Origin of the sequence: Paenibacillus aurantius, assembly GCF_032268605.1 — a bacterium.
GTDB classification, from domain to species: Bacteria; Bacillota; Bacilli; order Paenibacillales; family NBRC-103111; genus Paenibacillus_AO; species Paenibacillus_AO aurantius.
In genome coordinates this window covers 71,326-128,996 of sequence record NZ_CP130318.1, presented here as the reverse complement: position 1 = coordinate 128,996, position 57,671 = coordinate 71,326, and the positions used below count along the sequence as shown (strand labels likewise).

Here is a 57,671-nt window from a genome sequence, read left to right as displayed (position 1 = left end):
TCATCAACGATCAGAAGCAGGTCGTATTTCTGGCACAGGCGCACCACTTCCTGAACGAAAGCCGGGTCGGCCGTAATGACGCCGCCCTCGGCCTGAATCATCTCCAGCATGATGGCGCAGGTTTTGTCGCCGATATACGACTCCAAGCCTTCGATAACGTTATAAGGAGCATACACGAACCCTTGAGGCAGCGGAAGGAAGCCTTCCTTCACCTTATCCTGCCCGGTGGCCGTTAGAGTAGCGAGCGTCCGCCCATGGAACGACTGGTGGAACGTAATGATTTCATGGCGGTCACGGCCGAGCACTTTCTGGTTGTAGCGGCGGGCGATTTTAATGGCGGCCTCGTTGGCCTCCGCGCCCGTGCTGCAGAAGAACGCCCGGTCCAGGCAGCTGTTCGCGGTCAAGAGAGCCGCCAGCTTTTCCTGATTCGGAATATGAAACAGATTGCTCACGTGCCACAGCTGGTCCAGCTGCTCGATGAGCTTCTCCTTGATGGCCTTCGGGGCATGGCCCAGGCTCGTCACCGCCAAGCCGCTCATGAAGTCCAAATATTCCTTGCCGTTGTCATCCCACAGCCGGCTGCCTTCCCCTTTCACGATCGTAATGGGGTACCGGGCATAGGTCGGGAACAAGGCGCTTTGCTGCTCTCCCATGGTTCTTCGCTCCTTTTTGGAATGATTTATGGTGATAGGCAAGGCAATGGCTTGACCTTACCTTACGATCAGCGGATGATACGAGTACCGATCTCCCCGCCCTTGAGGACCTGGCTCAGCACTTCGGGAACAGAGCCGTCCACAATAACGACTTCCTTTACATCCCCCTGGATGCATTGGACCGCCGCCCGGACCTTCGGGATCATGCCTCCGTAAATTTCACCGGAGCCGATCATTTCTTCAATGTCATACACCGTAACACTTGGTAATACTTTTTTGACGCCATCTACTGTTCTCATGATGCCCGGCACGTCCGTAACGACAATCATCCGCTCGACGCCGAGCCGAGAAGCTACCGCTCCCGCCGCCGTATCCGCATTAATGTTGTACCTCTGTCCGCCGTCGGCCCCAAGCCCGATAGGGGCGATGACCGGCATGTAGCCCATGGCCACGATCCCTTGGATCAGCGCCGCATTCACGTCCGTCACGTCGCCGACCAGCCCGACCTCGTGGGCATTCGCCACGGGCCGGGCTTGGATGAGGTGGCCGTCTACGCCGGACAGCCCGATCGCTTTTGCTCCGGAAAGCTGAATTTTGCGCACGATCTCCTTGTTGATCCGGCCCGCCAGCACCATCTCCACCACATCCAGCACGGCTTCGTTCGTTTTGCGAAGACCGCCAACGAATTCCGTCTCGATTCCGAGCTTGTTCAGCGTATCCGAGATCGCCGGCCCGCCCCCGTGCACGATGACCGGGATAAGGCCTTCTTCCTGCAAGCTTCGCATATCCGTATAAAAAGAATCCGGCAGAGCCGCCAGGGTGCTCCCGCCGCATTTGATGACAAAACAATTATCGCTCATGAGTCCGGTCCTTTCTTGTGTAGGCTTACGTCCGGTAGGCCGCGTTGATGCGGACATAATCATAGGTCAGGTCGCAGCCCCAAGCAGTAGCGCGCGCTTCCCCCATGTTCAAGCTGACGTAGATCTGCACGAGGTCGCCGCGCAGGTACTCGAGCGCCGCGTCCTCATCGAACTTCACCGGCCGCGACTGCTCCAGAACGGATATATCGCCGAGCCGGATATCCACGGTGTCCACATTCACGGGCTCGCCCGCCCGGCCGACGGCGGCAATGATCCGTCCCCAATTGGCGTCGGCTCCGAAGCAGGCGGACTTCACCAGGGAGGAGCCGACCACCGTTTTGGCAATGGCCCGGGCAGCCTTATCGGACTGTGCACCGTCCACGTTCACCTCGACCAGCTTCGTCGCTCCTTCGCCGTCACGGGCGATCGCCTTCGCGAGATACTCGCCCACGTGCCGGAAGCCTTCCTCGAACGCCGCCCAGTCCGGGTGGCCCGGGGCCAGGGCTTCCCCGCCCGCTGCGAGCCCGCTTGCCATGGCGACGACCATGTCGTTCGTGCTCGTGTCGCCGTCCACGGTGATCATGTTGAAGGTGGAATCGGTCACGCCGTTCAAAAGCGCCTGCAGATCGCTGCCCGCTACGTTGGCGTCCGTAGTGATGAATCCGAGCATGGTCGCCATGTTCGGATGAATCATCCCGGAGCCTTTGGCCGCACCGGCTATGTAAACGGGCTGCCCGCCTACCTCCACGCTGACGCAGATCATCTTCTGCACGAGGTCGGTCGTCAGGATCGCCTGGCAGAAGTCCTCGCTTCCGTCCACCTTCAGCCGTTCCGGAAGGGCGGCGATGCCGCTTCGCACCTTCTCCATCGGCAGCAGCTCGCCGATGACGCCGGTCGAGGTCACCCCGACCAGGTACTCCTCGATCCCGAGCGCCCGGGCCATCGCCGAACGCATCTCCCGCGCGTCGTCCTCGCCCTGCTGGCCCGTGCACGCGTTGGCGTTGCCGCTGTTCACGAGCATCGCCTGCAGCTTGCCTTCCTGCCCGATGCTCTCCCGCGTCACCTTAAGGGGCGCCGCCTGGAACGCATTCAGCGTATACACGCCAGCCGCCGCGGCCGGCACCTCGCACCAGATGGCGCCGAGGTCGTAGCGCTCTGTTTTCTTAAGGCCGCAGTGAAGGCCTCCTGCCGTGAAGCCTTTTGGCGTCGTGACGCCGCCGGCTTCCACCACTTGAAATCCAGCTCCCATTTTCCTTCCACCTATCCTCGCAAATTAAGGGTAAACCGGGGTGAACGCAAGCCCCGTCGCTTCGTCCCAGCCCATCATCAGGTTCAGGTTCTGAACAGCCTGCCCGGCCGCTCCCTTCACCACATTGTCGATGACCGACACGATCGTCACGCGGCCAGTCCGGTCATCCACGGAGAAGCCGATATCGCAGTAGTTCGAGCCCCAGACTTCCTTTGTGCCTGGAACCTTGCCTTTCGGACGGATCCGCACAAAGGGGCGTCCTTTGTAGAACTCCCGGTAGAGCTCGAGGAAATCCTCATCGGAACGCTTCCCCTTGACCGTGGCATAGATCGTGCTCTGAATGCCGCGGGTCATCGGAACGAGATGCGTTGTGAACGTCGTGATGACTTCCTGCCCGGCTTCCCGGCTCAGCACCTGCTCGATCTCCGGGATATGCTGGTGCTTGTTCACTTTGTACGCCAGGAAATTCTCATTGATTTCCGCAAAATGATTGGTCAAGCTGAGCCCGCGTCCTGCTCCGGATACTCCGGACTTCGCATCAATGATAATGGTCGCCGGGTCAATCCAGCCCGCCTTCACGGCAGGCACGAGCCCGAGCAGGGTAGCCGTCGGGTAACAGCCCGGGTTGGAGATGAAGTCCACTCCCTTTACCTCTTCCCCATAGACCTCCGCCAGTCCATACACCGCCTTGGCTAAATATTCATCGGCGGCCGGCTTGTGTTTATACCATTTCTCATACACTTCCCCGGACTTCAGACGGAAGTCACCCGAAATATCGATGACCTTCAGCCCGGCTTCCAGCAGCTGCGGAGCCAGGTTGGCGGCCACTCCTGCCGGGGTCGCCAGGAAGACGACATCCGCTTTGCTACGGATAAGCGGAACGTCTACCGCGTCCAGCGTGTCGGTCACAATTTCGTTCAAATGCGGAAAACCGTTCGCAATCGGCACCCCCGGCGTCGAAGACGAGATAACCGAGGTAATGTCCACATGGGGATGCTGCAGCAAAAGCCGGATCAGCTCGACCCCGCCGTAACCGGTGGAGCCGACGATAGCCGCGCGAATGGGTTGAGTCATGGATGAGTCCTCCTTCTAAGACAGAAACCAACGTCCCTTAAAAATGATATGTATTATTATACGGTCCATAGTATAAAAATTCAATTTATATTTTGGGCCTACCTTTTCTACTTCGCCATTTGTGCCGAAATTCCCCCTTCGACCGATAAAAAAAGAAGGCGGTTTTCCGTAAGCGGGTAGAAGCGAACGCAGAGGAATCGGTTAGGCCCGTCATGGAGGAAGGGACCTTCCCCCGCCCAGCGTTAGGCCTGCCGCTTTTTTCCTCGCGGCGCACAAAAAAAGGCATTCCCCTGGAACGGGAAATGCCCCCGGCGTCCTCCTGCCCGGCTCCCCTGCTGCCGCCCAGACGCTGGTACCTGCCCGGCGAAAGCCGGGAAGGATTGCGGATCATCGGCTCGAGCCGTTCCCTCACGCGTGCTTCGGCGATTCGCCATTCCTGGCGGATCCGCGCGAACTCGGGACTCGTCTGGTCCGCCGCCCACCTGAGGTCTCCGCCGCTTTCGTTCGCGGCCTCCGGTCTTCCCACCGGGCTATGCACGCCGCCCCCTCGGCAAGAAAACGGGGGCAAGCGTAAAAGCCTACTTAACTTACTCCGTTTCTCCCGGCTCGCGGTGGATCTGATGGCGCAGGTACGCATCGATCAGGAAATCGATCTCCCCGTCCATCACCGCGCCGACGTTCCCGGTCTCCGTCAGCGTCCGGTGGTCTTTCACCATGCTGTACGGATGGAACACGTACGAGCGGATCTGGCTGCCCCACGCAATGTCGGACTGCTCGCCGCGGATCTCGGCCAGGTGCTTCTCCTGCTCCTCGATCTTCTTCTCGTACAGCTTCGAGCGCAGGTGGGTCATCGCCCGCTCGCGGTTCTTGATCTGCGAGCGCTCGGTCTGGCACGTCACCACAATTCCGGTCGGAAGGTGCGTGATCCGCACGGCCGAGTCCGTCGTGTTGATGTGCTGGCCGCCTGCTCCCGAGGACCGGTAGGTGTCGACCTTGAGGTCCTCCGGCCGGATCTCGATATCCGCGTCTTCCTCGATCTCCGGCACGACGTCGCAGGAGACGAAAGACGTATGGCGGCGGCCCGACGCGTCAAAGGGCGAGATGCGCACCAGCCGGTGCACGCCTTTCTCCGTCTTCAGGTAGCCGTAGGCGTTATGCCCCTTGATGAGAAGCGTCACGCTCTTCACGCCGGCCTCGTCGCCCGGCAGGTAATCGAGCACCTCGACCTTGAAGCCCCGCTTCTCCGCCCAGCGGCGGTACATCCGAAGCAGCATCTCGGCCCAGTCCTGCGACTCCGTGCCGCCCGCACCCGGATGAAGCTCGAGAATCGCGTTCAGCCGGTCGTACGGTTGGCTTAGCAGCAGCGTCAGCTCATACGCCTCGAGCTTCTTGACGAGCTCGGCTGTTCCGTTGACCAACTCCTCGACCAGGCTGTCGTCTTCTTCCTCTTCGGCCAGCTCCAGCATCACTTCGAGGTCCTCGTAGTTCTTCGACAGTTCCTCGTAGTCGGAGACGACGCTCTTGATCGCATTCAGCTCACCGATGATCTTCTGGGCGTAATCGTTATCGTCCCAGAAGTCGGGAACCGACATCTTCTCTTCGTAATCCGCGATTTGTTCCAGCTTGAGGTCTAAGTCAAAGAGACCCCCTAAGTTCATTTAATCGCCCTGCTACTTCTCTTAGGTCCTGCTTAATTTCCGGTTCCATCGTATGCTTCACGCTCCATGAATAGATTGGGTTGAGAATAAAGATAGGAGAAGGGGATGCCGCCGCGTTGTCTCTCGGCCCATCCCCCGTCTCTTGTATTCCGTCGGCCGGCCCGGATGGGTATGGGGTTTACCCCCATAGTTCCTCCCAAGCCTTAGCTCGCTTTCTTACTTGCCGTGGCACTGCTTGAACTTCTTGCCGCTTCCGCATGGGCACAGGTCGTTGCGGCCCACCGTATCCTCACGCTTCACCGGACGCTTCTCCGCCGGCTCGCCGCTTGGATCGACGGCCTGTCCTTCCGCTACCGCTTGGCGCTCCAGGTTCACTTCCACCTGCGCCTTCATGATGTAAGTGGCGACTTCCTCCTGGATGCTGTTGATCATCTCCTGGAACATCTCGAAGCCTTCGAACTGGTATTCCCTCAGCGGATCGGTACCGCCGTAGGCCCGAAGGTGAATCCCCTGGCGGAGCTGATCCATCGCATCGATGTGGTCCATCCACTTGCTGTCCACGGCGCGGAGTACGACCACCTTCTCGAACTCGCGCATGTTCTCCGGTCCGATCTGCTCTTCGCGGGCTTCATACTTCTCGAGAATCTGGGCCTGGATGTACTCTGTGATCTCTTCCTTCTCTTTGCCCCAGAGGGTATCCTTCGTCAGCGCGCCTTCCTCCAGGAACGTATTGTTCGCGTAGGCGGCCAGCTCTTCGAGCTCCCACTCTTCCGGGATTTGGTCGTCCGGGCAGTGGGCTTCCACCGCACGCTCGACCACCGGGTTGATCATGTTGAGGACGATCTCGCGGATGTCTCCCGATTCGAGCACTTCCATCCGCTGCTTGTAGATGATGTTCCGCTGCTGGTTCATGACGTCGTCGTACTGGAGAACGACCTTCCGCACGTCGAAGTTGTTGCCCTCCACCCGCTTCTGGGCGGATTCCACCGCACGGGTAATGAGGCGGCTCTCGATCGGCTGGTCCTCCTCGAAGCCCAGACGATCCATCATGCCCATGATGTTCTCGGCGCCGAAGCGCTTCATGAGATCATCCTCGAGCGAGAGGTAGAACTGGGAAGACCCCGGGTCCCCCTGACGTCCGGCGCGGCCGCGCAGCTGGTTATCGATCCGGCGGCTTTCATGCCGCTCCGTACCTATAATATGCAGGCCTCCGAGCTCCGGAACCCCTTCGCCCAGCAAAATATCCGTTCCGCGTCCCGCCATGTTGGTGGCGATGGTAACGGCTCCCGGCTGTCCGGCGCGGGAGACGATCTCCGCTTCCTCGGCGTGATACTTCGCGTTCAGCACCTGGTGCTTGATGCCTTTCTTCTTCAGCATATCCGACAGCTTCTCCGAGTTCTCGATCGACACCGTACCGACCAGCACCGGCTGATTCACCTGGTGCCGCTTCACGATCTCTTCGACGGTGGCGCGGAACTTGCTGCCCTCGGATTTATAGACGACATCCGGCATGTCCTTGCGGATGTTCGGCCGGTTCGTCGGCACCACGACGACGTCGAGCCCGTAAATCTTCTTGAACTCCTCTTCCTCGGTCTTCGCCGTACCGGTCATCCCGGCCAGCTTGCGGTACATCCGGAAGTAGTTCTGGAAGGTGATCGTCGCAAGCGTCATGCTCTCGTTTTGCACCGTGAGGCCTTCCTTCGCCTCGATCGCCTGATGCAGCCCGTCGCTGTACCGGCGTCCCGTCATCAGACGCCCGGTGAACTCGTCCACGATCACCACTTCGTCCTCCTGGACGACGTAATCGATGTCCCGCCGCATGATCGCATGAGCTTTCAGCGCTTGGGTAATATGGTGGTTCAGGAGCACATTGGCGTGATCAAACAGGTTCTCGATCCCGAAAGCCTTCTCCGCCTTGGCTACCCCGGCTTCCGTCAGGTTAACCGAACGGAGCTTGATGTCAATCGTGTAGTCCTCTTCGTCCTTCAGCTTGTTCACAAAACGATCCGCCGTCGTGTAAAGCTCCGTCGACTTGGCGGCTTGTCCCGAAATGATGAGCGGAGTCCGCGCCTCGTCCACCAGAATGGAGTCCACTTCATCGACAATGGCATAGTGAAGCGGACGCTGCACCATTTGTTCCTTGTACAGCACCATGTTGTCGCGCAGGTAATCGAACCCGAACTCGTTGTTCGTTCCGTACGTGATATCGCAGGCATAAGCCTGCTGCTTCTGGGCATGGTCCATGCTGTTCAAGTTCAGCCCGACCGTAAGCCCGAGGAAGTTGTAAACCTTCCCCATCATCTCCCAGCCGACGGTGGCCAAGTAGTCGTTGACGGTAACCAGGTGGACGCCCTTGCCCGAGAGGGCATTCAGGTACACGGGAAGCGTTCCGACGAGCGTTTTTCCTTCCCCGGTTTTCATCTCCGCGATTTTTCCTTCGTGAAGCACCATACCCCCGATCAGCTGCACATCGAAGTGGCGCATCCCGAGCGTCCGCTTGGCCGCTTCCCTTACCGTGGCAAAAGCCTCCGGCAGCAGGTCCTCCAGCGTTTCGCCCTTCTCCAGGCGTTCTTTGTATTCATCGGTTTTGGCTCTCAACTGCTCGTCCGTCAAAGGCTCGAAATCAGCCTCCATCGCGTTGATCCGCTCTACCGTTTTCATCATTCGTTTGATATCGCGCTCGTTCGAGTCACCGAATATCTTTTTGACGATTCCCAGCATGGGTTAGACCCCTTTCCAAATCCTTCAAGGATAAACGAACCTTAGGCTCACGCCCGGGTCCGCGCCCTGCCTGTCCAGCAGGCTAAGGATCTATCCAGAAAGGTATGCTTTCTTATTTTACATAGACTTATGCAGTATAGAGAAATTGTAGCAGTTTCAAGAGGAGGTAGCAACTTAATCTGCGTAAAACGCCGTCTTTTCGGCACTAAAAAACCCGATCCGTTTCGGACCGGGCGTCTGTATAATGGATGGAGTAGAGCAGGATTGCTTACCGGGCCGGCTCGATCAAGCCGTATGTCCCGTCATTGCGCTTGTAAACCACATTCACCTGCTCGGAATCGCCCGAGTTGGCAAAGACGAAAAAGTTGTGGCCCACCATGTTCATCTGGAGGATGGCCTCTTCCACATCCATCGGCTTCAAATTAAACCGCTTGGTGCGGACGAGCTCGAAGTCATCTTCCTCCTCGTGCATCAGGGCGGCGGCTACCTCATCTTCTTCCTTGAAGCTTCTCATGCCGCTTTCCTGCCGGATCCGGCGGTTGGCCTTCGTCTTCAGCTTACGGATCTGCCGCTCCAGCTTCTCCGTGACCAGGTCGATCGACGCGTACATGTCGCCGTCCTTCACCTCGGCCCTCAACATAACGCCCGGAAGGGGGATCGTCACCTCTACACTGTGTCCGGCTTTCGTTACGCTTAACGTTACATTCACATCAGCAATCGGGGGAGCTTCAAAATACCTTTCCAGCCTGCCAATTCTCTTCTGCACATACTCTCGCAACGCTTCGGTTACTTCGATGTTTGCACCTCGAATGGTATAGTTCATGGTATAACTCCTCCTTTCCCTTTCATTATAGTATATATACCCACAACTTCAAAATATATTTACAAGAAAATTCGCACAATTCTGAAACATACGTGACAGCCTGATGTCAAGCTGGCCGGCGGCCTTTTTAGCCTGTGGATATCTGCTTGCTAGTTAGAGAAGTAAGCGATTTCAAAGGACCGCGGCTTATCCCCGTTTTGCTCCTTCAGCGCGTTTTTCGCTCCCTCTTCCCCACAGAAAAAACACCCCGGAATCGAGTTCCGGGGTGTTCCTGCTTAGGAGCCGTTTGCTTATTTATAAGATCGGCTCTCCAGCCGATAATTACAGTTTTACAACGTTTGCAGCTTGAGGACCGCGTGCGCCTTCTACGATGTCAAACTCCACTTCTTGACCTTCGTCAAGGGATTTGAAGCCTTCTGCTTGGATAGCCGAGAAGTGTACGAATACATCTCCGCCTTCTTCCGTCTCGATGAAACCGTAGCCTTTTTCTGCGTTGAACCATTTAACTTTACCTTGCATCTGGAACATTCCCTTCATCTTCAAATAAATGTACATCCTATGTACATGGCATTACCCCTAGACTATAACACTGCAAGTAAGCGTATGTCAATTCTCCCCAAGTCCGCCTGTTGATAAACTGCGGTAATTTTCCGAAAATTCATCCACTAACAACTTTTAAACAGGATTTATTCCCTGTGAAAGCTTATTTTCATTGGATATCCACAAAGTTATACACATTATCCACAGGTTGGCTGCTGGAGTTGCTAACAGACTAACAGGGTCTTAAGTCACGGTCCCTCCCCTTCTTCTTACATAAAAACAAGCCAATGCCGAAGGTTCGACATTGACTTATAGGAGAAGGGTCCTTTATTTTCTCTGATTGAAAAAAACGCTATCGCTCGCATAAGCCGATTCATAGGCATTCTTCTGCATACGGGCGGAGGTAAGCTTGGCCATGCCCTGCTCGGCCTCCTGCTTCAGTCGGCTCATCCGCTCCCGGATGGCCGTATCCTTCTCCAGAATCCCCGCGATGATCGGATGATAGAGGGTTAGCTGGTCGGCCGAATAGTTCTTCTGGAGCAGGAGGGAAATCAGCTCTCCCCGCCTGTGGACAAACGCTTCCAGCTCCTCGTACTCACAGGAAGCGAGATTCGCCATGATGGCATCCGTCAGCCGGTCGAGCTCCAAAATATGCTTATCCATGCTGCAGTCCCGCCTGAACGAGGCCGCCTTTCGCCGCCTGCATCCACGTGTCCTTCAGATCGATCAGATAGCCCAGCACTTCCTCAGCTGGCGCGGTGTCTTTCTTTACGTTGGCTTCTCTAAGAAGGAAGAGGAAATACTCATACAGGCTGGTAAGCTGAGGAGCAAGGCTGGACTTCGTGTCCAACGTGGCGATAAGCTCGCTGATGATGGACTGCACCTTCACCAGGTTCGTGCTGGCATCCGCGTAGTTCTTCTGCTTGATGGCTTCAATGCCCAGGCGGTTAAACCGGATGGCGCCGTCATAGAGCAGAATCAGGAGCTGCTGGGGGCTGGCGGTTTGGACGGAGTTGTTCAGGTACTGGTTGCGCTGCAATTGATTCATCAGGTGATCCCTCCACTATCTTCGTTCATCGACCATGAGTCCGGCTAGTTCCCAAATTTTCGATACAAAATCCAGCGTCTTCTCCGCCGGCACTTCCCGGATAATATCTCCGGTCTCTTTGTCATGCACCTTCACCATGATTTGGTGGGTTTTCTGGTGGACGGAGAATTCCAGCGTCGTAATCCGGCCTTCTGCGGCCTTCAGGGCTCTCTCAATCGTCTTGATCAGCTGCTCGTCACTGATGTGGACGTTCTCGCCCTTGATCTCGGCTTCCTTGATTTCCTTCGTATTGCGGATGGCGTCTATGTTGGAAATAACGTTCTCTTGGGAGCTGGGTCTTCCGGTAAATTCCTTCTCAAGGGAAACCGGCGTCGCAGCGTCCGTGCGCGGGATGTTTGGATTCATGCGCAAACCTCCACAGGATCAGTGTCATAGGGTAAAGCTCTTGTTTTACCCTTGTGGGGAGAAGTACTGCATTAGCGAGGAGCTTTGGGCGCTCATTTTGTTCATGGCTGTTTCCATTGCCGAGAACTGTCGGTAGTAGCGGTTCTCAATATCAGCCAGACGGCTGGTAAGCTTGGAAATGTCTTTTTTGACACCTTCAATGTCCTTGCTAATGAAACTCTTGTCATAAAGACTTGCTGGCGAGCCCGCCTTCTCTGTAACCCGGCTCATCAGGTTCGTTACTTCGTCGTATAAACGTGTAGCAATCCCGTCAGCACTTGTAGTAGTGGTATTATTATCGTTAGCCGTGAATAGGTTCATGACCTGTTCTGGATTATCCGTGAGCGCCTTCCGTAGCTTGGTCTCATCGATATAGAGTTTACCGTTCTCTTGGTAGCTCCCAGTCGTAATCCCAATCTCTGTAAGAGAGGCAACATCACTGGCAGGAAGTCCAGTCACATTACCCATTAAAGTGAGGCGGAATTTGCTTAGACCTGAAGTTAGGATAGAATCGTTTTTCAGTAAGCCGCTCTTCGCCTTCTCTTCCCACCGCTTGACGTCGTCTTCCTTCATTTCCTTCCTCTGATCATCGGTTAGCGGGGCAAAGTCTCTAAAGCGTTCTTCAGAGGTTTTCTTATTTACCGTTTCGATCAGCTCGTTGTATTTCTCCACAAAGGATTTAATATTGGAAATGACGGCATCAGCATCCTGAGAGATGGTGACCCGGACATCCAGTTCGGTATCCGACTGAACTCGGTTCGCGGTGAAGCTGATTCCATTAATGGAGAAGGTGTTGGACGCGTATTCTCCTTGAACCCCGTTGAACACCACAGTGGCATTTTTACCGGATATGTCTACCGCTGTAGAAGGAAGTTTAAAGACGGTTTGAAGGGTGTCATCGGCCGGGTCCGCCATGTCCAGCTTGATTCTGGCGTTTGTTCCCGTTGTAGTAGACGAGAAGAAAAAGCGGTCCAAATTAGCATCATAGCTCATTTTGACGCCTGTTGCGCTTGATTGAGCATTTACTTTTTTTACTATTGCAGAGATAGTATCATCAGGTAACAGTTCAATTGATACTGAACCTTTTTCTCCGGTTACATTTAAAGTCTTGTTGGCTGAAATTATCTTAGCCTCTGCATCACCGGCTCCTGTTGAAACAACATCTCCAGAGGTTAAAGAAGCGGCTTCCGCCAAGCTTTTTACCCTAATCGTATAGGCACCATCCCCGGAATTGGCCGTCCCTGTAGCTGTTACAACTCCCGTATCGCTGGAGGAGGCTTTTTTCACCATATAACTCGATTGCATCTTCATGTTGAACAGCGAATTTCGAAAATCCAGAAGACTCTTGTTCATGGACCGATAATCATCGCGCTGCCATTCCAACGTCTGTTTCTTCTGGGTAAGTTTATCAAGAGGCAGTCTCTTAACCTTCATCATCTGGCTGACCATGCTGTCTATATCCATGCCGGATGAACCGGTAATTCTCATCCCTACCAATTGTATCCCTCCTCTTTCATTCCGCTCTTTTCTATTAATATCGGTATCATAAGTTATCAAATGAATAGGCATATTACATAAAATATGATAATCCGTTTCATGATTACTCCATTAGAACAAAAAATAGACCCTGGAATAATCCAGGGCCCTAGAGCATTTAGCTTTGTCGATATTAACGGAGAAGCTGTAGAACGCCTTGCGGTTGTTGGTTGGCTTGAGCAAGCATAGCTTGAGCTGCTTGAGCCAGGATGTTGTTCTTCGTTTGCTCCATCATTTCTTTCGCCATGTCGGTATCGCGGATACGGGACTCAGCCGCAGTCAGGTTCTCGGAAGAAGTATTCAGGTTGTTAATTGTGTGTTCCAGACGGTTTTGAACAGCACCAAGTTTGGAGCGTTCAGAAGATACCTTCTCCAATGCATTATTAACAACAGAAATAGTAGAAGCAGCTTGTTCTCGGCTAGATACATCTACACCTTTAACTACAATCTTGTCACCGGCAGCTGGGTTAGCTAACCCAAAAACAGTTGCTAAATCCATAGTTCCTTTTGTTGTGTCTGTAAATGTAATAACAGATGTTGCAAAAGTACCGATTTTTACATTGTCTTTAAAAACGTCTGAACCTACAAAACTATATGAGCCTGGTGCAAGTTTGCTATTTGTTTGGCCAGATTCAAGATTTTTAGTGAGTTTTGCGGCACCCGCAGAGTCAATAACAATCTTATCGCCATCATTTAAAGCTGCAGCTTTTGCAAAAGTGTAAGTTCCACCTCCAGCTGTTGTCGCGACATTAGTAGCCAGGGAAGCCACTTTTTGTCCACTGGCATCAAGAAGGTCTGTACCTTTAACAGTATATGACCCAGCTGTTAAAGTTGCACCTGCTGTACCGCCAACTACACCAGCAGCTACCTCAACTCCAGAAGCTAACCCTAGACTAGCAGCTCCCATTTCATTGATTGCAAGATTCATGGTCTGATTTTCATTCGCACCAATCTGGAAAGTTCCGTTAAACGATCCATCAACCAGTTTTTTGGTGTTAAACTCAGTAGTAGTAGAAATACGGTCAATTTCAGTTACTAACTGATCAATTTCTTTTTGGATTTCTCCACGATCTGTGTTTGTATTAGTATCACTCGCAGATTGAACTGCCAGCTCGCGCATACGCTGAAGAATGGAGTGAGTTTCGTTCAAAGCACCTTCAGCAGTTTGAATCAAAGAGATGCCGTCCTGCGAGTTCTTGGAAGCCATGTCCAAACCACGGATTTGTCCACGCATTTTCTCGGAAATTGCCAGACCAGCGGCGTCGTCACCAGCACGGTTGATACGAAGACCGGAAGACAGTTTTTCAATGTTCTTGCTAGTTGCTGCAGAGTTGTTGCTCAGCTGACGGTACGTGTTCAACGAAGAGATGTTGTGGTTAATTCTCATTTCAATAATTCCTCCCTGAGTAAAGTTCTCCACTTCCATGTGGACCAGGAGCTTCAGTCGATCGGCCGCCCGACTGAATTCCTTATGATAGATATATCGTTAAAACCGGGAGGGCTTGATATGAGAGGAAACAACCTAATTTGGCCAAAATTGACCCATTTTCACATAATTCCTCTTCTATTCTACTTTAATACCCTACTTATCTCCTTATTTCTCCGTTTTACGTATTAACCCACTTAAATCCCGTCCAATCAAGCTGCTCCGGGAAGCTTCCCGGTTGGATTGCTGGATCGCAAGGTACACTTCCTTGCGGTAAACCTCCACCTGCTTCGGCGCATTAATGCCGATTTTGACCGTATCACCTTCGGTGCCGAGGACGATCAGCTCGATTCCTTCGCCGATCATGATCGACTCTCCCTTTTTCCTGGATAGAACTAGCATCGGGTTCAGCCTCCTTGGTTCTCGGGAATGAGCTTATGCTTTGTCTTGTACTCCGACTGGTGAAGGACGAGCTGCTTGCCGGTTCGGGTCTTCGTATGAATGGCCAGGGGGGCGAGCAGATTGGCGGTGGCGTCCTCCAGGGAATCCGGTACCGAAAGCATTACCATAATGACAAGATCCTCGGGTTCGGGCATACCCAGCTCCTCTTTCATCCCCTCGGTCAGCTCCACCTGGTACCCCGGGAAGAAGTAGAACGGGTCGGCGAGAATAAACGCCAGCTCTCCCTCGTCCACCGACTGAAGGTAAGAAACCGGAATCTCTCCCTCGTTGCGAATGATCATAAACCGCTGATGGTCCGGAAACCCCGGAAGCCCCTGCGGAAAAGTAAAGATTTCGTCTTCCTGCACCTCTATGTCACCAAACCAACGGGTGGTTACTAGCACGTCCCTCATCCTCTCTTAAGCGGGTTGTTTCCTCATGGGGTTTTCTACAAGAAAACCAAGGTTTCCTGCCCTTTTGTCGAAAAAAGCCAAAAAAGACGGAGAATCCCCGTCCTGCCCGGCCTCTTCTATGGAAAAAAAACTACCTAACGGTATCAATGATAGGCGGAATATACTCCACCTTGGGGTACTGCTGCATGTAAATGTCCAGCTTCCCTCTCGTGTACTCGATGATCGGCTTATGAGGGATCACGTTGATATCCACGCGGCCTTCCGTCACCTGAATCTCGGGCTTGTGGGCGGTATACCTTATGTCCACGTTATCCATGGAAGCCGGACCATAATAATCGAACTCGGGAAAATGATACGCCTCCTGCTCGGCATTGTCGGCAATGGGATTGCCGGGTTTGGAGATGTCCGCCAGGCGGTTGCCGTACTCCACCCGGTGAGCAATCCCCTGCAGCAGGATCTCGTGGGCCTGGGAATAGATGCGCTGCATCGACTCCAGGATATTGCCCTTGCCAAGAGCGTCCCACGCCCGGCTCTGGTCAATCTCCAGCTCGCCTTGTGGGGAATGGATATCCAGCTTAGCCGGCGTGGTCCGGATCTGCACCTCGGCCTTCGGCTGTTCGATGCTCTGCCGGCCCGGATCCGCGTCAATCCCAATACGGCCGTACTGCTGGCGAATTTGAAGCTGAGGAATGGAAACCACGGCCGTCCCCTCCTATCTCAGGAAGTCCACCAGGCTCGGCTGAATGAGCTTGGAGCCGACGGACAAGGAGGCTTGGTAGACGTTCTCATCCATCTTCATGTTGGTGATAACCTCCGCCATATCGGCGTCCTCGGTCTTGGACTGAAGGCTCTGGAGGTTAATGTTGATGTCCGCCAGCCGCCCCTGAATCAGGTCGATCCGGTTCATCCGTGCCCCTACCTGGGAGCGGGTTTCCAGAAACTTATCGTTGCGGCTGTCAATCTTTCCGATGAGGGAAGAGACCGCCGAATAATCACTGCTGCCCAGGGCCGTATGAAGCTCCTTGAATATTTGAAAAATGCTGTCCGTCTCGGTCGTCCCGCCGAACACTTCATTACCGTTGACGTTGATCGGCATCTTGATCCCCGCTCCGACCTCGTACTTGATCTCGCCGGAATCCGCCGGCTTAAGCGTCGACAGGTCCAGATCCGCAATTCCCGTCTTGGGGTACGGAGCTTGGGTCGTGTTCTGGCCGTTAAAGACCGCCTTCCCATTAAACGTCGAGTTGGCGATATCGATCATCTGGTTGTACAGCTCGCCCACTTCGCTCTGAATGGACTTCATGGCGGTGTCCGGGTTGGTTCCGTTTGAGCCATTTACCGCTAGCTCCCTAAGCCGCTGCAGGACACTCCCTGCCTGATTCATCGTCGTATCCGTGTAATCCAGCCAGGAGACGGCGCTGTCCACGTTGCGCTGGTACTGGTCGTTGGCCGTCAGCTCGCTGCGGTAGCGCATAGAGAAGGTAATGCCGACGGGATCGTCCGAAGGAGCATTGATTTTGCGTCCGGTCGACATCTGGTTCTGCCATTTGTCCATCCGGTGCAGGTTGGCGTTCAGGTTGCGCATGAGCTGGCTGCTCATCATACCTTGCGTTACTCTATAGGGCATTTCTTATCCACCTTTTGTCAGCTTGATAAGGCAGCCGTTATCTGCCTACGACTCCCATGCTGTTGATGACCTTGTCCAGCATTTCGTCGAACGTGGTCATGGCGCGTGCCGCCGCATTGTAAGCATGCTGGAACTTGATCATGTTGGACATTTCCTCGTCCAGAGACACCTGGCTGACGGATTGTCTTCGGGAATCCACCTGGTCGGTGAGGACCTTCTGATTGCCCGCCTGGCGGGTGGCCTCCTGGGTTTGCACGCCCAACTGGCCTACTGTAGAACGGAAAAAGTCGTCCATCGTTGCTTTCGTGTCCGGGGTACCGGCAACGGCGGCCGGAAACGTAAACTTGGTGTTGGTCAAGCCGGAGATGAGCAGCGCCATCGTATTGTTTCCTTTGATCACCGTATCGGATGTACCGGTTCCCGTAGTCCGCAGCGAAGTGGCGATCAGGTTCGGGTTATTGACGATATCCGGATTCACTTGAAAGGTCGTTCCGGTCGTCCCGGTGAAGAAATCTCCCGCCGCCGTCGGCGTATCGCTGAAGATATATCCGAGCTTGTGCAGCCCGTTTAGGCCGTTGACCTTCACCGTCAGGTCTTCCTTGAGCTCACGGTCCGCACCGGTGTAGGTTTTATTGCCGAGAACCGTGTTGTTGGGGAGAACGGAACCCTTCGGGATCGTCACCTCGATCTCTCCGTTGGCAATAGTGTTAACGAGCGTATCGATCTGGTTCTGGTAATCGGCGACGTACTTGTCCCGGGAAAGAATCATTCCATGGATTTCTCCATTGTTCAGAGCACCGGACCCATAGGCGGCACTGACGGAATCTGCCGTTAACGGCGTTGCCTGCGCTCCCTCGACCAGAGCAACCGATCCCATCGTGATCGTATAGCCTTGGGGGGAATCCTGCACCTGAATGTTAACGATCTTCGAAAGCTGATCCGTCAGCAGGTCCCGCTGGTCCCTCAGGTCATTGGCGTTGTCTCCCAAGCCTTCGACCCGCTGGATTTCGGCATTCAGCCGGGAGATCGAATCGATCTGGGTGTTCACCTGGCTGATTGTGACGTTAATGTTCGCCGTAAGATCCCCCTTCAGGTCCTCCAACTGGCGGCTCGTCGTATTGAAGGCATCGGCCATGGCCATGGCGGCTTCCCGGACAATTTTGCGGCCGTCGGTTTTTTCCGGGTCCTTGCTGAGATCGGACCACGCTTTGAAGAAATTGTTGACGACCGTACGAATCCCCGTTTCCGAAGGCTCGGCGATGATCGTCTCCAGCTTCTCGAGCGTATCCTGCCGGACCGACCAGCTGCCCAAGGATTTGTTCTCGTTGCGGAACTGATCGTCCAGAAACTTCTCGCGGATCCGGGTGATCGAATCGAATTCGACCCCCATGCCGAGCTGACCCGGTGCCGTGGAATGGGAAAGCCCTACCGCTTCGATCGGACGCGCCGCCTTCATGTTGACGACCTGACGGGAATAGCCCTCCGTATTGGCGTTGGCAATGTTGTGCCCCGTGGTGGAAAGAGCGGCCTGCTGGGTGAACAACGCCCTCTTGGATATTTCCAGACTGTGAAAAGTTGATCTCATGCGGTACTTCCTTCCTGCGGCCGGACGGCGGCCCTATGCTCTTGTATCAAAATAACCGTTGCGCTTCGCACGGGAGGTCTGCTGCATCGGGTTGCGGTAAACCGCCTCGTCCTCCGGGGGACCGAGCACGACATCCAAGGAGTAATCGATAAAAGCCAGGGACTGCTCGATCAGCTGCTGGTTGACCGCATTCAGCTGGCGGAGCTCGGTAATCCGGCCCAACAGGAGCTGCTGAAGGTTCAGCACGGTCTGCTTCTCCTCCGCGTTAAAAATCAGCTTCGTTAGCTCGCTTACGGTCACGTTCGGGCTCGGCCGGAAGCCTTTGTGAAGCAGGAACTCCATGACCGCCGCCTCCCGCTTGCCGTTCCATTCCGTGATCTGCCGGACCAGCTGGGATTCCTGCTGGACCAGCCGGTTGAGCTGCTCCACCTCGTTATGGACGAGGACGCTTGTTTTCTGCTTGCCGAGCTCGATCAGCATGCCGTGGAGGGCGGTCAGTTTCTCCATCGATTCGATTAATCCTTGAAGCGCCATGCGGGTTCACCTGATTTCTTTATGGTTTGCGTTTACTTGATGTAAGGGAGAAGCTTTTCGGCAATTTTGCCGGCATCCACATGATACGTTCCGGTGCTGACCGCCTGCTTCAGCTCAGCGATCCGTTTGCTGCGCAGCTCGGCGCTCTGCTGGGTCCCGTGAGCTTCCTGGAGCTCCTTGGCCTCCGCGGATATCTGCACCTCGTCCTTCGCTTTCCCCTTCTTTCCGGTCGTCAGGGCCTCTCGGGCCTCCTGCTGCTGTCTCTTATAGGGGTTAACGTTTCCTACTCTTGGAGTTTCGTTAATTTTCATGGTCAGTTCACCTCATTCGGTTATAAATAAAAAACACCGATAATCCTTACTCCTATTATCGGCAGCTGAATCCTTATATGTTAGATGATCTTGCGAAATTGGGTACATGTTCCTTATCCGGCGGCCGTTCCGCCGCTGCCGAAGGGTAGAGACGAGACCACGGTCCCATACGAAGCGTGGCCTTTTTGTCGAAAAAAAGCGTTATCGGTCCCTCAGCCGTTCGCTGATGTTAAAGCCCGTCTGGTTCTGCTGCCGCCGAAGCTCTTCCCGTCTCTTCTCGTCCTCCAGCGTGTTGGAGACTTCCTTCGAAAGGCGCTGCCGGCAGGAATCGCAGATGGCCTGGTCCCGGATCGGGCCTCCGCATACCTCGCAAGGGTAATGGATATTCGGCGTGTTGATAATGGAAATGCGTCCCTCGCGGATAAACTTGATGATCTGCCGGACCGGCACCTCGGTCGCTTCGCTCAGCTCCTGGAGGTCGATTCCCCGGTTGGCCCGCAAGTGGGCGATGCATTTCTCGTATTGGAGGTCCATTTCCTTGATGCAGGACGGACACAGGTCTCTAGGGTTCTTCTGGTACATTTTTCCGCAGCGCGGACAGTTGTCAACATTTAAGCTCATGAAATCAAGCCCCCTGCTTCTATATTCCCTATTCGTCATAATTACGGTTTCGCCCTCAACCGCCGCCTTTTGAAAAAGGACTCCGGCGTAAAGCCGGACAAGGCAGCCTTCCGGCTGCCTATAGTGTACAGCAAACGCGGCGGGTTTGTATATATTTACCTACTATCCGGGTTACCTGGCCCAGGCCAAACCATAGACTTCTGCCGGGAGGGCCGAGCAGATGACAGCCGAGCATTGGTTAAGTGTGCTCCCCGTCGTGTAGATGTCGTCCACCAGGACGATCCGAAGCGGACTGCCATGATGGCCAGCCCTCAGCCTCCGAACCGCTTCTTCTTCCAGGGAAAAAGCCCCCGCGAGATCCGCCAGTCGCTCCGCCCGGGTCTTGAAACTCTGCTTCCCGGTATAGCGGACCCGTCTCAGCAGCGGAACGACCGGCCGCTTAACCTCCCGGCCCAGATGCCGGGCCAGCTGTTCGGCCTGGTTGAAGCCGCGTTCCAAGAGACGCTGCTCGTTAACCGGGGTGAAGGTGATCAGGTCGGGGGCTTCGCCGTTCCACTCCCCGCTCTGAAGCAGCTTGCTGTAGCCGTGATACAGCATCCCTCCGAAAACAGGAAGAAGCTTCTCCTGCCCCCGGTATTTGTAAAGGGCGAGCCACTCCTTCATCAGTTCGTTGTACCGGACCGCACTCCGGCTGCAGCGGAAAAATGCCTCTTCCCGCCGCTTGCAGTCGTGGCACTCCTCATAACGGCCGCACATGGGGCAGCGAATGTCCGTAATCCAGGGAATTTGCCCGAAGCACCCCCGGCACAGGCCAAGCGGGGGCGGCTCTCCCTGGATGGGGGAATGGCAGATGAGGCATTCGCGGCGGGAAGGGGCCAGCATGCGGCTGGTACCTTCGATGAAATGCTTCATTCGCTGCAACCAGAGGCCCGCTCCCGCCTTGCTTTGGTTATGGTTCATGTTCTCTCCTCCTCGGGAAGCAGGTAGCACTCCTGACGGGCGATTCGGTTCATGCGGGTGATCTGACGAATGGCGCCGGCCTGCGATCCCGTTACCTCTGCAGCGGCATAATACACCCGCCCCTTCGGGTCATCCTTGGACCGGCCGGCCCGGCCCGCCATTTGGACCAAGGCGGCTTCATCAAACAGGGGAGAACCCGCGTCGAGGATCACAACGTCGGTCTTCGGCACCGTTACTCCCCGTTCCAGGATGGTGGTGGTGACGAGCATCCGAATGCGGCCCTGGCGGAAATCGACCACCTTCTCCGTTCGCTCCGCATCCTTGGAGGAGGTTCCGCCTACGACATGCTGGGGAAAGCTTCTCTGCAGCAGAGCGACCAAGGGGTCGACCAGCTTGATCTGCGGAACAAAGACGAACAGCTGGGCTCCCCGGTCCAGAGAGGCCTGAATCGTCTGCACCAGCTTGACCGGCAGAGGGCCTCCTCCGGCAAAGCTCCGTAGCGGCTTCAACCGCAGCAGAACCGGAACGGGGAGGGGGTGACGGTGGTAGCGAACCGGTACTTTGGCGTGGGGAAGCTTCCCCTTCCGAATCTCCCTCTGCAAAGCTGCCGGCGGTGTCGCCGATAGAAAAATGTATCGTCCCGCCGGCTTGGCCGCCTGAAGAGCCGCATACTGCAGCTGATCGTTGTTGTGGTAAGGAAAGGCATCGAGCTCATCGATGACGACCAGATCGAAGCTCTCCCGGAACCGCATCAGCTGATGCGTAGTGGCGAGCGTAATCTCGCCCCTTTCCCATTTGTTCGGGCTTCCGCCGTACAAAGCCACGACCGTGTTGTCCGGAAACGCCCGGCGGATACGGGGCAGCAGCTCCAGCACCACATCGCGCCTCGGCGTGGCCACGCAGACGGTGCGGCCGCGGTTCACCTCGTACTCAATCAGCGGGAAGATCATCTCCGTCTTGCCGGCTCCCGTCACAGCCCAGATGAGGAAACGGGGCTTGGCCGCTCCCCCAGCGGCTTGGCGGGCGGCGCTCTCCCGCAGGAAAGCCAGGCCCGCCTGCGCCGCCCCCGTCTGGGCCGGGCTTAAGCCCCACAGCCGCCCGGTGATAGCCGTTTCGTCATCCGGCAAGAGACCGGCGCGGGCGTAGGCAATGCCTTGCGGCGCTCGCGCCGGAGCAGCGGTAGCCGGCATGGCAGTGCTGCGCGGATGGCCCGCCCAGGGCCCCTTCGGCCCCGCAGCCGAAGCAGCACCTGCGCCAGCCTCCCGGACCTGTGCCGCCTCCGTTCCCGCCGCCCTCCCGCGCTCCGCCGCCGCTCCTTCCACGAGCAGGGCACAGAACCGTGCCCTGCCCATGGTCAGGCAGCGCTCGCAGTACGGGCACGGCCCGCCGCAGTAGGGACATTCACTGACGTTCATGCCCTCCTCTCCGCTTCCGCATCGGCGGCAGCGGAACTGAACCGTCGACCGCCACAGGAAACGGCGGTCGATCCGGTCCACCCCGGCGGCGAGCCGCACCCTCCCTTCGAGCGCGGCAAGCTGCAGGGCCGACACCAGGCCGTCGGCCCCTTTCCCTTCGTCCGCAAGCAGACGAACAAGCTCCTCCAGGAGCAGGGAGCGCCCGCGCATCGGCTCCGCCAGCCGGGCGGCCAGCGCCTGCTCGGCCCTCGCTTCCTCTTCGCTGAACGCAGCGAAGCCTGTTTTCTCCATCCGGTCGCCGGATAAGAAAACAGGCTTCAGTGCTTCTGACGCCTTTTCGGTTAGGCCAAGCTGAATCAAACGTGCCGCGAATTCCCTCCTCACTTCGTTGAGGTCCTTTGGCTGAAACCTTGCCTCTTCCAAGGCTTTTTGGAGCCAAAGGGCTTGTCCCCAGGACAGATTTGGTTCGAGCCCGATCATGCCGGTGCCGGCACCTTGGCGGAACCAAAACCTTTGATCGACCCGAATGTCCAAGGATGCGTTCCAGGACCACCGGCCGCTTCTTCTTACGGCATAGACAGTTGCCTTCAAGGAGCCTCTCCCTTTTCCCATTTATTGTAAGCGTTTACCACAAATGCAGGGCCTGCTCGGGATTGAGGTTCACCTGGTCCAGGTGAAGCAGAAGCATAGGCTGTTGGTCATGTTCCTCAAGAAAGCGATCCAGTTCCCGAGTGGACTCGTATAACCGGATATAAGGCCTTCCCCTTGCGACCTTCCGGACTATGGCGCACGTATCGTCGGTGGAGCCGTTATCGAACACGGTCACATCGGCGAGCCGTCCCCTCAGCCAGGAGAAGAACAAGAAGGAATACAAATACCATTCCATATGGCTGGCATTGTTTTTGGCGATTAGAACGAGATGTATGGCACGCGGCCGGCCGGCTTTGTGCCGGATGTAATGAACCGTATGGATGATTGCAGCGCACAGTCCGTAGATCCCGACGATCAGCAAGATTCCCATCATCATCGCGGCTACCTCCTTTGAGATAGTATATGCCGCAAGGATGCCCAGAGTTCCAAGGAATGTGTCCACTTGGGACAAGGAGAAAGCGGAAATTTGCAAATGCGGGAACGGAGGCTCCGTATGAGAAAGTCTTCTTTTCGGCCCGGCTTGAATCCTGATCCGCAGGACAAGCCCCTAAAGGTGGACACTATTGGGCCAACCCCGTCTAAGGTTTACGGCCCTTACAGGGTAACCCAGCCGTTCTTGATGGAGATAATAACCGCTTGGGTGCGGTCTTCCACTTCCATCTTCTGCAGAATGCTGCTGACGTGGTTCTTGACCGTTTTCTCGCTGATGAAGAGCACTTCCCCGATCAGCTTGTTGCTTTTGCCCTCTGCCATCAAACGCAGCACTTCGGCTTCCCGTTTGGTCAGCGGAGAGTTCGGCGTATGTATATACTTGACTCCGGCTTCCTTCATGGCCTGTTCGCCGCTCATGACCCCGCGTTCGTCGAGATAGGTCATCCGGCGAAGCTGGTTGATGAGCTTGCCCGTTACCTTGGGGTGAATGTAGGCATACCCGGAAACAACGGAGCGGATGGCATTGATGAGCGACTCGGCTTCCATATCCTTAAGCAGGTAACCGGAAGCGCCTTTGCGAAGCGTCTCGAACACATAGCTCTCATCATCATGAATGGAAAGGATAATGACCTTGATCGCCGGGAAGATCTCTTTCAGCTTCTCGGTTGCCGCGACTCCGTTCTCCACCGGCATGTTGATGTCCATCAGAACGATATCCGGCCGAAGCTGGTTGCAGAGCTCAATGATCTGAATGCCGTCCCCGCACTCCCCTACCACTTCCAGGTCGTTCTCCATGTTGATGATCCGCTTGACGCCCTCTCGAAAAAGCTGATGATCGTCCGCCAGCACCAATCTAACTGTTTTCTTAGCTCCTGCTGTCATTGGCATTCCTTTACTCCTCTCTCGTCTCCGGTTTAATCGGAATTTGCATGGTGATCTTCGTACCGCCCTCCTGACTGGATTCGAATTGCATACGTCCCTCCAGCAGCTCGATCCTTTCCCGCATGCCCATTAACCCGAAGTTGGTTCCTTTGCTGATCTTGGCTTCCACTAACTCGACATCAAAGCCCTTGCCGTTGTCGCGGACGACAATCAGCACGGTTTCTTTCGTAAAGGTGACCTCGAGAGAGATAAAGGATGCTTCCGCATGCTTCATCACATTGGAAAAAGCCTCCTGAATCAAGCGGTATATCGCCACTTCCATTCCGGAGGGTAAGCGGGTTTCTTTGCCATAGAAGTCAAATTGGGTCCGGATACGGGTCTTGTCTTCATAATCCTGAACAAAGCGGCGAAGCGTCGGCACCAGTCCGAGATCATCCAGGGCCATGGGCCTCAGATTGAAGATCATCTTGCGGACTTCCTCCAGCCCGGTTCGCACCTGTCCTTTCAAGTCCACGAGCTCTTCCTTAACGGCATCGTACTGCTGCATCCCGAGCATCCGTTCGGATATTTCGGTCCGCAGGACGACGTTCGCCATCGTTTGAGCCAAGCCGTCATGAATCTCCCGGGCGATTCGCTTCCTTTCTTCTTCCTGGGCCAAAATAATCTTAAGCCCCAGCAGCTGCCGGTTCTTCGCCGATTCCAAAATACGGGTGACCCGCGACAGGTCTCCGGACAGATACTCAAGGATCACGTCCATCTGGGAAACGAGGCTTTCCGCCCGTTCCACCTGCCTGTCCACGTTCTTCACCCGTTTCTGGAGATCGTCCCTTCTGGATTTCAAGTGGGTTTCTTTCTCGCGGTAAATCGTAAGCTGCATCTGAAGCTGGGTTGCGGAGTCGTACGCCACCCGAATGTCTTCTTCCTTGTACTTATGGAAGTCCCGGCTTACTTCCGTAAGCCGGATTCTTGATCTTCTATATTCCAGTTCCAGCCTGTCCACTTGGTCAATGGTAGACGAAGTTTCTTCCATGACCTGCTGGAGTTCTCTGTACAGCGAATCTCGTTCCGCCCGGACACTCTCGCAAATTTCAAACAATTGGTATTTGCTGCTCTCCATCACTTCAATCGCATTTTTGATCACCTTATCGATCGCATCCACCTGCAAGTCATCCGGACTCCTTCGCTAAGCTGTACTTTGTCCTATATTCTATCATATTACGACTCGTTTGAAGTGATATAATAGTACTATTTTACTCCATGGTGACCGTATATGTCGCCTGGTCCCAGGATACTTTCCATCCCAGGTTCTCCGACAGAATACGCAGGGGAACCATGGTGACTTCGTTTTTGAGCACCGGAGGCACTTCCGCCGTTACATATTTGCCGTTCACATTCAAGTTGACCTGGTCGATCCACAGCTCGAGAAGCTTGCCTCCCCGCGTCACGATTACCTTACGGTTGTCGTTGTCCCACTTCACTTCTCCACCAAGCGCTTCCGTTACAAAACGAAGCGGCACCATCGTGTTGCCCGCCGTCAGATAAGGAGCAGGGGATGGCGCAAGGCCCAGCGTTTTGCCGTTCACCGTGACATTCGGGTTGTTGATCTGCAGCTTGATCTGGTTAAGCGGGAGAACAGGAGCAGCTGTTTTGTACTGGAACGAGATATCGTCGAAGCCAACCGTTCCGGTTGCTGCTCTCTCATCCTGGCCTTGGGCCGGATTCGCGACATAGATTCGCTTCACCTTAATCGGGTAAGTAAAATTATAAGCGGTCAGATCGGCGGATACCGGCTTCCAGCCTGTCCAGTCGATGGCCCGGGTTAGATCCACGAGCTTGCTAGTGCCGGCCGCATCCGTAATTTCAGCGCGCAGCCAGTTAAGGCTCTTGTCTCCCAACACATTCAATTTAAGGGATTGCGGATTGCCGCTCACCGGCAGCCCGTTGTCGCCAAACTTCACATAAGCGGCTTTCGTTCCGGTTCCGGCCGTCATGTCATACGTCAGCTGCAGGGCTTTGTTGGTTGCCGGAAGCCCCGACAGGCCCGGAACAATGCTTACCGTCCCTTTCACGTCAGCGGAAGAGCCGAGGTAGGATACCGGTTGGCTGGTCTGATCGAAGTCCGCCCAAACCTGCGTGCTTCCGATCGCCATAGCCAGGTTGGCCGAGAAGCCGTCATATTTGGCAATAAGCTGGCCGGACGTCGTTCCCGTCAGATCGCCGACATGCAGCGTATCCCCTTGCACCTCTCCTTTGAAGCCTTTCACTTCCCATTGGAAAGCATCACCGGAAAGCGTCCGTTCCTGCCCGTTTTTCAATCTGGCCACCAGGGATAGCTTGATGTCCGCCCCTTGGGTCAGAATGGTATTCGAGGCTTGAATCCGCAAGCTTTCGAGATCGGTCCGTCCGAGGACGTTCACATTCAGCGTTTGCTTGGCTTGCCCGGAGACCGCTGTTATCGTGGCCGGTCCTTTTGCAGTCGGGGTGAAGACGTTCCCGTTAAACGTTCCGCTGGTACTGGACCATTGAGCCGCCGCTTGTCCGATTGGAAGCGGGTTGTAGTAGATGTCGTAGCCTTTGATCTGGTAGGGAGCCTTTTCCCCGATCAGAAGGTTTTTCTCTCCTTCAATATTCACGGCGAGGGCCGGGCCCTTCGGAGCTGTCGTCCATACCCCCACCGCATTGACCACGGGACGCTGGTAAGTCGGGGCATTTTCTGTTTCGGTTACTAGTTTAACGCCCGTCTCCCCGAGAGGACGGCTGACCATCTGGGTGGATCCGCCTCCATCCAGTAGAAGCCCTTTCCAGATGCCGACCTTGACCATAGCCTGCTGAAGCTCGGTCATGCTGAGCCCTTTGCTGTCCCCGGAATTTTCCGCCGTGAAGAGGTAGGCATACTTGCCGTCCTGGGAATAGCCGAGAGCCGTCCGTGCCCGGTAGCCTCCCAAGCCGTCCAGCTCCCTCGAGAACGCGGCCGGCTTGCCGCCATCAACCAGAATGGTATGACCGCCGATCATGGTTTTGAAGTCTTTATAGTTGTAGGTTTTGGTAGGATCCTGGGCGATGATGCTGTAATCCGCGTTGATCTTGTCTCCTACCTTGAAATGGCCGGTAATGAATTCGGCTGCCTTGCCGGAAGCACGCAGAATATAGCCGTCGCTCGGAGGGATCATTTGAATGACGCGGTCGGGGGCGATCTCTTTAACGATGCCGTTCTGAACCAGAACCTCCGTCGGGCTCGTCACGCCGTCATTGGAACGGTCGATTTGTCCCCAGGCATCCGTATACATAAAAAGTCCGTCGATCATGCTGTGCTGTCCGCTGGGCTCGAACCAATAGTAGGTTTTGTTTATGCCGCCGAGAGCATAGCTCGCTCCATCCGGGGCTTTAACCGAGCCGGTAAAGGTAAACAAGTCGATGATCGGCTTGTTGTCTTTCGTCACGGCAAAGCTGTACAGGCCCGGAAGAAAAGGCGGCGTCGCCATAAGCTCTCCGTTGCTGATCTGCGGCCCTTCCGGCGTTCCTTCCGCTTGGGTATTGAAGAAGTCTCCGTTCACTCCGGCAACCGCTCCCGTTTCCGTGGCCATTCCGCTGACGGACTGCTTCTTCGTAAACTGGTTGTTCTTGCCGGTCATGACGTCCAGCTTAACGAGCGGGTTGTTGAGCGCTACTTCTATCACTTTGATATCGGTATGAATGGTAGAACCGCTTCGGACGGTGGAAAAATCATATTTTTTAAGAATGGCGCCGGACGTAATGATGTCCTCGCCCTGGTAGACAACGGCGGGTTCGGCTGCCATAACATTAACGGGTACCCAAGCAAAGGTCTGTAGGACCAGCGCCAGAGCGAGGGCGATTTTGATGCGGCGTGGAGTCTTGGGGGCTGTCTTGGTGGCTGCTTGCGGAAACATTTTCTTCAATCTCCTCCAATTTCTGAATCGTTCTCTACAATCTTCGATTCTTTCTATCGTTTTGTGTTCCTTACCTATATATAGACTCTACCTATATGGAAAAAGTTACGTTTCTCTTTACAATAATTTGTTGACCGTAATCGGGCGAACTCCATAAAAACGACAAAAAGCCCATTTCCGTTTGGAAATGGGCTTCGGCGTCCTCGGGGACGTTGAATTAGGCGTTTTGGAAAGCTTGCGCTTTAAGCGTCTCGGCTTTGTCGGTGCGCTCCCAAGGAAGATCCAGATCGTTGCGGCCAAAATGGCCGTAAGCCGCCGTTTGACGATAGATCGGACGGCGCAGATCAAGCTCCTTGATGATACCGGCGGAGCGCAGGTCGAAGTTCTTCTCGATCAGCTCGACCAGCTTCTCTTCGCTTACTTTGCCGGTACCGAACGTATCGACAGCGATCGAGACCGGACGGGCCACCCCGATAGCATAAGCCAGCTGGATTTCGCACTTGTCGGCCAAGCCGGCAGCGACCAGGTTCTTGGCAACATAACGGGCGGCATAAGCAGCGGAACGGTCCACTTTCGTCGGATCCTTACCGGAGAAAGCACCGCCGCCATGACGGGCATATCCCCCGTATGTATCGACGATGATTTTACGTCCGGTCAGGCCGGCATCCCCTTGAGGTCCCCCGATAACGAAGCGGCCGGTCGGGTTAATGAAGTATTTCGTCTGATCATCGAGGAATTCCGCAGGCACCACAGGGGAAATGACATGCTCCTTGATGTCCTTCTGGATCTGCTCGAGCGAAATTTCTTCCGCATGCTGGGTGGAAATGACGATGGTGTCGACACGCACCGGTTTGTCCCCTTCATACTCGATGGTCACTTGCGTTTTGCCGTCCGGACGCAAGTAGTCCAGGGTTCCGTTCTTGCGCACTTCGGACAAGCGGCGGGACAGACGGTGAGCCAGGGCAATCGGCATTGGCATATATTCAGGCGTTTCGTTCACGGCAAACCCAAACATCAAGCCTTGGTCGCCCGCGCCGAGCGCTTCGATTTCTTCGTCCGTCATTTGGCCTTCCCGGGCTTCGAGAGCCTGGTTAACCCCTTGAGCGATGTCAGCCGACTGCTCGTTAAGGGAGGTAAGAACGGCACAAGTCTGGTGGTCAAACCCATACTTCGCCCGGGTGTACCCGATTTCTTTAATAGTGTTTCTCGCGATTGCGGAAATATCCACATAATCGGCACGGGAACTGATTTCTCCAATAACCAGAACCAATCCGGTAGCCACCGATACTTCGCAAGCTACGCGGGCATTGGGATCATTTTCAAGAAATGCGTCCAGGACGGCGTCCGAGATTTGGTCACAAATTTTATCCGGGTGACCTTCCGTAACCGATTCTGACGTGAATAAGCGACGAACGCTTGAAGATGCCATATCCGCTCAACCTCCCATAAAAAATCAACCTTCTCCTCCAGGAAAAGGTTGTGTTCACGACCTTCATTACATCATAGTACTGTAATTGTCCATAGGTGTCAAATCCTGATAACGTTTGTCGGATAAGGAGGAAAGCACCGTTTGGTCGTTTGATTTTGTTGTATGGATGGTAATGCTATTGGAGCTGATCTCCCCACGAAAAGGATACAAGAATTATGGCATTCCGGTTAATAAAATGACGACAAGAACCTTGGCCGTTCTAAGCTTTAATTAAGGGTTAAGTTAAGTCAAACAAAGCGGCTTCGGCGCGTTCGATCAAGCGGCGTGTAATATGCCCGCCTACGGAGCCCGAGTCACGGGAGCTAATGTGGCCCCAATAATCTTCTTTCAAGGATCCGCCCGAAATCGAACCCAACTCCGTGGCAAATTCCGTATCAACCGACAAACCGGACACCTGCTTGCCTACCGGCAGACCAAGTTCAGCGGCGATTTCGTACTTCAGCATGTCCAAGGCTTGCTTCGATTGGGGAACCACTTTGTTCTTGTTGTTGGCCACTTGGAACACCTCCTTGGGATGTATCCCTAGTTTGGCTCCTTGGGCCTAACCTACCCGTATAAGATTATGCCAGGCTGGATAAATTATGGGGTGACGATGGACCCGTCGGCATTCGTGAGCTTAAAGCCACCTCGGACCATGACGAAAATGATGTCCTGCTTAACCCGGGGATCCGGCTTGATTCCCCGGCCTTCTCTCGGGAACATTAACAAATGATTGATCTGTACCGGCGCGTTAGGAGCCACGTCAATTCCGGCCGTCACGTCCGGAATTCCGTTATCGTCGCTGCTTACCGTCAGCGTCTTGCCATTACGGACAATCAGCTCGGACCCCGCATTCAGGGTTAGGGTTTGTCCCGCTTTTAGTTCCACGACGCTGGTCATTAACCCACCGCCCGTTCCTGGGCTGGTTGGGGGAGTGCTGGGAATTTGTTTGGCGACTTCCTTCTGAACCAACTGCTGCAGCTGTTGGTCGACGTAGCTCTTCGTGATCAAAGGATCGTCCACATTCCCCGGCTGGGTTGCCCCATCGGCTTGGCTGTAAGCGGCATACCCGGTCAACAAGATAGCGGCCAGGGCCACCGGCGTCCCGACCTTCTTCCATTTCTTCATTAGTACCCTCCTGGTGTAAGAAAATAGGAAAAGAGGCCGAGATTTCTCCCGACCTCCTTTCTTTGGTGATGATTATTACTTAACGATGACTTTGAAGAGCAAGGATTTTCCGTTATCTGTAATGACGTTAACATTGAAAGAGTCCTTGTCTACTGCATTGATATTGCCAAAGTTTTTGTTAGCTGCGAAAGTAGGCACAATGTTCTTGAATTTCGCTGCCGTAGTCAACTCAACACCATATTGATCAGTGACTTTAACTGCGTCAACTACCAATTCATTAAGGCCGCCTTGAGCTCTATATGCAGCCAATTGAGCAGTCGTTACAGAGATGAGTCCGTCGGCTTCCTTAGTTACTCCAGCAGTAGCATCAGTTGCGTTAGTCCGCGTTCTAAGCTCCAATTTGTCAGCAACTGGAGCAACATTGCTTACTACGAAATCTTTGGTAATGGAAACAGCCCCATCTTTTGTATTACCTGTTACAACTGCTTGGAAAGTCTTTTCTTTATCAGTGCCACCCAGGTTGATATCAGATGTTGCCGAGACTTTACCAGCGTTGTAAGCCAAGTAAGTAGATCCAGTAACCGTTACAGTGTAGTAGGACTGGTTATCTACAGGAAGAGCAACTTTCGTTCCATCTGCCAGCAAGCCATTTACAGTGATCGACTTAGAGTAGTCCCCAGTGACAGCCGGATTAGCTGGAGTTGCTGGCTTTGCATACACTTTTGCAATATCTGCAATTTCATAGTTCGAAATTTCTTTTTGTTCTACCGCACGAACCGTAGTTGTATAATCACTGTTCGCTACGTCTTTCCATTGTCCATCTACATATTGCTGCAGTTTCAAAGTAATTGTAGCCGTTCCTTTATTGTTACCAGCAGACAACGTTACTGTTCTGTTGGCATCGGCTACAAATGCTTCGGTTGTGCTAGTATTTCCTGCTACTACTTGGATAATGCTAGCGTCGGAAGTTTTCACACTTACACGGTAAGGGTTAGTACCACTAAGAGTAGTGTCATTAAGCTTCCATGCACGGTTGTACTGATCCAGAAGAGTTACTTTGTCAAATGGAACGGAAGTAGTTCCACCAATAGCAACTGCTTTCTTAAGATCCGTTACGCCTGTTACTACCGTACCTTTTGCATTTGGTTGCAGGGTAAAGGTCAAGCTAGCCAGTTTACCTGTAGCCGTAACAGCATTGATATACACAGGAGTGGACTGAGTGATAGTAACACCACTGGTGTCAACAATCAGCTTGGAAACACCTTTTACATTGTCATTTGTAAAGTAAATTGCATCAACTGCAGTACCAGTGAAGCCGGAAACATTCAAGGAAAGCAGGCTTTCTTGGCTGCCTCCATCGGTGATATCTTTCGTGATAGCGGCACCGAACTGGTCAACGGCAGTGAAAGGAATTTCAATCTTTTCCCCAGCTGCAGCCACATCCGGAGCAGTCAACGTAAGAGTATCTACTTTTGCTTTGTCAGCAACAACTACATCAAAAGTAGCACGATCACCAGTTGTTCTGGAGATAATGTTAACTTGAGTCGTTCCTGCAAGCAAAGATCCGTTTTGAACATTGCCAGTATAGCCATTTGCCAGAGCAAGTACCGTACGCTTGGATCCATCAATTGTCTCTTCAGTGAATGCTGGAGTGTTTTGTCCTCCTGCTACACTTGCAATTGTCGGATTAGTAACCGTAACGATTACATCTTGAGCAAGCACGCTAGCTGGTACGTTGTTACCATATTGATCCTTTGCATCAATAACCAGTTTGAAGTTGCTAGCTGTGGAATTAACATTCAAGGACTGTTTGTCAGCCTCAACCGTATTAACCAGCTTCTCTACTTTGATCGTTGCTGCTTTAGCAACTGGAGAAACAGTAAGCAGGGAAGATGCAAAAGTGCCGGAAGCCGTGTGAAGCAGCGTAGCATTTACTTTTTCGTCCAGGGAGAAAGTCAATCCTACTGGTGCTGTAATTTCCATAACACCCGCAGTGCTAGTAATGTTGGCAGTACCTTTACCAACAGTTGGGGTCAGGGAACCAGCATACGCGGAGGTTACATCCTCATTGTATTGGTTAAATACTTTGTAGTTAGTACGGATAACAGCAGCGTTCGAACGATCAAAGGAAGCTTTGTCGTTGATAGTAATCTTCGCTACTTTCTCGTCTTCAGCCGAGATCGTTTTGTTAATGTTAGCTGCTGCGATACCAGCTACCGAAACCGTGTAATCACCTTTAGTCAGCTTAGTAGCCAATTCCAGGTTCAACGTCATTTTGTCATCGGAGAACGAAGACTTGGAAACGTTGATTGGCACGGAACCCTTGGCTACCGTAGCCGACACTTTGGTCGTATCAACAGGCTGGTTGAACTTAACGGCAATCTTCTTAGCACCAGTGACTGTTACACTGGATACTTCAGCTTGGTCGAATTTAACCGTAGCTTTGTAGATAAATCCGTTGTGAGGAACAGCGATTACCGTTTCTTGTCCCGTTACAAGCGGAGTGTCAAGAACTACAGTTTCTTTCTTGTCATCGCTGAACAGAACTTCTACCGTTTTGCTGTCGAGGATTGTAGTGGATTTAACCGTTACTTGCTTAACAGCCCAAGCCGCGTAGGTGGAATCAACCAGGTCAGCGCGCTTAGCTGGTACTGTGTAGTCGGATTTGGTGCTTACCAAACCGTATTTAACAGCCGTTGCTACGTATTCTTTAGCCCAGCCAGCCACTTTGCCGGAAACGGCATCCGTGGACAACGGAAGGTCAAAGTTACGTACCAGTACGGTTGCGAGCTGCTCGATCGTAACGTCAGCGGATGGGTAGAACTTGCCTACTTCCACTCCGTCCATCAGCTTGTTCTTCGTTACGGCACCGATGTAGCCTTCAGCCCAACCAGCGCCTACCAGGTCGTTGTAGACCGAGCTAGCTGCTTTGTCTTCGCTGTAGCCGTTAAGCAGGGTAAGGATTTTCGCGTATTGAGCGCGAGTCATGTTCTGGTCAAGACCAGCTGCTCCGCCGTCTACACCTTCAAAGATGCCTTTTGCTTTCAGTGCATCGTATTTTCCTTGGGTGTCCAGTGCTGGGTCAGCAGCGAATGCTACGCCTGCGAATACACTGGCAACCATGGAGCTGGCCAAAGTCAAAGATAAAATTTTCTTCATAACCTTTTTTTCTCCTCCTTGATTGTCTAACGGGTTCTGTTTATTTTTTTGTAGAAAATTGGAGCTCGTTTCCCTCATTTGTCGATTCACCCCCTTCCCAGAGTTGAGCGCGTTGCTATCAGAATGAAGTCTGCAGCTCGTACCGCAGAAACTTGTAAACAAAGATAGAAAAATAGAGTCTCTAAACGCCACCCTAGCCATTATACAATGGCGGATATACAGCGTAAAGAAAATTTTTGAGAAAATCATCCATGGAAGCTAAGGAAGAACTTTCCCGTTTTTCTAATCACAAAGTATTAAACGTCGGTGTTGCGAAAAAGTTGCGGCGTTCGAAAAAAAGTTTCAACTTTTTGTTTCAGCTTCATTTTCAAAGACCATCCAAGGCTTTATCTACATGTTAAGGATCAATTTCCCCTGCAAAACCTAGTATACATGGTGCGTCATCCAAGCCATCCGGTCTATTTTCCAATGAAAAAACCCGCCTCCGGGGAGACGGGTTTGTCGAGTTTCGGTTAGTTCAAGTTTTTCGGGAAGATTTTTGTCGATTTCTGAAGAAGTCGCACGGCGATTTTGCCGGCCTGGTCGCGGGTCAGCTTGGCTTTTGGATTGAAAGCCACGGTGGACTTCTTCTCTCCCGGCTTAGGCGCGACTTCCTCGCCCAGCATGATCCCCGCCTTGAATACCGCATCGATAGCCGGCACGGCGTAGAAATCAATGCTCGCGGCATCGGTAAAGTTCTTCTCCAGCGATTTCTTAAGCTTGTCATCGTTGATGGCCAGCTTCAGCTCAAGGGCACGCGCAATCATAGCCGCTGCCTGCTCCCGGGTCAGAGGAGCTATCGCTCCGAAGATCCCGTTCTCGATCCCCGTTACGATCCCCGCACGGGCCGCTGTCTCGATATGCTCGTAATCCCATGTCTTCAGCTTCATGCCTGGACTGATATCTGTAAAAGACGGCGTCCCCTCATAATTCAGAGGAATGTTCAGGGACTTGACCAGCAAAGTGGCGAATTCCCCGCGCGAAGTCATGTCATACGCTCCGAAGCTGTCGTTATGAATGTTCACCATCAGGCCCTTCGAATACAAGCCGTCGAGCACATTACGGGCCCATCCATGATCGGTAATGTCCTTATAGGAGCTGCGCAGCTTGGTCACCATGTAATACCCGAATTCGTCAAAAGGCACGGTGATCGTGTTGGCCTTGCTGTCTACTTCTCCTCCGATATTCTCCCATTTGCCTCTCTCGGTAAACTTAAAGACGGTCACCAGGCTGCTCGCTTCATCTACCACGCTGGTGTTGAATTTCAGCTTGAGTGTCCCCCGGTTGGTGGGAACCAGCTTGCGCTGCGGCTCAAATTCCGTGAAGGTTCCCTCCACGGCGTAAGGATCCAAGCCGTTGGTGGCCGGTGAATTATAGTTTTCCGCTACGCCCCCGTTGATGTAGTAGATCGGCGAGATGGTGGTAAAGTTGCTGCGGTCAATGGTCGAGGTGAAGAGTCGGACCATTTTCTCAAGGACCGGTATTGTATAATGGCCGCCGTTGCGGGAGTCAGTCCGCGTGTCGGCATTCAGTCCCTTGATCTCGCCGTAATCGTTGACCTTCTCTACGGATCCGTCGGACGGGTTGGCAATCCCGAACAAGAGAATGTTGCTGTCATAGAACTGCTCGATGCCGTTCGTCGGGATGGCTTTCTTCAGAATGGTGCCTTTCGGGAAGCTCAGCTCGATGCCCTTGTTCAAGACGCTATGCTTGCTGTTGATCTTCTCTTCAAAGGCTGTTCCGGTCTCAATACTGCTCGTATAGAACACCTTGACCGTGTCGGTCACCGAATCTTTGCCCCGCTTGATGGTAATCTTAAGCGAATTTTCTTTGTCCGGCTTCAAGCCGACATAGTCGTAAATGAAGCGGTCCTTGTAATCGGGACGCTTGACGGCCGGCTGGCCTTCAATGGTAACCGAGTCCGCTCCTTCGGCATCGATGTCAAAGTGGATGAAGTTTTTGTTAACGACAATCCGGTCTCCCACTGTTGGTTTAGGAGATTTGATGGTATAAGGCGCCGCTTGACGCACCAGCTCCAGAACCCGTGTGACCTTGGCCCCTGAAGTGTTGGTGAGCTCAAGCACATAGGTTTGAGAGCCAGGCACGTCGATCTTGATGTTCTTCAGCCGGATGACGAAGCCGTCCTGCTTGCCGGCCAGATCATAGGCGGTCATGCCCGTTCCTTCGGGTGATGTGTAAGTGTAGGTATCGGAACGGGTTTCCGTCACGGGACTTAACGAATACGAGAAAATAACGGTACCGCCGAGCTTGATTGTGGCTTCCTTCGCCCCGCTCCCTTTAAGAACCAGATCGAACGGGTCCCGCTGGGTCGTGGTGTATTTGTTATTGCTGAACACGAAATCCGGGGACGGATCCTTGAATATATTCTTCTCGTCTGTCAGGTCCAGCGTTCTTCCGAACTTGGGAATGAGAACCGGCTGGAAGCGTTCAATGGTGGCCACGTTCGTGTCGATGATGTAGATTTTGATCTGCTTCTCGATGTCACGGAAGGTTCCGTTGTCGACATAGCGTGCGGTGAACACAATCCGGTTCTCCCCGTAGTACAGCTCGGTTCCGCCCTGGTTCATGATCAGGTTGAAGTCGAAGTTATTGTTGGTGTCGACAGAGAAGGTCTTCTTGACCCCGTTGATAAACAACTCGGCATTCTCCGCCGTTCCGGTAATCAGCTGCCCTTTGAAGCCGACGAATTGCCCTTTGACGTTGATCGTCTGGACACCTTTGCTGGAGTCAAAGGAGAAGCTCTGTCCGTCATACAGATTGTCAACCGAGATGTAGTTGGTCGAAACGTAATTGACATTCGCGGTCAGGGTCGAACTCAAATACCGTCCAGGTGACGGGTTGTAGGCATACAGCTGGAACTTGACCTGCTGGCTGCCGTTCGGCAGTCCGGTCACCTTATAGATCTGCTTGGCGGTTTTGGCCGTTCCAAACGAGTTGTCTGACTGGATGCTAGTCAAGTAGGTTAGGTTAAGCGGCACGGTAGCCAGAGGCTGGAGAGATGCCCTAAGCTCGTCAAACGGTTTGTCCGTTTCGGCAAGAATATAGAAGGTCTCGCTCTTCACTTCCGAATTGTTTAAAGCAACGGCGTTGGCGATGCTTGGAGCGGCTTCGTTGAAGTTAGGGAGCAGGGACACACTTTTGAGTGCCACTTCATTAGGAAGATACTGGAACCCCCTTGCAAGGCTGCCCGTAAAGTTGTCGTAGTTCACCGATACGGTAACGGATTGATTCTGATCATACACCCCTCCTGTGTTTTGGAAGGAGTAGGCGTTCGTCGTAAAATCGATCAGCCGGTAAGACGGATTGCCCGGAATGGTCTGCTGAGACGGGTCTGTCGTAATGGCCGAGCTGGTCGGAGTGAACGGGGTGTCCACCGTATTGATCTTGATCGTCGCTATTCCCGTTCCGAAGAAATCCTTGCCGTTATCCGGAACGAGCAGCTTTCCCCGGATCTGCCCGGTGCTGCTCGGACCCGTAAAACTAGGCGAGTCGTCGAGAATGGATTTGCGCACGCCATCCTGGATTAGCTCCAACTCCACAAACGGATTCTGCGGATCGTAATAATAGACATCGCGGGAAACCTTTAGCTGGTTCGTCTGGTTCTCGATGATGATGTCCAGTCTGTTCTTGCCAGGCTTGATGCGGAAGGTCGGAGAAAAGAACGTTCCATCTTCCAGAATGGAAGCGCCCGACCCGTTAACCCAAACCCGGGATCCGTTCTGGACTTCGCCCTGCAGGTAAATCATGTTGCCCGCCATGACGACGCTTGTCCCCTCGTTCAGGTTCACAGGGTTGTCGTTGCCAGACCCTACCTTAAGGGAACGGAGGTAAGGGATATCTTCATACAGCACATAGAACACGTCGGCCTTCGCGACGCCTCCCTGCATGCCGGTAAAGGTGACCTGGTTGTAGCCCGGGAACAGTTCCACATTGCGCGCCTCGAATTTATTGGAGGACGTGGCCGCAACGGATGCGGTAAAGACATGCTGGTTGTCCGTTACAAATTGGCCGGCCTGGTTCTTGCTCAGCTGCTCGACCTTAACGGACAAGGAATCCGATGCGACGTACTGGAAGGTCCCGGTTACGGGCAGTGTGCTTTTGCTGGCCAGAAAAGCGGTAGAGCGATTGACCGAGGTTAGCGGAATGTTGGCGCTGGCGGCAAGCTTGACATCGTCCGGCGTAAAGAAGTTCGCCGCCGCTTGGGCTTTGCCGGCGAAGGCGGGGAACAGGCTCACCAACAGCACGAAGGCCATCAGCAGACTGGTTCCTCTCTGGACATACGTTTTCAACTTTAGTTCTCCTCCTTGCGATTCTGGGGTTCTGTAGTGGGTATATCGGCTTCCCGGTGTCGAATAGTTATAGGAACACGCAAAAAACCCCGTCTCTACGAGACGGGGAGAAAGATAGATAATAGCTTACTAGATTGGTTAACGGTTTGCGGCAATGGCATCCCGCAGACGGGTAAGGAATTGAAGCACCGGCTTGCGCGTTTTGCTGATGATGCCGATCGCTTCCGCTCCTACTTCGAGAAGGAGCAGCACGATGACCGTGATCACGATGGTCACCCAGCTCTGGTCCTGCGTCATCAGAACGGCACAGGCCCCGAACACGATAGCGATTCCGTAGATGATCAGAACCGTCTTGCGCATCCCGAAGCCCAGGTCCATCAGGCAGTGATGCAGGTGGCCCTTGTCCGCCACGGAGATCGGCTTCTTGTTCAGCTTCCTCCGAACGATCGCGAGCAGGGTATCCGAGATGGGAACCCCGAGCACGAGAATCGGAACGAGGAAGGAAACAATCGTCGCCTGCTTGTAACCCATAATCGATAAAATCGATAGAGCAAACCCAAGGAAAAGCGATCCGGAATCTCCCATGAAGATCTTCGCCGGATGAAAGTTGAAGATCAGGAAGCCAAGCGAGCTGCCGATCAGAATCGCGCAGAGAAGAATGACCATGGCGTTCGGATTGGCCATCATAAGGGCCATGACCAGAATAGTCCCCGCCGCTATGCTTGAGACTCCCGCAGACAAGCCATCCAAGCCGTCGATCAGGTTGATCGCATTGGTGATGGCAATGATCCAGATGATCGTTAGCGGATAGCTGATCCAGTTCTGCTCAATGCTGATGGAATCCCCGAAAGGAATATTCACCACATCAATTTCGAGACCGAAAGAGACGACCACGATAGCCGCGATCAGCTGGCCCAGCAGCTTAAGCTTCGGCGAGAGATTAAGACGGTCATCGAGCGCCCCAACCAGGGCTATGGTAGAGCCGCCCAGAATAAGGCCCAATCCAATATGATCTTTATCGGTAACATCCGCTGCCGGCATGACGACGAAATAGGAGCCTACAAAGGCAAAGAAAATCGCCAAGCCGCCCAGCAAAGGCATCGGTTTCGTATGGACACTGCGGTGATTCGGTACGGATACCGCCCCCACCCAGAAGGCAAGCTTCTTCATGATCGGGGTTAGTATGATGGCCAGCACACAGGCTGCTGCAAAACCTATCACGTAGATCCACCCATTCATTCTTTCACAACCCCTCATATCTATGTGCTACAGCAATCAATTATACAGGCAACCTAGCAATAACTCCACCGGATATTCGGGCGAATTCACCAGTCTACGGCCGTTTTTCGGCAATTTTCTTAGGTTTTCTGCACGTTCTCTTTTTCTCTCATAACTTTCATGGCAAATTTGGGCAAAACGAGCATCCTTTTGTACCGCGCCGGCTCCTGCAGAAGCCGGTAGAACCATTCCAGTCTCAGCTTGATAAAAAGCTTAGGAGCCCGCTTGAGCCGTCCGGCCATGATGTCGAAGCTTCCTCCGACCCCCATGATTACCGGTACCTGAAGCCGGTCCTTGTAACGGTCGATCCACGGCTCCTGGGTGTCCGCTCCCCGGCCCACAAAAAGCAGGTCGGGCTCCGCCGCCGTAATCTCGCGTATGACCTCTTCATCCTGATCGCTTTTGAAATAGCCGTCCCGGACGCCAACGAGGCGGATCCGCGGATATCTATCTTTTAAGCGGGATGCGGCCACTTGAATCACTTCAGGCGAGGTTCCGAGCAGAAAGACCTTCCAATCTTCGTTCTCCCCGATCCGCAGCAGCTCATGAAGCAGATCGATGCCCGCCACCTTCTCCGCCACGGGATTGCCGACATAATTAGCGGCCCAGACGACCCCCGCCCCGTCGGGAACGATGAGCTCGGCACGTTTCATCATGGCCATATAAGCCGGATTCTCCAGCGCCGTCATGACCATGATGGGATTGGCCGTGATCACCTGGGTCGTCCGGCGCTCCCGGATTCTTTCGCACAGAAGCTTTATCGTATCTTGAAAATCCAGCTTGGAGAACGGAACTCCAAAAATGGATACCTTAGGTATATTCATGGACAATCACCTTTCGTTAGTGAGAAATGCGGCGATTTCCCGGGCCGGCCGCTGGGCCTCGCGCTTGAGCCGCTCAATGGCCTCCCGTTTCTCCTCCGCCCACTGGGTCTTGTTCTCCAGGACCCGGACCGCCTCCGCCGCCAAGCCGTCGGAATCGAAACCGGTAACGGACGCGGCCGCCTTCATGCCCAGGCGGTTGAGGAACTGGTCAATCTTCGGGTCATAGGAGATTCCGATAAGCGGCACCGATTGGGAAGCGGCATAGATCAGCGAATGAAGCCGCATGCCGATCAGCAGGCTGCAGGCACTCACTTCCGCGAGCATGTCCTGCGGATGCTCCACCCCTTCGGCTACCTCGAGGATGGCCTTGCCGGCCTTCTTCATGCGCTTGATTACCTCCCGGGACGCCTCCACATCGGACGGCAGGTGGAAAGGCAGGAAGCGGATCTTCACCTGCTTCGCCTCCACCAGCCGGTCGAGACTGCGGGCGAGCCCCTCCAGCTCCGAGCGGTCCTCGTTCCAGAAGCGGACGGAGACCCCAACGGTCGGGAGGTCCGCCTCAGCGGACAGGGGAACCCCGCGGAGCGGAAGGCCCATGACCGGATCGGGCACGACTTCCGCGTCCCGGGCGAGGCCCATCCGCTTAAGCAGCTGGGCCGACTCCACGTCCCGGACGGAGACATAGCGGCTCTTGGCAAAGACCCGCCGGATCCAAGGGAAGTAGGAGGACCGGTTCACCGGCCCGATGCCCTGGGAGTAGACGAAGGTCGGCTTGCCGAGCCATTGGGCGAGATTGAGGATTCCCAGGTAATACGGAATCGTCATCCGTCCGGTGGCATCCTGGAGAAGGCTGCCTCCTCCGCTGACCAAGCCGTCGCTCGACCGGATGGCCGAGAGAACCCGGCCCATTTTCATTCTATGAACGGCCTTGACCTTATAGGTCTCCTCCGTCCAAGCCGGATCGCCGGACAGCACGATCGGCTCGATGCGGATGCCCTGCTTCTCTCCCTCGCTCTCCAGCGCTAGCAGAATGGACTGCAGAACCGCCTCGTCTCCGCTGTTGTGGAAGCCGTAGTAGCCGGAGATTACAATCTTCTTGATGCGGCGGTCCATGCCTTCCAACTCCTTGCCCCGATTTCCCAGACGGCGATCAGTAAGAGACCGATCAACGCGCCGAACAGCATTCCATAGCCGACTCGAATGAGCGAAATGTAGATCGGCGTATGAAGGTGAGTAAACGTCCCCACCATGTCCACTTGGCCGATAACCCCAAGCAGAAAGAGGAAAAAGGCGCTTTTCCATCTATATTTCAGGGCGAGATACCCTCCCAGGAAGAAGAGAGGATGGCCGATGAGAAATTCCTTCGTCCGCGGCCGGACCCCGAGCGTGTTTTCCAGGAAAGAACGGAAAGCCATCTCCAGCGGCGAGACCTGCCCCTCGTTGCCCGTCCGGGACATGTAGTAGTACATGGCGGCCAGCAGGACGCCGGCGGTCACCACCCACAGAACGTTGATGTAGGAAGCAAAAATGTGACGGACCCGACGCCCGATCTCCGCGCGGCTCAGTCCCTCGCTGAAGAACAGCACATACACGCCCATAACCACTACCGGGAACAGACCCAACAGCTTAACTCCCGTGAACTGGTCCAGGAGCAGGTTGTAGGTAATATGGCTTAAGAGGCCAACGACAAAGGCGGCTCCAACCAGCGAGAGAAGCGAGGTGCGGATAAACAGGTTAAAGAGAAACCCGAGCCTCGTTTCGTCCGGGTTGGTCGATTTCTTCCGGATCTTCAGGACGGCCAGCATCATGGCCAGAGAGGCCGAGCTGATCCCGGCGCCCAAGGCGAGCAGCTTGAACAGCATATTCGGCATAAGCACATACAGGCCAGCCGAAGCGATGACCCCAAGAAGAAGCAGAGCCAGGGCCAATCCCGGCACAAAATGCGAAAGCAACAGCACGATGATCGCTACGCTTCCCAGCACGACCAGGAGGCGAAGCGGTGTTTGCCAGGAGGCCTGCTGGTAATCGAAGGAGTGAGCCTGTCCTTCTCCCACCGTAAAGCCGGCTTCCTTGATCCGCGGAATCGCGCCGTCCGGCCCCTGTAGGGTCTGCAGCAGCGGCTCGATCGGATCGAGAATCTGCCCCTTGTCCGGATTGCGCACAGCGTGGGCATTCAGGAACACGAGCCGGATGTTCCGGTCCTTGACGGCAAGCACGAACCGGTCGGAAGTCGTCAGAATGCGGTTCTTGCGCTCGGCGTCGGTCACGTTCGCCGAAAGCTTGTCCGCGTCCGCTTCTGTGAAGGAATGAGCGCGGAAGACGTTGTATTTCAATTCCTTGGCCAGCGTGTTCATACCGGCCGGGGTTTTGATCAGCTCCACAGAGGCGAGCCCCATGCCGTATTTCTGCATGAGCTTGGCGAAGGCCTCGATGTCGGGCTGCTTCACTCCCGTACTGTACCCGGGAACGGAATCGCCCTCCACGATGATAGACTTGGCTCCGGCTGCGCTGTATTGCGCCAGCACGGCGTCCAGGTCTTCCTGGACGAACGGCTGATGCCGGTTCGAGATCCGGGCCACGACCTGCATGCCCTTGCTCTTGATGAGCTCGAGGGCGGCCGGATCCGGCCCGAGCGGCTTCAGAATGGCCTCGTCATAAGGAAGCTTGATGACGAGCCCGTTCCGGCCGCCGGCCTTCCAGGCTTCGGTCTGAACCTGGAAGCGGGCGAAGCCCTTCTCCAGCACCGGCTGCAGCTTCGCTTGCGTCGCGGCATCCGGGAACAGCACATACACGTAGTTCTCGTTCGCCCCAAGCGGCTTTTGGTTCAGCAGGGCCGCTTCCTTGGCGTTGTACACCTCAAGCCGCCGGGCGGTCTGAAGCTCCGACAGGGTGGCTTCGTACACGGCGACGGAACGGACGCCCGCCTTCTTGAGATTGTCCAGCTGGCGGCTCACGAAATCCTGAGGCTGGGTGCGGTAGTCGGCGATTTCCACCAGATCGCGGTAATCGAACACGAATTCGACCCGCTTGGCGGATTTCTCGGTCTGTACGCGCTGAAAGGCCAGCGGCAGCGACGCCAGCAGGCCGATCACAACAAGGGCCCAAAGAACCTTGGGCACCCGGCTGTTCCATTTTCTATATCCTTGCAGCAATGGATTCACTTCCTATTCTAATTAAGCGTCGACCCGGGTCATCACCGTTTCGGCCATAGCCTCCAGCTGGCGGACGGATTCGCTTGCCGTATCCCCGTTGACGGCAAAATACACTTTGATCTTCGGCTCCGTTCCCGAAGGACGCAGGGTAAACCAAGCGCCGTTCTCGAGCACGTACTTAAGCACATTCTCTTTTGGCAGATCGTCAATGCCGTTCGAATAGTCCAGCACCTGCTTGACCTTCACGCCGTTGACCTCAGCCGGGGGATTGGTTCTCCAATCGTCCATAATCTGGCCGATTTTGGCCAAGCCGTCCTTTCCCTTCAGCGTCCGGGACTCCAGCTTTTCCATGAAGTACCCGTGCTTCTCATAGAGCTCCTGGAGGACGTCGTAAAGCGTCTTGCCCTGCTTTTTGTAATACGCGGCCGCTTCACAGATCAGCATGGAGGCAATGACCGCGTCCTTATCGCGGGCATACGTTCCGGCCAGGTAGCCGTAGCTTTCCTCATAACCGAACAGGAATTGGCGTTCCCCGGTACGGGCGAATTCCGTCATCTTCTCCCCGATGTACTTGAAGCCGGTCAGGGTATTGATCACGTGCATGCCGTAGCTGCGGGCAATTTCCGCCCCCATTTCGCTCGTTACGATCGTTTTGATCACGACTCCGTTATCCGGAAGCTGTCCGCGTTCTTTCAGGCTGCTCAAGAGATAGTTTACCATGATCGCGCCCGATTGATTACCGCTCAGGATGACATATTCCCCGGACGCGTCCTTAACGACCGCTCCCATCCGGTCACAGTCAGGGTCGGTGCCGATAATAATATCCGCATCAATCCGGCGGCCCAGGTCCATCGCCAGCTCAAAAGCCGCTTTTTCCTCCGGATTCGGCGACTTGACGGTCGAGAACAGCGCATCCGGCTGTTCCTGCTCCGCCACCACGTGGACCTGCTGGAAACCTAGCTCCTTCAGCACCCGGCGGACACTCAAGTTCCCGGCTCCGTGAAGTGGGGTGTAGACGATCTGGAGGTCGTTCCCCATCTCTTTGACGATTTCCGGATTGGGGCTGACGGCCGTGACGGCCTCCGTATACGCCTTATCAATCTCTTCCCCGAGCCAATGCAGCAGTCCTTTGGCCTCGGCTTCTCCCTGGGAAATTCTCCGTACCGAAGCGAACGACTCCAGCAGGCCGATCTGCTCCATCACCTGCGAGGCCTGATCGGTGACCATCTGGCCCCCGTCCGAACCGTATACTTTGTATCCGTTATATTCCGGCGGATTATGGCTGGCCGTAACGACAATGCCGGCGGAAGCCTTCAGCTGCCGAACGGCAAAGGACAGCTCGGGTGTCGGCCGGAGCGATTCGAACACATGGGCCTCGATTCCGTTGGCGGCGAGCACCAAAGCGGACTCCAGGGCGAATTCCGGGGAGAAGTTGCGGGAATCATAAGCTATCACCACCGCATGCCGGCGCGAAGGATCCTTCAGCAGAAACTGGGCCAGGCCTTGGGTGGCCCTGCCGATGGTGTAAAGGTTCATCCGGTTCGTCCCGGCTCCGACGACCCCGCGCATCCCGCCCGTTCCAAATTCCAGATCCTTATAGAAGCGGTCTTCGATTTCCTGGGCCTGATCCTTAAGAGCCTCCAGCTCCGCCTTGGTCTCGGCATCGATGGTCTCGTCCTCAAGCCAGAGCTTGTAGTGGGTCTGTACGCGTGATTGGGCTGTCATGATTTCTTCCTCCTCGGGTGATCTCTATATAAGGGATATGTATTAAAAACACGGAACCAACGTAAATGTTTATCCTTTCTCGAGGCAGGTGAATCGCTTTTTTCCCGTTTACCAGCGTTTTACTTGCGGTCCGCGAGCGCAAACATCATTTCGGCCTCGGCCACCACACGGTCTCCCACCTTGGCCGTCCCCTTCGCCTTGGCGATGGCTCCCTTCAACCGGGTGATTTCCGTTTCAAGCGTCAGCGTATCTCCCGGCACGACCTGCTCCCGGAAACGGCAGCTGTCGATTCCTGCAAAAAAGCCCAGCTTCCCGCGGTTCGCTTCGAGCTTCAGCATCGCGACCGCTCCTACTTGGGCGAGTGCTTCCACAATCAGCACGCCCGGCATGACCGGGTACCCGGGAAAATGCCCCTCAAAAAAGGGTTCGTTAACCGTTACGTTTTTGATTCCCACCGCTCTAACGCCCTCTTCCACTTCCAGAATCCGGTCTACGAGCAGAAAGGGATACCGGTGGGGGATAATTTCCTGAATTTGATTGACATCCAACATAATTCAATCTCCTTTCATCGGCAGCTTGTATAAAATCTCATGCTTGCACTTATACTACGGACGTCCCTTCGGCGAGCTGCAGCTCCCGAGGGTTCACATAAGGGAGCATCTTTCCGGGAACGGCCTCTAGCCGCGCTTGGAAAATGCTCTTTTTGTTTTCTTGGTGCCGGTTAGCTGGTTAAGATTACGGAACTTGAAGATATACAGCAGGGAGGTTAGGAAGGATAAGGCAATGACCGCCCAGAGGCAGTTCATGGCGTAGGGGACGTTGAAGAAAATGAGCGTAACGGCCACGTAGTACAGCACGGTCGTCAGTTTGCCCATCGTGTCGGCGGGGACCGTTTTCTTGCCGCGGAAATGAAAGAAGGCCGACCCGCTGATCATCGCCGCATCGCGAAACAGCATGGCTCCCGCTGCGAGCCACGGAATCCGCCCGGACAAGAGCAGGGATAAAAAGACCGTCAGCATCATCAGCTTGTCCGCAAGCGGATCGAGCATGCTTCCGAGCTCAGTAACTTGTCCATTCCTTCTCGCCAAGTAGCCGTCCAGGACATCCGTTGCACCTGCGGCTACCATGACGGCATATGCTGTCGCAATCTGCCCGTTGGAGAAGAAATAAATATAAACGGGGATTAAGACAAAGCGCAGCATGGTTAACGCGATCGGCGCATTCAAGTCCGGTTCTCTCCCTTTCCCAAGGTTCTACATTCCCTACATTATAACGTACCCGCCCCCCAAAAGTGAAGGAGTCCTTCCTTCCCGGTCCTGAGCCGTCGGCCCTAGGGAAAAAGAACGTTAGGCGGGGTCCGCTCCACCCCAAACCCCTTTCGACAAAAAAACTCCCTTGCGGGAGTTGGGTTAGGGAGCAAACACAAGATCGAACAGATGCTTCCACGTGCTGAGCTTCCATACATCGGCAAAAGGCTGTCCGCCCAGTGTGACGTATCCGATCGCGAGTCCGGCGAACAGCGCCAAGACACAAATGAGTGGAATCAGCAAAACGCGAATCACCGGCAGCAGCCGGCGTGCCCCTGCCGAACGCTGCACCGGTTTGGATGGTTTATCGGTCATGACCGCATTCCTCATTTCGGTCACCCGCGCAGGTTGTTGGCCATGTTCATCATCATATCCGACGAACTGACCGCCCTCGAGGTCAATTGAAACGCCCTCTGTACCGTCAGGAGCTCCGTCATTTCGTCGCTCAGGCTGACATTGGACTGCTCCAAATAGCCTTGGCGGACGGCTACCTTCTCCTCCAGCGGAGAAGCAGGGTTGACGTCACGGACGATGGACCCGGGGGGATTGTTCAAACCGGCGGGCACGGTGTACAGGTTGTCGCCAACCTCCTGCAAATAGGCGGGGCGGATGACCCGGACCAGCTTCAGCTGACCGACGGGAACCGATCCGCTCGCGGGATCGCTTTCCCGGAAGGCCGTTACCACGCCGCCCTCATCCACCACCATCTTCATTCCCGCGGGAACCTTGATGGGCAGGTTGTCGACACCTTTGATATAGTTTCCGTCCTTCGTAGCCAAATATACATTGGTGGGATCGTTAGGGTTGACGGTGAGCTCGAACGCTCCGTTCCGGGTATAGGCAGTTTCGCCGTCCGGAGTCTGCAGCTCGAACAAAGCTCCCCCTTCAAGGGCCAGATCCGTGTCGAGACCGGTCGGGTTCAGCGTACCTTGGGACAGATCGGTCTGCACCTGGCTGAGCTTGGCCCCCCAGCCTTGGGTATAGCCGAGCGGAGACAGCCGGCCTTCCTTCTGAAAGGATTGGGGCTGCTGCTTCACATTGTTCAATATATCCTCAAAGGTGGCTTCCTTGCGTTTGTACCCGGCCGTGTTCAAGTTCGCCATGTTGTTCGCCAGCACATCAAGCTTCTGCTGAAGCCCGTGCATCGTCACCATCGAATTAATTAAAGAAGGATTCATATCCAACCTCCTGGAACGTAATATAGCCGCATCCGGTTAAGAAGGGCTAGACCCGGCCTACTTCATTGACGGCCTTTTCCAGGCTCTTGTCATAATATTGCACGACCTTCTGGTTTGCTTCATAGGCGCGAAGGGCCGTGTTCATGTCGACCATCGACTGGGCCGCGTCCACATTCGAACGCTCCAGATACCCCTGCCGGACCTCCACCTGATCGTTCGCGGTCACCGGGGTGACCAGCCCTTCGTCTCCTTCATTCACGCGGTAGACTCCATTGCCTTCGCGGATGAGCCGGTTCGGGTTCTCGATCTTCGAGACCATAATCTGAAGAGGAGCCTGCTGGGGGGTGTTCGGATTCTTCACGAGCGGCTGGCCGTTCTGGGAATCAAGAAAACGCCCGTCGGGGGTCAGCTTCGCATCCGCCAGGAAGGTCCCGTTCCCGTCGGCCAGAACAATCGGCTGCCCGTCGGTGCCGAGCACCTTATAGCCTTCCGAGGTCACGAGCTCGCCTTGGTCATTCGCCGTAAATTTGCCGTTCCGGGAATAACGCAGCTGTCCTGCCGCATCCTGTACTGTGAAGAATGCCTGAGGCTGGAACACTCGTTCACCGTTCGCATCGAAGGCCATTCCCCGTCCGTCAAAGGCCAGGTTATTCAGCTGAATATCGGACACGAGAGCAAAATCAAACGTGTTCTTCGTTTCCTGCAGGTCGCCTTGAACGTAAACGGACGGATCCTCCTCGGCCAGCACGCCGGTGTTAAGCCGGCCGATCGCCCGGGAGGTTCTTCCTCCTGTTTCCCCGTTGGTAAGGGAAATAAGCATTTCCGGAAACGACCGGGAAACCGCGTTGTTCTGCTTGTACCCCGGGGTGTTCAGGTTCGCTATGTTATTGGTTACCGTATCGTGTTTTCTTTGTTGAGAGATCATGCCTGCCGCCGCCGTATACAGTCCTCTTAACATGTCATTCCTCCTGATTTCCCCGCCGGTTCCCCTTCTACCTTATCAAAGAAAGGAGATCCGTACAATTCGTTTACTTTATAATAAAGGCATAGAAAGGCTACACCCATTTTTTCTTCGTCGCTTTGTCGAGGTTGTCCAGCATGGCGCCGGTCCCTTTGACCACACAGTTCATCGGGTCATCCGCAATAAGGACCGGCACCATGAGCTGCTCCGCGAGGAGCTGGTCGAATCCCGGAAGGAGTGCCCCGCCCCCGGTCAGAATGATGCCCCGGTCAATAATGTCCGCCGAAAGCTCGGGCGGCGTCTGCTCCAGCACGTTCTTGGCCGCGGCCACGATGGTGGCGGCCGGCTCCCGCAGCGCCTCGCTGATCTCGGCGGAGCGGATCGTAATCCCTTGCGGAAGGCCCGTTACCATGTCCCTTCCGCGGATGTCGATCTCCTCCGAGCGGCTGCCGGGATAAACGGTTGCGGTTTTGAACTTGATGTCCTCGGCGGTCCGTTCCCCGATCAGGAGCTTGTACTTGTCTTTGATATATTTCATGATGGCGCTGTCGAACTTGTCCCCCGCCATCTTAATAGAAGCGGAGGTTACGATGTCGCCCATGGAAAGCACGGCTACATCCGTAGTTCCTCCGCCGATATCCACTACCATATTGCCGCTCGGCTGGTAAATATCCATTCCGGCTCCAACCGCCGCTACTTTGGGTTCTTCCTCCAGAAAAACTTCCTTGCCGCCGCTTCGTTCCGCGGCTTCCCGGATCGCCTTCTGTTCGACCGGGGTAATCCCGCTCGGGGCACAAATGAGAATGCGGGGCCGGCCGTACCACTTTTTGCCCCCGACCTTGGAAATAAAATGACTCAGCATCATCTCGGTGACTTCAAAATCGGCGATGACTCCATCCTTAAGCGGGCGGATCATCACGATATGACCGGGCGTCCGCCCGACCATGCGGCGGGCTTCCTCGCCGACCGCGAGGACCTTCTTCGTTCCGCTGTCGATGGCCACGACGGAAGGCTCATTGAGAACGATTCCTCTTCCCTTCACATAAATCAGCACATTCGCCGTGCCCAAATCAATGCCGATATCCTTCGTAAACATGCAATACCTGATCCTCCCCGGCCAACACTCGTTAACTTATACTATCGGCATTCGAACCTTATAAGATTATAGCTAATTTTCGCCACAAACTTCTAAAATCCTCTTTTTTACGACGATTGATAGGGAGGCTGGGGCAGGGAGGGGCGGAATTTCAGGAAGGGGCGGTTACGAGCTGCTCTTGCGTCCGGTAGCGGGTGGATTTTTTATATTTGACCTTGGTCGCTTCTCCTCCGCGCAAATGCCGGATCGACTTGTGGTACTCCAGAATGGTTTTGACCTGGTTGGCCAGCTCAGGGTTGATATCCGGAAGCCGCTCGGTTAAATCCTTGTGAACGGTGCTTTTGGAAACGCCGAATTCCTTGGCTATGGTGCGAACCGTATTCTTCGTCTCCACGATGCTGCGGCCGATCTTGATCGTCCGTTCCTTGATGTAATCATGCACTCGCCTCGCCTCCCTGCTCGAGATAGTTTGGTACAGTATATGAGGGGCGGGCCTAGATATTCTTTGGCCGGACAACAAAAAAAGCAGAAGGATTGTCCTTCTGCCCTTGATGGGACTTGCTTTTATGGATTGGGAAGCAGCGTTTCCGGGTTGACGACTCCGCCGTCTTCGCCTTGACGTACTTCAAAGTGAAGGTGAATACCCTCGTCCTTCTCCAGCTCGTTACGGCCGGCTTTGGCGATTACATCGCCCCGTTTCACTTCAGCGCCCTTGGTGACCTTCACGTCGGTGAGGCTTTGGTAAACCGAGACCAGCCCGTTCGAGTGGGTAATTTCCACAAGGCTTCCGGCGATGGCATTCTTGTCGACGGCGGTTACTTTTCCGCCTGCTGCGGCCAGAACATCAAACGGCTGGTTGTCTTCGCGGGCCAAATCCAGACCCACGTGCGGGGTGAACGTTCCGTCATACTCGAGCATGGCTTCCTGCTTGGCTTCCGCGGAGGCTTTGCTGTCAAAGTACGGCAGGCTGACTTCGAGCTCGCTGCGGTTCAGAACCGGCCACTGGAACTGCTCCGACTGGGCGGAGGTGGCGACGGAATCCTTGCCCGTTGCGGCAGGCTGTCCGGCTTTTTCTGTGGTCAGGCCGACTTGGTCATCGGATAAAGCGTTCTTACCCGCTCCCTGGTAGACCCACATGAGTGTTAAAATAATTGCAGCCGCTGCCATGTAGATGGCGGGGAAGGCCCATTTTTTGGCCATCAGCCTTCTCCACGTCAGAGAGTTACCGGCCGCTTTCGCTCCCTCTTGAGTTTGAGGGGCTTCTTCTTTCAACTGAATGTTTTTGTTTTCATTCATAGTTTTATCACCTCATCCACCATTGTTGCCAGATAGATTTGTTTTATACACCAGGGGATGAGATTTGGTTGAGAGGTTGCTAGTGCCTGATCCGGTAGCTTTGTTATTTCATGGTAAGATAGGCGGAATCTTTCTCAAGCGATATGCCCGTGTAATAGTATTTGACGATCTCCTCCGCGGTACGGCCCTCCTTCGCCATCGCGTTCGCTCCCCACTGGCTCATGCCTACTCCGTGCCCGTAGCCGAAGGTTGTAAATTCGATGTTCGTCCCCTTCACCTTCCATTGAAACTGAGAGGAACGCAGGCCCAGCTTCTCCCGGATTTCCCGGCCGCTGAACGTCCGTCCCGCCACGGTCGCTTTGCTTACCCTGTGACCTTCCGTGTATCCCTGCACCTTAAAGCCGTTACCCGCCGATGCCGCCGACACCGTACTGGGGAGCCCCAGCCGGCTAGCAAACTCTTTCAGGCTGAACACAGCGGTCGACCGGTATTCCGGGGACGCCTCGTCCCAAGGACTCTTCACGCTTCTAAGGTAGGGAACATAGACTCCCCAGTAATCCTCCGAATTCTCCGTATACCCGTTCCCGGTAGAGAAAAAGGTCGCGTTGATCGGCTTGCCTTCATAGGTCAGCACCATTCCTCTGGTCTCATTGACCGCCCGGTTCAGCTTGTCCATGTTGCGCTCGTAGGCTTCCCCGGTCCAGCGGGTCTTGAGGTAATCGAGCGTCAGGTAAGCTTGATGGCTGACCGTATCCGTCACCCATGCCTCCTTATCGGGCACCCCGCTGAAGTCCTGCTCCGCGAGACGGCGGATCATATAGGTCCGGGCCGCCAGCGCCTGGGCCTTCAACGCTTCCAGTTCAAAATCAATCGGCATCTCCCCGGCTACCACGCCGCGAACGTAATCTTCGAGCGTTACCTTGTCGATCCGCTTCTCCTTCGAGAGATAGACCGGGATGATCATAGAGGGAGCCTCGGTAAGAGAATCGGTGCCTGTCGAAGCCTTCGAAGAAGGCGGCTCGACTTTCTCCGCGGCGGAAGGCGGAGGCCCCGGATGGCGCTTGATCTGCTTGACCACCAGGCCGGAAAGGATAACCGTGAGCATTGCGATTAGGGCGATCCATACGGCCATCGGGGGGACGGCCGGACGGCCCAGCTTCCACTTGATCTTCATAGGACGTCCTTTCGCGTTCGGATTCCCGGCCCTTCCTACTCTCTCGAACGGAGCCATCGGGCATTCTTTCTAGTGGACCGGTACTACTTATCCTATGAAGTTACCATTGGGAACATGCCCCTATCCTCTCAAAAAGAAATCATCCGGCCTACTGCTATACATCCCCCTCAAAAAGCGGACGTGTCCTCCGATGGGGGTCACGCCTCTCCCGCCGCCGGTACTTAAGCGGCAGCAAAAAACCGCCTTGGCTCTTAGGCCAAAGCGGTTCAGGTAAAGTGGAACGGTTATGCCCAAGTAGGCTGAGCGGAGAAAACAGGACGCTGCTCGGAAGGGACTGCTTCCTCGGCCGCCGCCTCCACCCGTTCTACCCGCTCCTCCCGCCGGATGTCCGCCCCCAGCGCATACAGATTGCGCACAATGTTGACGTATCCGCGGTCAATGTGGTGGGTACCGGTGATTTCCGTCTCCCCGTCGGCAACCAGGCCGGCCAGGATAAGGGCCGCTCCGGCTCTCAGGTCGGTCGCCCGCACCTTGGCGCCCTTCAAGCGCGTTCCGCCACTGACGACCGCCGTACGGCCCTCAACCTTGATCTGGGCGTTCATGTACTTGAACTCCTCCACGTGCATGAAGCGGTTCTCGAAGACGGTCTCGGTGACGAGACTCGTTCCTTCTGCATTCAGCAGGAGGGCCATCATCTGCGATTGCATGTCGGTCGGGAAGCCCGGATGCGGCAAGGTTTTGACATCCACTGCTCGCAAAGGTCCGGCGACGCTCACTTGAACGCCGTTCTCTTCTTCCTCGACCGCTACTCCCATCTCCCTCAGCTTGGAGACCAGGGGACGCAGGTGGTCAGCAATCGCTCCTTCTATATAGAGGGTGCTTCCGGTTATGGCGGCCGCAATCATGTAGGTACCCGCCTCAATCCGGTCCGGAATGACCGTATGTACGACTCCCCTCAGTTCCTTTACGCCGTCAATGCGAATGATGCCGGTGCCCGCTCCACGGATCCGGGCTCCCATCGCGTTCATGTAGTTGGCCAGGTCGACAATCTCCGGTTCCATGGCCGCATTCTCGATATAGGTGGTGCCTTCGGCAAGAGAGGCCGCCATCATGATGTTCTGGGTGGCCCCCACGCTTGCCACGTCGAGGTAAATCTTGGCACCCTGCAGCCGGCCGTTCACCCGTGCTTCGATATAGCCTTGGCCGAGCTCAATCTCGGCCCCCAGCGCTTCGAAGCCCTTCAGGTGCTGATCGATCGGCCGGGTGCCGATGGCGCAGCCCCCGGGAAGGGCGATGCGGGCCCTTCCGAGCCGGGCGAGGAGCGGACCAAGCACGAGGAACGAGGCCCTCATTTTGCGCACCAGCTCATACGACGCCTCGAAGCGTTCCAGCCGGCCCGCGTTCACCCGCACCGTGTCCGCTCCGTATTTGACGCTTACCCCAAGCGACCTCAGCATTTCATTGATGGTCAATACGTCATCCAGGGGAGGAGCCTCTTGAATGACGCTCTCTCCCGATGACGCCAGCAAAGAAGCGGCAATGATCGGAAGTACCGCATTCTTCGCCCCGTTGATCTTTACCCGGCCCGATAATTTTCTGCCTCCGCGGACGATGATCTTACTCATGCCGGTCTCCTCCGCGTGCTATTTTGTTCTGACTTTCTTTTATCGTCATAGTCTTCGCAGCCTCTTCTTTTTGCTTTGTCGTGTGGTCATTAGTGGCGGACTTGTCTAAGGCCCCGTGTCGGATTTCCCTTATTACCCATTCTTGACATTTAGCGACGTTGTTATTCGACAAACTTCCCGTGATTTCCCGTCAAAACATCCCTTTCAGCATGGCCGACCAGTTGAAATAATCGACCAGAAACCGGGCCGCTTCGTAGCCCAGGGCAATCGAGAGCAGGATTTGCAGCGCTTTGGCTTGAGCGGACTTCGGGTTCTTCAGAAACAGATCAAACCGGAACTGCTGCAGCGCCCACCAGGAGAATCCGATACAGATGAGGGCCATCAGAATATAAATCAGGCTGTTTACCGCGAATGAATACTCCATCGGTCCATGTCCTCCTTCGGATGATCGGGCTTGCCGCTTTCGGCCGTGTTTCGTCAGGCCTTCGTTTCCCCGTTTCGGAACACCAGGGTGTACCGCTGCTGGGTAAAGCCTTTGTCGGCGGTAAGCTTAATGTAATACGTTCCCGCCTTCAGCTTGGTTTGAATCTTCCGCGCGTTGGCGGACGTTTTCTGTACGAGCACCTGAACCGGCTCTAGCGAATGGTCATACAATTCCATCTGCATGCGCACATCCTCCGGGAACCCGGACAGAACGAGCCCCGCATTCGTATCCTCCGTCAGGTTCAACAAGAACCAGTCTTCATCGGAATGGGAGTCCATTACCCCCAAATACTCCGTCCCCGGCACCATGGCGACCGCCTGATAAGGCTTGCCATTCGGTTCATTCGGGTCTTCGTAGTTGGTGGAATACTGAATGTCCAGCGTGTATTCCCCCGTTACCGGTGTCGTATAGCGGGCAATGTTGCTGACCCGGATGTAATACGTTCCGGGACCGATCTCCTGGGGAAGAAGCGATTCCGGCGCTCCGTCCCCAGCCTGGTCAAGGAAGGTTTCCCTCTCCCCTTTCTTCTGAATGCTCAGGGTCGGGTCGATCCTCGCCGTATCTACGGTAACCTTCAGCTGCAGTGTACCGGCCCGCTCCACATTTAGGACGAACCAATCTTGGTCGTTCTGCTGGTGGAACGTTCCGGTTATCATGCCGGTGCGGGCAGGTAGGGTGTAGGCTTTGTACTGCCGGTCATTGTCCTCAAAAGGATCCCGGTAAATCCGAAAACGGGTGGTCATATGGTAGGCGGCCGGCTCCTGAAGTTCGGGAGCGGCCAGCTTGATATAGTTTTTGCCCTTGGTCACGGGCACCGAGAGGCCTTCTTCCGCATCGCCGCGCAGAACCGTTCCTCCGCTTTTGGCACTGCGGTAATGGGTGACCTCTACCTTGGCCTTCGTCTCGGCGGCAAGCTGGATCAGAAGCGTCCCATCATAAGGGGCCTCCATCACGAACCAGTCTTCATCGGTTTTACCATCCAGGACGGCATCGATCCGTTTCTCGACTGAGGTAGGCTTGGCCTCCCCGATCTTGTTGTTCGGCTCGTACATATCCGCACGGTAAGGCTCTCTCAACGCCCGGTCGGCCCGGAGCAGGCCGTAGCCCGTCTTCGCATCCCATCCCGGCGTCTCCAGATCCTCCGCCGTCTGGCGGATGAGGTTCCGGATCTCATAAGGCTTCATCTCCGGATAGAGGCTCCAGGCCAGCGCGCTAACCGCCGCTACCTGCGGTGCCGCAAGGGAAGTCCCGCCGGTATAGATATACCGCCCGCCTACTGCGGTGGTAAACACATTCCAGGGAGCCACCACGTCAAGCTCCGGTCCGTAGTTGGACAGCGTGGCCGCATGGTTGTCCGCTGAAGCACCGCCTACCGCGAGAACCGTCGGGTAGGCCGCCGGGTATTTGACGGAGTTGCCTTCATTCCCGGAGGCGGCCACGAGCAGCACCCCTCTCGACTCCGCATACTTGACGATGGATTCCATATAAGCCGAAGCCTTGTTCAACCCGAGCGAGAGAACCACTATTTTGGCACCGTGGTCCACGGCGTAGCGGATCCCCTCCCCCAGCTTGTCTTCCTCCCCGGTTCCGTTGCTTTCGAGCGCTTTGACCGGCATGATTTTGGCCTTCCACAGAAGACCGGCAATGCCTTTGTCATTGTTGGCCGAAGCCGCGATCACTCCCGCTACATTGGTGCCATGGCCGTTGTCGTCGGCGGGAGGCTGTCCGGGATTGATTAAGTTCGTGCCTTTTACGAGGTGACTCACCAAATCAGGATGGGTCAGATCGACTCCTGTGTCCACCAAAGCGATGGTAATGGCCTCGTTGCCGGTCGCCACGTCCCACGCTTCCCGGGCATGAATCTGCTCCAAGTACTTCTGGTTGCTGATCATCGGGTCATTGGGAGAGGCCGCGATCCGGTACGCCTGGTTCGGCTGCACCGATTCCACATAGGCGGAATGCTGCCAGCGACCGAGCCACTCTTCCATGGATTCTCCAGCTCGGGGTTCTGCCACGGTTACCCGTGAATCGGGATAGGAGCGGACGATGGTGCTGCTTGCGGCGAACCCGGGATCGGGCTCGTCTTTCCATTGAATAATCCAAGACGTCCCGGCTTTGGTTTCCGGAGGCAATGCCGGAGAAGGCGCGGGCTTTATTAGCGGAATAGGAACCAGGCACAGAAACACGACAAAAAGAACAAGCCGGGTCCACTTTCCCTTCCGGCTCTTCCAGCGTACCGCTGGCCGCAACCAAAGCAGGAAAAAAGGCTCAGGGGACCGTCGGCGGGAAGGGGCGGCAGGTTTTGGGAACAGACTCATCTTTATCCAAATCCTTTTAAATGACTTTAAGGCCGTATGACCAATTCACAGCTATTCGCTATAAATCGTCATTCTTCCTTCTTTTGTCGACAAAATTGATACTTTAGACCTACTTTTTCGACAAAATTGTGATGAAGCATTGGGGAAATCCGGAAAAAATGCTCGCCAAAACGTAAAAAAGCTCCCCTGCTTGCCGCAGGGAAGCTTTCGTCGTACGGTTCGGTTACATCATGTCCATGCCGATGCTGAAAATATCCTGAAGGAATCTCAGGACCCCTTGCGGGTAGCAGCCCAGGGCCACTCCCGCCACAGCGCAGACCCACGCGGTGATGGTAAGCGGAAGCGGGGCTTTCAGCCGGTCCCCGCCCGGGTCCGTCCGCATGAACATTTGGCGGATGATCGAGAAGTAATAGTAGAACGAGATGACGCTGGTAACGATCATGATGGAGGCTAGCCAGTACAGATGGTTCTGCAGCGTCCCCATCATGATGAAGATTTTTCCGAAGAAGCCTCCGGTCACCGGAATCCCCGCCAGCGACAGGATAAGCAGCACCATCGCAACGGCCGTCCAAGGCGCCCGGTAATAGAACCCGGCGAAGCCGCGAAGCTCCTCCGTGCCGTCGGTCCTCTCCACCATCATTAGCACGGCGAACGCCCCGATGTTCATGAACAGGTACGCGATCAAATAGTACAGAAACTCCGAGAAGTTCGTGTAATGCACAATCGAGAATTGGGACGAGATCGGGGCGAGCAGGTAGCCCGCATTCGCAATTCCGGAATAAGCGAGCAGCCTCTTAACGTTCTTCTGCCGGAGGGCGAGCAGGTTACCGGCGATCATGGCGATAGCGGCCAGAACGCTTAGCGAGAAGAAGATGTCCTCGCTGATCGGCTGGGCCGGGTTCCCCGTATCGTTCGTCACGCCCATGTAGACGCGGTACATCATCCGGAACAGAATGGCGAAGCCCGCCGCCTTCGACACTACGGCGAGATAAGCCGTTACGGGAGTCGGCGCCCCCTGGTAAACATCCGGGGCCCAGGTGTGGAACGGTGCCGCCGCTACCTTGAACCCGAAGCCCGCCAACAGCAGGAAGAAGGACAGGTAGATGAGCGGGCTGAGGGTGGAGGCGTTCTGGATCAGCGCCTGGTTGATTTCCCCGAGATTGGTCGAGCCGGACATGCCGTACAGAAAGGACATGCCGTACAGAATCATCGCGGAGGAAATCCCCCCTTGGATGATGTATTTAAACGCCCCCTCGTTCGACTGAAGGTTCTTCTTGCGCATTCCTACCAGAATGTAAGAGGTGATGCTGAGCAGCTCCAGCCCGACGAACAAGGTG

The 57,671-nt window shown here is 54.9% G+C and carries 51 protein-coding genes (2 of these 51 only partly in view); all 51 read right to left on the bottom strand.

Annotation, left to right across the window (positions count from 1 at the left end):
• Positions 1 to 653, bottom strand: partial view of an acetylornithine transaminase gene (locus tag MJA45_RS00615; protein WP_315605392.1) — the 5' portion only. Its footprint begins 535 nt before the window's first position; 653 of the gene's 1,188 nt are visible here — the first part of the coding sequence; it begins with the start codon at positions 651 to 653; the stop codon falls past the left edge of the window.
• 68 nt (positions 654 to 721) lie between these two features.
• The gene (gene argB, locus MJA45_RS00610) at positions 722 to 1,513 is read right to left on the bottom strand and encodes an acetylglutamate kinase (RefSeq protein ID WP_315605391.1); all 792 of its coding nucleotides are present in this window, start codon (positions 1,511 to 1,513) and stop codon (positions 722 to 724) included.
• 25 nt (positions 1,514 to 1,538) lie between these two features.
• A complete protein-coding gene (gene argJ / locus MJA45_RS00605) occupies positions 1,539 to 2,762 on the bottom strand; it encodes a bifunctional glutamate N-acetyltransferase/amino-acid acetyltransferase ArgJ (protein ID WP_315605390.1) in 1,224 nt (407 codons plus the stop codon).
• 24 nt (positions 2,763 to 2,786) lie between these two features.
• Positions 2,787 to 3,836 carry an N-acetyl-gamma-glutamyl-phosphate reductase gene (argC, locus tag MJA45_RS00600; protein WP_315605389.1) on the bottom strand — a complete coding sequence of 350 codons (1,050 nt, stop codon included), beginning with the start codon at positions 3,834 to 3,836 and terminating at the stop codon, positions 2,787 to 2,789.
• 85 nt (positions 3,837 to 3,921) lie between these two features.
• Positions 3,922 to 4,374: a hypothetical protein gene (locus tag MJA45_RS00595; RefSeq protein WP_315605388.1), complete on the bottom strand. Its 453-nt coding sequence runs from the start codon at positions 4,372 to 4,374 to the stop codon at positions 3,922 to 3,924.
• A gap of 49 nt (positions 4,375 to 4,423) precedes the next feature.
• Positions 4,424 to 5,543 (bottom strand): peptide chain release factor 2 gene (gene prfB, locus MJA45_RS00590; protein ID WP_315605387.1). Its coding sequence is split into 2 segments (ribosomal slippage): positions 4,424 to 5,473 and positions 5,475 to 5,543, totalling 1,119 coding nucleotides; the frame shifts between segments, so codons are not numbered across the junction.
• Positions 5,544 to 5,710: 167 nt separating this feature from the next.
• The gene (gene secA, locus MJA45_RS00585) at positions 5,711 to 8,215 is read right to left on the bottom strand and encodes a preprotein translocase subunit SecA (RefSeq protein WP_315605386.1); all 2,505 of its coding nucleotides are present in this window, start codon (positions 8,213 to 8,215) and stop codon (positions 5,711 to 5,713) included.
• 268 nt (positions 8,216 to 8,483) lie between these two features.
• Entirely contained in the window at positions 8,484 to 9,038 is a 555-nt protein-coding gene (gene hpf / locus MJA45_RS00580; protein WP_315605385.1) for a ribosome hibernation-promoting factor, HPF/YfiA family, read from the bottom strand.
• A 321-nt stretch (positions 9,039 to 9,359) separates the two neighbouring features.
• Positions 9,360 to 9,557 (bottom strand): cold shock domain-containing protein, encoded by a 198-nt coding sequence (locus MJA45_RS00575; RefSeq protein ID WP_315607911.1) that lies wholly within the window; start codon positions 9,555 to 9,557, stop codon positions 9,360 to 9,362.
• Positions 9,558 to 9,905: 348 nt separating this feature from the next.
• A complete protein-coding gene (locus MJA45_RS00570; protein WP_315605384.1) occupies positions 9,906 to 10,241 on the bottom strand; it encodes a flagellar protein FliT in 336 nt (111 codons plus the stop codon).
• Positions 10,234 to 10,626 (bottom strand): flagellar export chaperone FliS, encoded by a 393-nt coding sequence (gene fliS / locus MJA45_RS00565; RefSeq protein WP_315605383.1) that lies wholly within the window; start codon positions 10,624 to 10,626, stop codon positions 10,234 to 10,236. The genes MJA45_RS00570 and fliS overlap by 8 nt, the downstream gene beginning before the upstream one ends.
• A 15-nt stretch (positions 10,627 to 10,641) precedes the next feature.
• Positions 10,642 to 11,031 (bottom strand): flagellar protein FlaG, encoded by a 390-nt coding sequence (locus MJA45_RS00560; protein WP_315605382.1) that lies wholly within the window; start codon positions 11,029 to 11,031, stop codon positions 10,642 to 10,644.
• Between the two features lie 45 nt (positions 11,032 to 11,076).
• Complete coding sequence (locus MJA45_RS00555; protein ID WP_315605381.1) at positions 11,077 to 12,639, bottom strand: flagellar hook-associated protein 2; 1,563 nt, start codon at positions 12,637 to 12,639, stop codon at positions 11,077 to 11,079.
• 100 nt (positions 12,640 to 12,739) lie between these two features.
• A complete protein-coding gene (locus MJA45_RS00550; protein WP_315607910.1) occupies positions 12,740 to 13,993 on the bottom strand; it encodes a flagellin N-terminal helical domain-containing protein in 1,254 nt (417 codons plus the stop codon).
• A 207-nt stretch (positions 13,994 to 14,200) separates the two neighbouring features.
• Positions 14,201 to 14,434, bottom strand: coding sequence for a carbon storage regulator CsrA (gene csrA, locus MJA45_RS00545; RefSeq protein WP_315605380.1), 234 nt, complete (start codon positions 14,432 to 14,434; stop codon positions 14,201 to 14,203).
• 5 nt (positions 14,435 to 14,439) lie between these two features.
• A complete protein-coding gene (gene fliW, locus MJA45_RS00540; RefSeq protein ID WP_315605379.1) occupies positions 14,440 to 14,877 on the bottom strand; it encodes a flagellar assembly protein FliW in 438 nt (145 codons plus the stop codon).
• A gap of 139 nt (positions 14,878 to 15,016) precedes the next feature.
• A complete protein-coding gene (locus MJA45_RS00535) occupies positions 15,017 to 15,586 on the bottom strand; it encodes a DUF6470 family protein (RefSeq protein ID WP_315605378.1) in 570 nt (189 codons plus the stop codon).
• Between the two features lie 12 nt (positions 15,587 to 15,598).
• The gene (flgL, locus tag MJA45_RS00530) at positions 15,599 to 16,513 is read right to left on the bottom strand and encodes a flagellar hook-associated protein FlgL (protein ID WP_315605377.1); all 915 of its coding nucleotides are present in this window, start codon (positions 16,511 to 16,513) and stop codon (positions 15,599 to 15,601) included.
• 37 nt (positions 16,514 to 16,550) lie between these two features.
• Positions 16,551 to 18,098 (bottom strand): flagellar hook-associated protein FlgK, encoded by a 1,548-nt coding sequence (gene flgK, locus MJA45_RS00525; RefSeq protein WP_315605376.1) that lies wholly within the window; start codon positions 18,096 to 18,098, stop codon positions 16,551 to 16,553.
• A 33-nt stretch (positions 18,099 to 18,131) separates the two neighbouring features.
• The gene (locus MJA45_RS00520; protein WP_315605375.1) at positions 18,132 to 18,632 is read right to left on the bottom strand and encodes a flagellar protein FlgN; all 501 of its coding nucleotides are present in this window, start codon (positions 18,630 to 18,632) and stop codon (positions 18,132 to 18,134) included.
• Between the two features lie 32 nt (positions 18,633 to 18,664).
• Complete coding sequence (flgM, locus tag MJA45_RS00515) at positions 18,665 to 18,943, bottom strand: flagellar biosynthesis anti-sigma factor FlgM (RefSeq protein ID WP_315605374.1); 279 nt, start codon at positions 18,941 to 18,943, stop codon at positions 18,665 to 18,667.
• Between the two features lie 201 nt (positions 18,944 to 19,144).
• Positions 19,145 to 19,564 (bottom strand): flagellar protein, encoded by a 420-nt coding sequence (locus MJA45_RS00510; protein ID WP_315605373.1) that lies wholly within the window; start codon positions 19,562 to 19,564, stop codon positions 19,145 to 19,147.
• 171 nt (positions 19,565 to 19,735) lie between these two features.
• A complete protein-coding gene (locus tag MJA45_RS00505; protein WP_315605372.1) occupies positions 19,736 to 20,524 on the bottom strand; it encodes a ComFC family protein in 789 nt (262 codons plus the stop codon).
• Positions 20,521 to 22,530 (bottom strand): ATP-dependent helicase ComFA, encoded by a 2,010-nt coding sequence (locus MJA45_RS00500; RefSeq protein ID WP_315605371.1) that lies wholly within the window; start codon positions 22,528 to 22,530, stop codon positions 20,521 to 20,523. Before MJA45_RS00500 ends, MJA45_RS00505 begins: the two co-directional genes overlap by 4 nt.
• Positions 22,531 to 22,564: 34 nt before the next feature.
• Positions 22,565 to 22,966, bottom strand: coding sequence for a glycosyltransferase family 2 protein (locus MJA45_RS00495; RefSeq protein ID WP_315605370.1), 402 nt, complete (start codon positions 22,964 to 22,966; stop codon positions 22,565 to 22,567).
• A 218-nt stretch (positions 22,967 to 23,184) separates the two neighbouring features.
• The gene (locus MJA45_RS00490) at positions 23,185 to 23,910 is read right to left on the bottom strand and encodes a response regulator (protein WP_315605369.1); all 726 of its coding nucleotides are present in this window, start codon (positions 23,908 to 23,910) and stop codon (positions 23,185 to 23,187) included.
• 4 nt (positions 23,911 to 23,914) lie between these two features.
• Positions 23,915 to 25,069 (bottom strand): sensor histidine kinase, encoded by a 1,155-nt coding sequence (locus tag MJA45_RS00485; protein WP_315605368.1) that lies wholly within the window; start codon positions 25,067 to 25,069, stop codon positions 23,915 to 23,917.
• 85 nt (positions 25,070 to 25,154) lie between these two features.
• Complete coding sequence (locus tag MJA45_RS00480) at positions 25,155 to 27,812, bottom strand: stalk domain-containing protein (RefSeq protein ID WP_315605367.1); 2,658 nt, start codon at positions 27,810 to 27,812, stop codon at positions 25,155 to 25,157.
• 217 nt (positions 27,813 to 28,029) lie between these two features.
• Positions 28,030 to 29,241 (bottom strand): methionine adenosyltransferase, encoded by a 1,212-nt coding sequence (metK, locus tag MJA45_RS00475; RefSeq protein ID WP_315605366.1) that lies wholly within the window; start codon positions 29,239 to 29,241, stop codon positions 28,030 to 28,032.
• Positions 29,242 to 29,518: 277 nt separating this feature from the next.
• Positions 29,519 to 29,797 carry an alpha/beta-type small acid-soluble spore protein gene (locus tag MJA45_RS00470; protein ID WP_315605365.1) on the bottom strand — a complete coding sequence of 93 codons (279 nt, stop codon included), beginning with the start codon at positions 29,795 to 29,797 and terminating at the stop codon, positions 29,519 to 29,521.
• Between the two features lie 83 nt (positions 29,798 to 29,880).
• The gene (locus MJA45_RS00465) at positions 29,881 to 30,408 is read right to left on the bottom strand and encodes a hypothetical protein (protein ID WP_315605364.1); all 528 of its coding nucleotides are present in this window, start codon (positions 30,406 to 30,408) and stop codon (positions 29,881 to 29,883) included.
• A gap of 75 nt (positions 30,409 to 30,483) precedes the next feature.
• Positions 30,484 to 33,567 carry an S-layer homology domain-containing protein gene (locus MJA45_RS00460; RefSeq protein WP_315605363.1) on the bottom strand — a complete coding sequence of 1,028 codons (3,084 nt, stop codon included), beginning with the start codon at positions 33,565 to 33,567 and terminating at the stop codon, positions 30,484 to 30,486.
• Between the two features lie 512 nt (positions 33,568 to 34,079).
• On the bottom strand, positions 34,080 to 37,916 hold the full coding sequence (locus MJA45_RS00455; RefSeq protein WP_315605362.1) for an S-layer homology domain-containing protein: 3,837 nt from the start codon (positions 37,914 to 37,916) through the stop codon (positions 34,080 to 34,082).
• Between the two features lie 138 nt (positions 37,917 to 38,054).
• Positions 38,055 to 39,155: an MraY family glycosyltransferase gene (locus tag MJA45_RS00450; protein ID WP_315605361.1), complete on the bottom strand. Its 1,101-nt coding sequence runs from the start codon at positions 39,153 to 39,155 to the stop codon at positions 38,055 to 38,057.
• Between the two features lie 119 nt (positions 39,156 to 39,274).
• Positions 39,275 to 40,018, bottom strand: a complete 744-nt coding sequence (locus MJA45_RS00445; protein ID WP_315605360.1) for a WecB/TagA/CpsF family glycosyltransferase — start codon at positions 40,016 to 40,018, stop codon at positions 39,275 to 39,277.
• Between the two features lie 6 nt (positions 40,019 to 40,024).
• Positions 40,025 to 41,131 carry a polysaccharide pyruvyl transferase CsaB gene (gene csaB, locus MJA45_RS00440; protein ID WP_315605359.1) on the bottom strand — a complete coding sequence of 369 codons (1,107 nt, stop codon included), beginning with the start codon at positions 41,129 to 41,131 and terminating at the stop codon, positions 40,025 to 40,027.
• Positions 41,104 to 43,170, bottom strand: a complete 2,067-nt coding sequence (locus MJA45_RS00435; protein ID WP_315605358.1) for a DUF5693 family protein — start codon at positions 43,168 to 43,170, stop codon at positions 41,104 to 41,106. Before MJA45_RS00435 ends, csaB begins: the two co-directional genes overlap by 28 nt.
• 21 nt (positions 43,171 to 43,191) lie before the next feature.
• Positions 43,192 to 44,895, bottom strand: coding sequence for a phospho-sugar mutase (locus tag MJA45_RS00430; protein ID WP_315605357.1), 1,704 nt, complete (start codon positions 44,893 to 44,895; stop codon positions 43,192 to 43,194).
• Positions 44,896 to 45,014: 119 nt separating this feature from the next.
• On the bottom strand, positions 45,015 to 45,446 hold the full coding sequence (gene fabZ, locus MJA45_RS00425; RefSeq protein WP_315605356.1) for a 3-hydroxyacyl-ACP dehydratase FabZ: 432 nt from the start codon (positions 45,444 to 45,446) through the stop codon (positions 45,015 to 45,017).
• Positions 45,447 to 45,572: 126 nt separating this feature from the next.
• Entirely contained in the window at positions 45,573 to 46,121 is a 549-nt protein-coding gene (locus MJA45_RS00420) for a CDP-alcohol phosphatidyltransferase family protein (RefSeq protein ID WP_315605355.1), read from the bottom strand.
• A 183-nt stretch (positions 46,122 to 46,304) separates the two neighbouring features.
• Positions 46,305 to 46,517: a DNA-directed RNA polymerase subunit beta gene (locus MJA45_RS00415; protein WP_315605354.1), complete on the bottom strand. Its 213-nt coding sequence runs from the start codon at positions 46,515 to 46,517 to the stop codon at positions 46,305 to 46,307.
• Positions 46,518 to 46,537: 20 nt separating this feature from the next.
• Positions 46,538 to 47,380, bottom strand: a complete 843-nt coding sequence (locus MJA45_RS00410) for a flagellar hook-basal body protein (RefSeq protein WP_315605353.1) — start codon at positions 47,378 to 47,380, stop codon at positions 46,538 to 46,540.
• Positions 47,381 to 47,426: 46 nt separating this feature from the next.
• Complete coding sequence (locus tag MJA45_RS00405) at positions 47,427 to 48,338, bottom strand: flagellar hook-basal body protein (protein ID WP_315605352.1); 912 nt, start codon at positions 48,336 to 48,338, stop codon at positions 47,427 to 47,429.
• 97 nt (positions 48,339 to 48,435) lie between these two features.
• Complete coding sequence (gene mreB / locus MJA45_RS00400; protein WP_315605351.1) at positions 48,436 to 49,437, bottom strand: rod shape-determining protein; 1,002 nt, start codon at positions 49,435 to 49,437, stop codon at positions 48,436 to 48,438.
• Between the two features lie 151 nt (positions 49,438 to 49,588).
• Complete coding sequence (spoIIID, locus tag MJA45_RS00395) at positions 49,589 to 49,879, bottom strand: sporulation transcriptional regulator SpoIIID (RefSeq protein ID WP_315605350.1); 291 nt, start codon at positions 49,877 to 49,879, stop codon at positions 49,589 to 49,591.
• A gap of 122 nt (positions 49,880 to 50,001) precedes the next feature.
• On the bottom strand, positions 50,002 to 50,733 hold the full coding sequence (locus MJA45_RS00390; RefSeq protein WP_315605349.1) for a M23 family metallopeptidase: 732 nt from the start codon (positions 50,731 to 50,733) through the stop codon (positions 50,002 to 50,004).
• A gap of 103 nt (positions 50,734 to 50,836) precedes the next feature.
• A complete protein-coding gene (gene spoIID, locus MJA45_RS00385; RefSeq protein ID WP_315605348.1) occupies positions 50,837 to 51,907 on the bottom strand; it encodes a stage II sporulation protein D in 1,071 nt (356 codons plus the stop codon).
• 284 nt (positions 51,908 to 52,191) lie between these two features.
• Positions 52,192 to 53,532, bottom strand: a complete 1,341-nt coding sequence (gene murA, locus MJA45_RS00380) for a UDP-N-acetylglucosamine 1-carboxyvinyltransferase (RefSeq protein WP_315605347.1) — start codon at positions 53,530 to 53,532, stop codon at positions 52,192 to 52,194.
• A 190-nt stretch (positions 53,533 to 53,722) separates the two neighbouring features.
• Positions 53,723 to 53,956, bottom strand: coding sequence for a DUF1146 family protein (locus MJA45_RS00375; protein WP_315605346.1), 234 nt, complete (start codon positions 53,954 to 53,956; stop codon positions 53,723 to 53,725).
• 53 nt (positions 53,957 to 54,009) lie between these two features.
• Complete coding sequence (locus MJA45_RS00370) at positions 54,010 to 56,004, bottom strand: S8 family serine peptidase (protein WP_315605345.1); 1,995 nt, start codon at positions 56,002 to 56,004, stop codon at positions 54,010 to 54,012.
• A 553-nt stretch (positions 56,005 to 56,557) separates the two neighbouring features.
• Positions 56,558 to 57,671, bottom strand: the 3' portion of a protein-coding gene (locus MJA45_RS00365; RefSeq protein WP_315605344.1) for an NADH-quinone oxidoreductase subunit N. The gene runs 401 nt beyond the window's last position; the window shows 1,114 of its 1,515 coding nt (coding positions 402–1,515); its start codon lies off the right edge, out of view; the stop codon is at positions 56,558 to 56,560.

What these genes read in the sequence shown, in the direction of transcription:
- argB (WP_315605391.1), bottom strand. Translation starts at nt 1,513, where the DNA reads ATGAGCGATAATTGTTTTGTCATCAAATGCGGCGGGAGCACCCTGGCG.
- argJ (WP_315605390.1), bottom strand. Translation starts at nt 2,762, where the DNA reads ATGGGAGCTGGATTTCAAGTGGTGGAAGCCGGCGGCGTCACGACGCCA.
- argC (WP_315605389.1), bottom strand. Translation starts at nt 3,836, where the DNA reads ATGACTCAACCCATTCGCGCGGCTATCGTCGGCTCCACCGGTTACGGC.
- secA (WP_315605386.1), bottom strand. Translation starts at nt 8,215, where the DNA reads ATGCTGGGAATCGTCAAAAAGATATTCGGTGACTCGAACGAGCGCGAT.
- hpf (WP_315605385.1), bottom strand. Translation starts at nt 9,038, where the DNA reads ATGAACTATACCATTCGAGGTGCAAACATCGAAGTAACCGAAGCGTTG.
- MJA45_RS00575 (WP_315607911.1), bottom strand. Translation starts at nt 9,557, where the DNA reads ATGCAAGGTAAAGTTAAATGGTTCAACGCAGAAAAAGGCTACGGTTTC.
- MJA45_RS00570 (WP_315605384.1), bottom strand. Translation starts at nt 10,241, where the DNA reads ATGGATAAGCATATTTTGGAGCTCGACCGGCTGACGGATGCCATCATG.
- fliS (WP_315605383.1), bottom strand. Translation starts at nt 10,626, where the DNA reads ATGAATCAATTGCAGCGCAACCAGTACCTGAACAACTCCGTCCAAACC.
- MJA45_RS00560 (WP_315605382.1), bottom strand. Translation starts at nt 11,031, where the DNA reads ATGAATCCAAACATCCCGCGCACGGACGCTGCGACGCCGGTTTCCCTT.
- MJA45_RS00555 (WP_315605381.1), bottom strand. Translation starts at nt 12,639, where the DNA reads ATGCCTATTCATTTGATAACTTATGATACCGATATTAATAGAAAAGAG.
- MJA45_RS00550 (WP_315607910.1), bottom strand. Translation starts at nt 13,993, where the DNA reads ATGAGAATTAACCACAACATCTCTTCGTTGAACACGTACCGTCAGCTG.
- csrA (WP_315605380.1), bottom strand. Translation starts at nt 14,434, where the DNA reads ATGCTAGTTCTATCCAGGAAAAAGGGAGAGTCGATCATGATCGGCGAA.
- flgL (WP_315605377.1), bottom strand. Translation starts at nt 16,513, where the DNA reads ATGCCCTATAGAGTAACGCAAGGTATGATGAGCAGCCAGCTCATGCGC.
- flgK (WP_315605376.1), bottom strand. Translation starts at nt 18,098, where the DNA reads ATGAGATCAACTTTTCACAGTCTGGAAATATCCAAGAGGGCGTTGTTC.
- MJA45_RS00520 (WP_315605375.1), bottom strand. Translation starts at nt 18,632, where the DNA reads ATGGCGCTTCAAGGATTAATCGAATCGATGGAGAAACTGACCGCCCTC.
- flgM (WP_315605374.1), bottom strand. Translation starts at nt 18,943, where the DNA reads ATGAAAATTAACGAAACTCCAAGAGTAGGAAACGTTAACCCCTATAAG.
- MJA45_RS00510 (WP_315605373.1), bottom strand. Translation starts at nt 19,564, where the DNA reads ATGAGCTTAAATGTTGACAACTGTCCGCGCTGCGGAAAAATGTACCAG.
- MJA45_RS00505 (WP_315605372.1), bottom strand. Translation starts at nt 20,524, where the DNA reads ATGAACCATAACCAAAGCAAGGCGGGAGCGGGCCTCTGGTTGCAGCGA.
- MJA45_RS00495 (WP_315605370.1), bottom strand. Translation starts at nt 22,966, where the DNA reads ATGATGATGGGAATCTTGCTGATCGTCGGGATCTACGGACTGTGCGCT.
- MJA45_RS00490 (WP_315605369.1), bottom strand. Translation starts at nt 23,910, where the DNA reads ATGCCAATGACAGCAGGAGCTAAGAAAACAGTTAGATTGGTGCTGGCG.
- MJA45_RS00480 (WP_315605367.1), bottom strand. Translation starts at nt 27,812, where the DNA reads ATGTTTCCGCAAGCAGCCACCAAGACAGCCCCCAAGACTCCACGCCGC.
- metK (WP_315605366.1), bottom strand. Translation starts at nt 29,241, where the DNA reads ATGGCATCTTCAAGCGTTCGTCGCTTATTCACGTCAGAATCGGTTACG.
- MJA45_RS00465 (WP_315605364.1), bottom strand. Translation starts at nt 30,408, where the DNA reads ATGAAGAAATGGAAGAAGGTCGGGACGCCGGTGGCCCTGGCCGCTATC.
- MJA45_RS00460 (WP_315605363.1), bottom strand. Translation starts at nt 33,567, where the DNA reads ATGAAGAAAATTTTATCTTTGACTTTGGCCAGCTCCATGGTTGCCAGT.
- MJA45_RS00450 (WP_315605361.1), bottom strand. Translation starts at nt 39,155, where the DNA reads ATGAATGGGTGGATCTACGTGATAGGTTTTGCAGCAGCCTGTGTGCTG.
- MJA45_RS00445 (WP_315605360.1), bottom strand. Translation starts at nt 40,018, where the DNA reads ATGAATATACCTAAGGTATCCATTTTTGGAGTTCCGTTCTCCAAGCTG.
- csaB (WP_315605359.1), bottom strand. Translation starts at nt 41,131, where the DNA reads ATGGACCGCCGCATCAAGAAGATTGTAATCTCCGGCTACTACGGCTTC.
- MJA45_RS00430 (WP_315605357.1), bottom strand. Translation starts at nt 44,895, where the DNA reads ATGACAGCCCAATCACGCGTACAGACCCACTACAAGCTCTGGCTTGAG.
- fabZ (WP_315605356.1), bottom strand. Translation starts at nt 45,446, where the DNA reads ATGTTGGATGTCAATCAAATTCAGGAAATTATCCCCCACCGGTATCCC.
- MJA45_RS00415 (WP_315605354.1), bottom strand. Translation starts at nt 46,517, where the DNA reads ATGACCGATAAACCATCCAAACCGGTGCAGCGTTCGGCAGGGGCACGC.
- MJA45_RS00410 (WP_315605353.1), bottom strand. Translation starts at nt 47,380, where the DNA reads ATGAATCCTTCTTTAATTAATTCGATGGTGACGATGCACGGGCTTCAG.
- MJA45_RS00405 (WP_315605352.1), bottom strand. Translation starts at nt 48,338, where the DNA reads ATGTTAAGAGGACTGTATACGGCGGCGGCAGGCATGATCTCTCAACAA.
- mreB (WP_315605351.1), bottom strand. Translation starts at nt 49,437, where the DNA reads ATGTTTACGAAGGATATCGGCATTGATTTGGGCACGGCGAATGTGCTG.
- MJA45_RS00390 (WP_315605349.1), bottom strand. Translation starts at nt 50,733, where the DNA reads ATGAATGAAAACAAAAACATTCAGTTGAAAGAAGAAGCCCCTCAAACT.
- spoIID (WP_315605348.1), bottom strand. Translation starts at nt 51,907, where the DNA reads ATGAAGATCAAGTGGAAGCTGGGCCGTCCGGCCGTCCCCCCGATGGCC.
- murA (WP_315605347.1), bottom strand. Translation starts at nt 53,532, where the DNA reads ATGAGTAAGATCATCGTCCGCGGAGGCAGAAAATTATCGGGCCGGGTA.
- MJA45_RS00375 (WP_315605346.1), bottom strand. Translation starts at nt 53,956, where the DNA reads ATGGAGTATTCATTCGCGGTAAACAGCCTGATTTATATTCTGATGGCC.
- MJA45_RS00370 (WP_315605345.1), bottom strand. Translation starts at nt 56,004, where the DNA reads ATGGAAGAGTGGCTCGGTCGCTGGCAGCATTCCGCCTATGTGGAATCG.